Annotated in this window: 55 protein-coding genes, 2 tRNA genes and 1 riboswitch (2 of these 58 cut by a window edge); of the genes, 31 read left to right on the forward strand and 26 right to left on the reverse strand. The window is 68.2% G+C overall.

Annotated features, from left to right (window positions below; genetic code table 11):
• The 3 genes from eboE to ACYVDG_RS14640 form a co-directional block, all read left to right on the forward strand.
• Positions 1–822: the 3' portion of a metabolite traffic protein EboE gene (eboE, locus tag ACYVDG_RS14630; protein WP_460751491.1), read on the forward strand. The gene continues 342 nt to the left of window position 1, outside the view; 822 of the gene's 1,164 nt are visible here — the last part of the coding sequence; its start codon lies off the left edge, out of view; its stop codon occupies positions 820–822.
• A gap of 74 nt (positions 823–896) precedes the next feature.
• Entirely contained in the window at positions 897–2,291 is a 1,395-nt protein-coding gene (locus ACYVDG_RS14635; RefSeq protein ID WP_460751495.1) for an alkaline phosphatase family protein, read from the forward strand.
• Between the two features lie 77 nt (positions 2,292–2,368).
• On the forward strand, positions 2,369–3,412 hold the full coding sequence (locus ACYVDG_RS14640; protein WP_460751499.1) for a sugar phosphate isomerase/epimerase family protein: 1,044 nt from the start codon (positions 2,369–2,371) through the stop codon (positions 3,410–3,412).
• 49 nt (positions 3,413–3,461) lie between these two features.
• Here the strand turns inward: ACYVDG_RS14640 and ACYVDG_RS14645 are convergent, their stop codons facing one another.
• From ACYVDG_RS14645 to ACYVDG_RS14655, 3 genes are all read right to left on the reverse strand, one after another.
• The gene (locus ACYVDG_RS14645) at positions 3,462–3,707 is read right to left on the reverse strand and encodes a hypothetical protein (RefSeq protein WP_460751505.1); all 246 of its coding nucleotides are present in this window, start codon (positions 3,705–3,707) and stop codon (positions 3,462–3,464) included.
• Positions 3,708–3,812: 105 nt separating this feature from the next.
• The gene (locus ACYVDG_RS14650; RefSeq protein ID WP_460751508.1) at positions 3,813–4,184 is read right to left on the reverse strand and encodes a hypothetical protein; all 372 of its coding nucleotides are present in this window, start codon (positions 4,182–4,184) and stop codon (positions 3,813–3,815) included.
• A gap of 176 nt (positions 4,185–4,360) precedes the next feature.
• Entirely contained in the window at positions 4,361–4,966 is a 606-nt protein-coding gene (locus ACYVDG_RS14655; protein ID WP_460751513.1) for a hypothetical protein, read from the reverse strand.
• 409 nt (positions 4,967–5,375) lie between these two features.
• Between ACYVDG_RS14655 and ACYVDG_RS14660 the strand changes: the two genes are divergently transcribed.
• The gene (locus ACYVDG_RS14660; RefSeq protein ID WP_460751717.1) at positions 5,376–5,954 is read left to right on the forward strand and encodes a TetR/AcrR family transcriptional regulator; all 579 of its coding nucleotides are present in this window, start codon (positions 5,376–5,378) and stop codon (positions 5,952–5,954) included.
• On the opposite strand, the gene ACYVDG_RS14665 is transcribed toward ACYVDG_RS14660, so the two are convergent.
• From ACYVDG_RS14665 to ACYVDG_RS14675, 3 genes are all read right to left on the reverse strand, one after another.
• Positions 5,918–6,568, reverse strand: a complete 651-nt coding sequence (locus tag ACYVDG_RS14665) for a response regulator (protein ID WP_460751720.1) — start codon at positions 6,566–6,568, stop codon at positions 5,918–5,920. The two genes, ACYVDG_RS14660 and ACYVDG_RS14665, sit on opposite strands and share 37 nt — an antisense overlap.
• A 145-nt stretch (positions 6,569–6,713) precedes the next feature.
• Complete coding sequence (locus ACYVDG_RS14670) at positions 6,714–7,874, reverse strand: RNA-guided endonuclease InsQ/TnpB family protein (protein WP_460751516.1); 1,161 nt, start codon at positions 7,872–7,874, stop codon at positions 6,714–6,716.
• A gap of 117 nt (positions 7,875–7,991) precedes the next feature.
• Positions 7,992–8,168 carry a hypothetical protein gene (locus tag ACYVDG_RS14675; protein ID WP_460751519.1) on the reverse strand — a complete coding sequence of 59 codons (177 nt, stop codon included), beginning with the start codon at positions 8,166–8,168 and terminating at the stop codon, positions 7,992–7,994.
• Here ACYVDG_RS14675 and ACYVDG_RS14680 point away from each other — a divergent pair.
• Together ACYVDG_RS14680 and ACYVDG_RS14685 are read left to right on the forward strand one after the other, a co-directional pair.
• Entirely contained in the window at positions 8,139–8,675 is a 537-nt protein-coding gene (locus tag ACYVDG_RS14680; protein ID WP_460751527.1) for a multicopper oxidase domain-containing protein, read from the forward strand. The two genes, ACYVDG_RS14675 and ACYVDG_RS14680, sit on opposite strands and share 30 nt — an antisense overlap.
• 152 nt (positions 8,676–8,827) lie before the next feature.
• Complete coding sequence (locus tag ACYVDG_RS14685; RefSeq protein WP_460751532.1) at positions 8,828–9,619, forward strand: MHYT domain-containing protein; 792 nt, start codon at positions 8,828–8,830, stop codon at positions 9,617–9,619.
• A 113-nt stretch (positions 9,620–9,732) separates the two neighbouring features.
• Here ACYVDG_RS14685 and tnpB read toward each other — a convergent pair whose 3' ends face one another.
• A complete protein-coding gene (gene tnpB, locus ACYVDG_RS14690; RefSeq protein ID WP_460751535.1) occupies positions 9,733–11,241 on the reverse strand; it encodes an IS607 family element RNA-guided endonuclease TnpB in 1,509 nt (502 codons plus the stop codon).
• A gap of 341 nt (positions 11,242–11,582) precedes the next feature.
• On the opposite strand from tnpB, the gene ACYVDG_RS14695 reads away from it, so the two are divergent.
• Together ACYVDG_RS14695 and rsgA are read left to right on the forward strand one after the other, a co-directional pair.
• Positions 11,583–12,497, forward strand: coding sequence for an MHYT domain-containing protein (locus tag ACYVDG_RS14695; RefSeq protein WP_460751539.1), 915 nt, complete (start codon positions 11,583–11,585; stop codon positions 12,495–12,497).
• A gap of 141 nt (positions 12,498–12,638) precedes the next feature.
• A complete protein-coding gene (gene rsgA / locus ACYVDG_RS14700; protein WP_460751542.1) occupies positions 12,639–13,730 on the forward strand; it encodes a ribosome small subunit-dependent GTPase A in 1,092 nt (363 codons plus the stop codon).
• Between the two features lie 73 nt (positions 13,731–13,803).
• On the opposite strand, the gene ACYVDG_RS14705 is transcribed toward rsgA, so the two are convergent.
• The gene (locus tag ACYVDG_RS14705) at positions 13,804–14,727 is read right to left on the reverse strand and encodes a TatD family hydrolase (protein ID WP_460751545.1); all 924 of its coding nucleotides are present in this window, start codon (positions 14,725–14,727) and stop codon (positions 13,804–13,806) included.
• A gap of 128 nt (positions 14,728–14,855) precedes the next feature.
• Between ACYVDG_RS14705 and ACYVDG_RS14710 the strand changes: the two genes are divergently transcribed.
• Together ACYVDG_RS14710 and ACYVDG_RS14715 are read left to right on the forward strand one after the other, a co-directional pair.
• Positions 14,856–16,205: an AAA family ATPase gene (locus ACYVDG_RS14710; RefSeq protein ID WP_460751547.1), complete on the forward strand. Its 1,350-nt coding sequence runs from the start codon at positions 14,856–14,858 to the stop codon at positions 16,203–16,205.
• A complete protein-coding gene (locus tag ACYVDG_RS14715) occupies positions 16,202–16,966 on the forward strand; it encodes an HNH endonuclease family protein (RefSeq protein ID WP_460751550.1) in 765 nt (254 codons plus the stop codon). Before ACYVDG_RS14710 ends, ACYVDG_RS14715 begins: the two co-directional genes overlap by 4 nt.
• Positions 16,967–16,993: 27 nt before the next feature.
• Here the strand turns inward: ACYVDG_RS14715 and metG are convergent, their stop codons facing one another.
• Positions 16,994–18,814, reverse strand: a complete 1,821-nt coding sequence (gene metG, locus ACYVDG_RS14720; RefSeq protein WP_460751553.1) for a methionine--tRNA ligase — start codon at positions 18,812–18,814, stop codon at positions 16,994–16,996.
• A 253-nt stretch (positions 18,815–19,067) separates the two neighbouring features.
• Between metG and ACYVDG_RS14725 the strand changes: the two genes are divergently transcribed.
• On the forward strand, positions 19,068–19,532 hold the full coding sequence (locus tag ACYVDG_RS14725; RefSeq protein ID WP_460751555.1) for a hypothetical protein: 465 nt from the start codon (positions 19,068–19,070) through the stop codon (positions 19,530–19,532).
• Positions 19,533–19,653: 121 nt separating this feature from the next.
• On the forward strand, positions 19,654–22,332 hold the full coding sequence (gene secD, locus ACYVDG_RS14730; protein ID WP_460751558.1) for a protein translocase subunit SecD: 2,679 nt from the start codon (positions 19,654–19,656) through the stop codon (positions 22,330–22,332).
• A 92-nt stretch (positions 22,333–22,424) separates the two neighbouring features.
• Here the strand turns inward: secD and ACYVDG_RS14735 are convergent, their stop codons facing one another.
• Entirely contained in the window at positions 22,425–23,090 is a 666-nt protein-coding gene (locus ACYVDG_RS14735; protein ID WP_460751561.1) for an AIM24 family protein, read from the reverse strand.
• Between the two features lie 66 nt (positions 23,091–23,156).
• Positions 23,157–24,035, reverse strand: coding sequence for a 16S rRNA (cytidine(1402)-2'-O)-methyltransferase (gene rsmI / locus ACYVDG_RS14740; RefSeq protein ID WP_460751564.1), 879 nt, complete (start codon positions 24,033–24,035; stop codon positions 23,157–23,159).
• Positions 24,036–24,471: 436 nt separating this feature from the next.
• Here rsmI and iscB point away from each other — a divergent pair, with 436 nt between their 5' ends.
• The 4 genes from iscB (at position 24,472) to ACYVDG_RS14760 (ending at position 28,461) form a co-directional block, all read left to right on the forward strand.
• The gene (iscB, locus tag ACYVDG_RS14745) at positions 24,472–25,800 is read left to right on the forward strand and encodes an RNA-guided endonuclease IscB (protein ID WP_460751567.1); all 1,329 of its coding nucleotides are present in this window, start codon (positions 24,472–24,474) and stop codon (positions 25,798–25,800) included.
• 29 nt (positions 25,801–25,829) lie between these two features.
• Positions 25,830–27,467 carry a dolichyl-phosphate-mannose--protein mannosyltransferase gene (locus ACYVDG_RS14750; RefSeq protein ID WP_460751723.1) on the forward strand — a complete coding sequence of 546 codons (1,638 nt, stop codon included), beginning with the start codon at positions 25,830–25,832 and terminating at the stop codon, positions 27,465–27,467.
• Positions 27,468–27,787: 320 nt separating this feature from the next.
• Positions 27,788–27,991, forward strand: coding sequence for a cold-shock protein (locus tag ACYVDG_RS14755; protein ID WP_017603347.1), 204 nt, complete (start codon positions 27,788–27,790; stop codon positions 27,989–27,991).
• A gap of 161 nt (positions 27,992–28,152) precedes the next feature.
• On the forward strand, positions 28,153–28,461 hold the full coding sequence (locus ACYVDG_RS14760) for a sec-independent translocase (RefSeq protein ID WP_460751570.1): 309 nt from the start codon (positions 28,153–28,155) through the stop codon (positions 28,459–28,461).
• A 49-nt stretch (positions 28,462–28,510) separates the two neighbouring features.
• On the opposite strand, the gene ACYVDG_RS14765 is transcribed toward ACYVDG_RS14760, so the two are convergent.
• The 9 genes from ACYVDG_RS14765 to ACYVDG_RS14805 form a co-directional block, all read right to left on the reverse strand.
• On the reverse strand, positions 28,511–29,065 hold the full coding sequence (locus tag ACYVDG_RS14765; protein ID WP_460751573.1) for a hypothetical protein: 555 nt from the start codon (positions 29,063–29,065) through the stop codon (positions 28,511–28,513).
• Positions 29,066–29,936: 871 nt separating this feature from the next.
• Entirely contained in the window at positions 29,937–30,563 is a 627-nt protein-coding gene (locus tag ACYVDG_RS14770; protein WP_460751576.1) for a TetR/AcrR family transcriptional regulator, read from the reverse strand.
• A 353-nt stretch (positions 30,564–30,916) separates the two neighbouring features.
• Positions 30,917–30,990: transfer RNA gene (locus ACYVDG_RS14775), tRNA-Ala, on the reverse strand.
• Between the two features lie 67 nt (positions 30,991–31,057).
• Positions 31,058–31,744 (reverse strand): divisome protein SepX/GlpR, encoded by a 687-nt coding sequence (gene sepX / locus ACYVDG_RS14780; RefSeq protein WP_460751579.1) that lies wholly within the window; start codon positions 31,742–31,744, stop codon positions 31,058–31,060.
• 404 nt (positions 31,745–32,148) lie between these two features.
• Entirely contained in the window at positions 32,149–32,868 is a 720-nt protein-coding gene (locus ACYVDG_RS14785) for a GNAT family N-acetyltransferase (protein ID WP_460751583.1), read from the reverse strand.
• Positions 32,869–33,121: 253 nt separating this feature from the next.
• Positions 33,122–33,631, reverse strand: coding sequence for a MogA/MoaB family molybdenum cofactor biosynthesis protein (locus ACYVDG_RS14790; RefSeq protein ID WP_460751586.1), 510 nt, complete (start codon positions 33,629–33,631; stop codon positions 33,122–33,124).
• Positions 33,624–34,127 (reverse strand): cyclic pyranopterin monophosphate synthase MoaC, encoded by a 504-nt coding sequence (moaC, locus tag ACYVDG_RS14795; RefSeq protein WP_460751591.1) that lies wholly within the window; start codon positions 34,125–34,127, stop codon positions 33,624–33,626. The genes ACYVDG_RS14790 and moaC overlap by 8 nt, the downstream gene beginning before the upstream one ends.
• 125 nt (positions 34,128–34,252) lie before the next feature.
• Complete coding sequence (glp, locus tag ACYVDG_RS14800; protein WP_460751593.1) at positions 34,253–35,485, reverse strand: molybdotransferase-like divisome protein Glp; 1,233 nt, start codon at positions 35,483–35,485, stop codon at positions 34,253–34,255.
• Positions 35,482–36,435 (reverse strand): UTP--glucose-1-phosphate uridylyltransferase, encoded by a 954-nt coding sequence (locus ACYVDG_RS14805; protein WP_460751596.1) that lies wholly within the window; start codon positions 36,433–36,435, stop codon positions 35,482–35,484. Before ACYVDG_RS14805 ends, glp begins: the two co-directional genes overlap by 4 nt.
• A 155-nt stretch (positions 36,436–36,590) precedes the next feature.
• Here ACYVDG_RS14805 and ACYVDG_RS14810 point away from each other — a divergent pair, with 155 nt between their 5' ends.
• The 4 genes from ACYVDG_RS14810 (at position 36,591) to mscL (ending at position 39,126) form a co-directional block, all read left to right on the forward strand.
• A complete protein-coding gene (locus tag ACYVDG_RS14810; RefSeq protein WP_460751600.1) occupies positions 36,591–37,214 on the forward strand; it encodes a 5-formyltetrahydrofolate cyclo-ligase in 624 nt (207 codons plus the stop codon).
• Between the two features lie 212 nt (positions 37,215–37,426).
• Entirely contained in the window at positions 37,427–37,789 is a 363-nt protein-coding gene (locus ACYVDG_RS14815) for an FmdB family zinc ribbon protein (RefSeq protein WP_460751605.1), read from the forward strand.
• A gap of 142 nt (positions 37,790–37,931) precedes the next feature.
• On the forward strand, positions 37,932–38,588 hold the full coding sequence (locus ACYVDG_RS14820) for an SAF domain-containing protein (RefSeq protein ID WP_460751609.1): 657 nt from the start codon (positions 37,932–37,934) through the stop codon (positions 38,586–38,588).
• A gap of 79 nt (positions 38,589–38,667) precedes the next feature.
• Complete coding sequence (gene mscL, locus ACYVDG_RS14825; protein WP_460751614.1) at positions 38,668–39,126, forward strand: large conductance mechanosensitive channel protein MscL; 459 nt, start codon at positions 38,668–38,670, stop codon at positions 39,124–39,126.
• Positions 39,127–39,224: 98 nt separating this feature from the next.
• Here mscL and ACYVDG_RS14830 read toward each other — a convergent pair whose 3' ends face one another.
• Positions 39,225–40,334 carry a D-alanyl-D-alanine carboxypeptidase family protein gene (locus tag ACYVDG_RS14830; protein WP_460751617.1) on the reverse strand — a complete coding sequence of 370 codons (1,110 nt, stop codon included), beginning with the start codon at positions 40,332–40,334 and terminating at the stop codon, positions 39,225–39,227.
• Positions 40,335–40,756: 422 nt separating this feature from the next.
• Here ACYVDG_RS14830 and ACYVDG_RS14835 point away from each other — a divergent pair.
• Positions 40,757–40,829 (forward strand) — tRNA-Arg (locus ACYVDG_RS14835).
• 211 nt (positions 40,830–41,040) lie between these two features.
• On the forward strand, positions 41,041–41,277 hold the full coding sequence (locus ACYVDG_RS14840; RefSeq protein WP_460751620.1) for a hypothetical protein: 237 nt from the start codon (positions 41,041–41,043) through the stop codon (positions 41,275–41,277).
• A 16-nt stretch (positions 41,278–41,293) separates the two neighbouring features.
• On the opposite strand, the gene ACYVDG_RS14845 is transcribed toward ACYVDG_RS14840, so the two are convergent.
• Entirely contained in the window at positions 41,294–42,532 is a 1,239-nt protein-coding gene (locus ACYVDG_RS14845; protein WP_460751624.1) for a phospholipase D-like domain-containing protein, read from the reverse strand.
• 187 nt (positions 42,533–42,719) lie between these two features.
• Between ACYVDG_RS14845 and ACYVDG_RS14850 the strand changes: the two genes are divergently transcribed.
• Positions 42,720–43,535, forward strand: a complete 816-nt coding sequence (locus ACYVDG_RS14850) for an HAD family hydrolase (RefSeq protein WP_460751629.1) — start codon at positions 42,720–42,722, stop codon at positions 43,533–43,535.
• A gap of 660 nt (positions 43,536–44,195) precedes the next feature.
• On the opposite strand, the gene ACYVDG_RS14855 is transcribed toward ACYVDG_RS14850, so the two are convergent.
• Positions 44,196–45,656, reverse strand: a complete 1,461-nt coding sequence (locus tag ACYVDG_RS14855) for an HNH endonuclease signature motif containing protein (protein WP_460751634.1) — start codon at positions 45,654–45,656, stop codon at positions 44,196–44,198.
• A gap of 772 nt (positions 45,657–46,428) precedes the next feature.
• On the reverse strand, positions 46,429–46,785 hold the full coding sequence (locus tag ACYVDG_RS14860; protein WP_460751637.1) for a VOC family protein: 357 nt from the start codon (positions 46,783–46,785) through the stop codon (positions 46,429–46,431).
• 76 nt (positions 46,786–46,861) lie between these two features.
• On the opposite strand from ACYVDG_RS14860, the gene fdhD reads away from it, so the two are divergent.
• Positions 46,862–47,692 carry a formate dehydrogenase accessory sulfurtransferase FdhD gene (fdhD, locus tag ACYVDG_RS14865; RefSeq protein WP_460751640.1) on the forward strand — a complete coding sequence of 277 codons (831 nt, stop codon included), beginning with the start codon at positions 46,862–46,864 and terminating at the stop codon, positions 47,690–47,692.
• Between the two features lie 21 nt (positions 47,693–47,713).
• On the opposite strand, the gene ACYVDG_RS14870 is transcribed toward fdhD, so the two are convergent.
• Positions 47,714–48,028, reverse strand: coding sequence for a DMT family transporter (locus ACYVDG_RS14870; protein WP_460751644.1), 315 nt, complete (start codon positions 48,026–48,028; stop codon positions 47,714–47,716).
• Positions 48,029–48,058: 30 nt separating this feature from the next.
• A riboswitch (guanidine-III (ykkC-III) riboswitch) is annotated at positions 48,059–48,126 on the reverse strand.
• A 303-nt stretch (positions 48,127–48,429) separates the two neighbouring features.
• Here ACYVDG_RS14870 and ACYVDG_RS14875 point away from each other — a divergent pair.
• The 7 genes from ACYVDG_RS14875 (at position 48,430) to ACYVDG_RS14905 (ending at position 55,286) form a co-directional block, all read left to right on the forward strand.
• Positions 48,430–48,834, forward strand: a complete 405-nt coding sequence (locus tag ACYVDG_RS14875) for a DUF485 domain-containing protein (RefSeq protein ID WP_460751649.1) — start codon at positions 48,430–48,432, stop codon at positions 48,832–48,834.
• Positions 48,831–50,537, forward strand: a complete 1,707-nt coding sequence (locus ACYVDG_RS14880) for a solute symporter family protein (RefSeq protein ID WP_460751655.1) — start codon at positions 48,831–48,833, stop codon at positions 50,535–50,537. Before ACYVDG_RS14875 ends, ACYVDG_RS14880 begins: the two co-directional genes overlap by 4 nt.
• Positions 50,538–50,814: 277 nt before the next feature.
• The gene (locus ACYVDG_RS14885) at positions 50,815–51,831 is read left to right on the forward strand and encodes a sensor histidine kinase (protein WP_460751658.1); all 1,017 of its coding nucleotides are present in this window, start codon (positions 50,815–50,817) and stop codon (positions 51,829–51,831) included.
• Positions 51,828–52,619, forward strand: coding sequence for a LytR/AlgR family response regulator transcription factor (locus ACYVDG_RS14890; protein WP_460751663.1), 792 nt, complete (start codon positions 51,828–51,830; stop codon positions 52,617–52,619). Before ACYVDG_RS14885 ends, ACYVDG_RS14890 begins: the two co-directional genes overlap by 4 nt.
• A complete protein-coding gene (locus ACYVDG_RS14895; RefSeq protein WP_460751666.1) occupies positions 52,616–53,008 on the forward strand; it encodes a hypothetical protein in 393 nt (130 codons plus the stop codon). Before ACYVDG_RS14890 ends, ACYVDG_RS14895 begins: the two co-directional genes overlap by 4 nt.
• On the forward strand, positions 53,005–54,660 hold the full coding sequence (locus ACYVDG_RS14900; RefSeq protein ID WP_460751669.1) for a sodium/solute symporter: 1,656 nt from the start codon (positions 53,005–53,007) through the stop codon (positions 54,658–54,660). The genes ACYVDG_RS14895 and ACYVDG_RS14900 overlap by 4 nt, the downstream gene beginning before the upstream one ends.
• A gap of 83 nt (positions 54,661–54,743) precedes the next feature.
• Entirely contained in the window at positions 54,744–55,286 is a 543-nt protein-coding gene (locus ACYVDG_RS14905; protein ID WP_460751672.1) for a hypothetical protein, read from the forward strand.
• Between the two features lie 95 nt (positions 55,287–55,381).
• On the opposite strand, the gene ACYVDG_RS14910 is transcribed toward ACYVDG_RS14905, so the two are convergent.
• Positions 55,382–56,687 carry the 3' portion of a phosphoenolpyruvate carboxykinase (GTP) gene (locus ACYVDG_RS14910; protein WP_460751726.1) on the reverse strand. Its footprint extends 503 nt past the window's final position, so only the last 1,306 of its 1,809 coding nucleotides appear in the window; the start codon falls outside the window, past its right edge — the gene reads right to left on this strand; its stop codon occupies positions 55,382–55,384.

Consider the following 56,687-nt stretch of genomic DNA (forward strand, 5'->3'; position numbering starts at 1 on the left):
GACTACACCGTGGACTGCGCCCGGGTCCTGGCCCGCCTCATGCCCGACGACGCAGCGCGGGGCAGCGTCTCCACCCTGCCGCTGGCGTGGCGCGAGCCTTGGGACCCGGAACGGTGGGAACGGGCCCGGCGCCACCTGGGTGAGCTGTCCGACGTGCTGTCCGACCTGGCCGCCCAGGGCCGTCCGGTGCGGGTGGGGCTCGAACCGGAACCCGGGTGCGTCATCGAGACCACCCGGGACGCCGCCCGCCAGCTGGCCGCACGCCCCCTGCACATCGGCGTGTGCGTGGACACCTGCCACACCGCGACGGAGTTCGAGGATCCGAAGGCGTCCTTGGACCTGCTCTCCGACATGGGGCTCCCGGTGGTCAAGGTCCAGGCCTCGGCCGCCGTCGAAGTGACTGAACCCGCGGACTCCGACGCCCGTGCGGCGCTGGGCGCCTTCGCGGAGGACCGCTTCCTGCACCAGACGCGCGAACTCGTCGGCAAGCGCAAGGAGAGCCGCGACGACCTGCCAGAAGCGCTGTCCGGGACGAACCCTTTGGCGGGGGACGGCCCTTGGCGCACCCACTTCCATGTGCCCCTGCACGCCCCCGTCGGCGCCCCGCTGCGCGGCACCACCGACCACCTCACCGACAGCCTTGCCCAGCTGCTCGGTCCCGATGGCGCGCGCACCGACCACGTCGAGGTGGAGACCTACACCTGGTCGGTGCTGCCGGAGGACCGCAGGCCGGTGGGTGAGGAGGGGCTGATCGCCGGAATCGCCGCCGAAGTCGGCTGGGCCCGCGACCGGTTGCTCGGCCTCGGGCTGACACCGATGTGACCGCTGACGCCCAACGTGCTGTAGACGACCGTGCCGCTTACGACCGTGTTATTCAAGAAAGGGGACCGCTTCCCATGGCCAAGGACCGACGCCTCCTCGTCGTCAACGCGGTCGGGCTGACCCCGCGCCTCCTCGAACACGCCCCCCGCCTGCGCGCACTCGCCGAGCGCGGCTGCCAGGCACCCCTGGACACTGTCCTGCCCGCCGTCACCTGCACCGTCCAGTCCACGTTCCTCACCGGTAACGCGCCGTCCGAGCACGGCGCCGTCGCCAACGGCTGGTACTTCCGGGACTTGGGCGAGGTCTACCTGTGGCGCCAGCACAACCGCCTGGTCCAAGGGGAGAAGGTGTGGGAGACCGCGCGCCGGCACCGGCCCGGCTTCCGCACCGCCAACATCTGCTGGTGGTACGCCATGGGCTCCACCACCGACTGGACCGTCACACCCCGGCCCGTCTACCACGCGGACGGCCGCAAGTCCCCGGACTGCTACGCCCGCCCGGTCGAGCTGCACGGCGAACTCACCTCGGAGCTCGGCCCGTTCCCCCTGTTCAACTACTGGGGACCGACCGCCTCCATCCGCTCCACCGAATGGATCGTCGCCGCCACCCGCAAGCTCCTGCCCCGGGCCGACCTCACGCTCTGCTACATCCCGCACCTGGACTACGACCTGCAGCGTTTCGGCCCCGGGTCCGAACAGGCCCGGCAGGCGGTCCGCGACATGGACACCGCGCTCGCTCCGCTCCTGGATGACGCCGAGGCCGCGGGGACCCCGGTCATGGTGCTCAGCGAGTACGGCATCACCCCCGCCGAGAAACCGGTACACGTCAACCGAGCGCTGCGGAGCGCGGGCCTTCTGGAGGTCTACACCCAGGAGGGCATGGAGTACCTGGACCCGTGGACCTCGCGGGCCTTCGCCGTCGCCGACCACCAGAGCGCGCACGTCTACGTCCGGGACCCCTCCGACACACCCAAAGTCGCCGAACTCCTCTCCGGGCTGGACGGGGTCGACCTCGTCCTCGACCGGGAAGCACAGGCCGGGTACGGACTCGACCACGAACGCTCCGGGGAGCTCGTCCTGTTCGCCGATCCCGGCGCCTGGTTCACGTACTACTACTGGCTGCGCGACGGATCCGCGCCCGACTTCGCGCGCGGCGTCGACATCCACCGAAAACCCGGATTCGACCCGGCCGAACTCTTCCTGAACCCGGCGGACCCGTTGGTCAAGGCGCGGGCCGTGGCCAACCTGGTCCGGAAGAAGGTCGGGCTCCGCTACACGATGAACGTCGTTCCCCTGGACCCGGGCTGTGTCCGGGGCACGCACGGGCGCCCGCACGACGACCCCGAGGACGGGCCCCTCCTGCTGTGCACCGAACCCATCGCCCGGGGCCGCGTCGCGGCCACCGAGGTCCGCGACCTCATGCTCGGCCTCGTCGGTGTGCCGGCACCGGCGAGGCCGACTCCGCGCTGACGCCCTGCGCGCCAACAAATCCGATCACCGTCACGGCCCCGCTCACCAGCCACCCCGAACACCATGGAGGTAGCCCGATGACCAGACCGGTCACCCTCTTCACCGGCCAATGGGCCGATCTGCCCTTCGACGAAGTGTGCTCCCTCGCCTCGTCATGGGGCTACGACGGACTGGAGATCGCCTGCTGGGGCGACCACCTCGACGTCACCCGAGCCGCCGTGGACGACGACTACGTCCGGGGCCGCTTGGACATCCTCAAGCGCCACGGACTCAGTGTCTGGGCGATCTCGAACCACCTCCTCGGCCAGGCGGTGTGCGACGACCCCATCGACCACCGGCACCGGGACATCCTGCCGTCCCGTATCTGGGGAGCCGGGGACGGAAAGGGCGATGGGAGCAGTGACCCGGAAGGCGTCCGCCAGCGCGCCGCCGAGGAGATGAAGACGACCGCCAAGGCCGCCGCCAAACTGGGAGTGTCCACGGTCGTGGGCTTCACGGGTTCGGCGAACTGGAAGTACGTGGCGATGTTCCCGCCCGTGGGCGACGACGTCATCCAGGCGGGCTACCAGGACTTCGCCGACCGGTGGAACCCGATCCTGGACGTGTTCGACGAGGTGGGGGTGCGGTTCGCGCACGAGGTGCACCCATCGGAGATCGCCTACGACTACTGGTCCACCCAGGCGGCGCTCGAGGCAGTGGGGCACCGAGAGGCCTTCGGCCTGAACTGGGACCCCAGCCACATGGTGTGGCAGGACATCGACCCGGTCGGTTTCCTGTGGGACTTCCGGGACCGCATCTACCACGTGGACTGCAAAGACGCCCGAAAGCGGGTGGGAAACGGACGCAACGGACGGCTCGGCTCCCACCTGCCGTGGGGCGACCCTCGGCGGGGCTGGGACTTCGTGTCGACCGGACGCGGCGACGTGCCGTGGGAGGCCTGCTTCCGCGTGCTCAACTCGATCGGCTACGAGGGACCGATCTCCGTCGAGTGGGAGGACGCGGGCATGGACCGGCACGTCGGCGCGGCCGAAGCGGTGGAGTTCGTGCGCGCCAACCTCTTCGATCCGCCCTCGGAGTCCTTCGACTCGGCCTTCGGTTCGGATGAGGGCGGGCGGAACTAGGGCGGCGGAGAGGTGCCGGTGAGAAGGGCTGGCCCCAGGACCGGGCGGGTCACATCATCGGGGCGATGACCACGCGGTAGCGGCCGCCGTCGTCGGTGTCCACGTCGTGGCGGAAGTCGTTCACGCGGTTCACCGAGCGCTGGACCGCGTCGCTGCCGAAGGCGCTCGTGTCCACGGTGGGCAGATGCTCCCGGAGGGCGAGGACCGCCTCGTCCACGGACATGGCGGTACCCCGGTGTTCCGGAGTGATGCGCTGGCCTTCGTCGGTGAGCCGACTGATCGCGATCCGGAACATTCCGGGCTCCCTGCGCGGTTGGGGGGGTGGACACCGGCATTCTCCCCCATCGGCCTCGGGCGTGGGAAGACCGCGCCCGAGGCGGGTACTAGCCCCCAACGTCCCTCATACTTCGAGGGTCTCCTCGATGCCCTTCAGCCGGTGCCGGGCCAAGGCCAGGTTGCCCCGCCCCTTGTCCAGGGCCAGGTAGAGGAAGAGCCCCTGTCCCTTGCGGCTGGTGAGCGGGCGGATCACGTGATACTGGCCGGAGAGTGTGATGAGGATGTCCTCGATCGCGTCGTTCAGGCCCAGCTGGTCCATGGTCCGCATCTTCGCCCGGACCACCTCGGTATTGCCCGCCGCAGCGACGGTGAGGTCGAGGCTGTTGGTCGAGGAGAGCGTGCCAAGCGCCATCCCGCTGCTGTAGTCGACCACGGCGGCGCCGATAGCCCCGTCCGTCTCCATCATGTCCTTGAGCCCGGCTTCGATGTTCGGCATGTCTTTCTCTCTCCTTTGGTTGAGTCGGCGCAGCACTCTGCGGGCTCTCCGGCCGGCGAACCAGCGGCGGAGCCCCGCAAGCCAGTGGCGGAGTCCTGCAGTCCAGTGGTGGGGTTTCGGTAGCCGGGGGTGGTCGGGGTTCTCGGGGTAGTCGGGGCGCTGGGGAGGACCAGCGGTCACACGACCACCGGTCCGGTTCTGACCCGCCCCACGACCAGGGAGCGGAGCGCCGTCAGAACCCGTTCCAACACCGGACGGTCCACTGTCACCCGGGGGCGGGAACGGGGATGCGTCCGAGACCCGCTGTTCCGGCGAGGCGGCGCCTTGTCCTGGCTGTCCCGACTCGGCGGCTCACCGCCCGGGGCGGGGTGCCCATCGCCCCGGCGAGGCGGAAATTCGACGTCGTCGGCGAGGTCACGGAGTTTCCGCAAAGCGAATCCGAGACTGCCCAGATCCCGCCTCAGGCGCACCTGGACACAGAATTCAGAGCCCCGCAGAACGGCGAAGAGAAGGTGGTCGTGCGCCTCTGTGACAACCACGTCCTCGAGCGCCTGCGCAGTTGTTCGCGAGGTGGTCGGCGGGGTGGCTTCCGCGGCTTCTTGCGCGGCGCAGAGGGGCCCACCGCTGATGGCCTGGAGCATCGCCGCCGTAGCCGGGGCCTCGTCGGTCTCGTCGATTCCTACGCAGCTGAGAGCCCGACCGCTGCACCAGTCCACGAGGCAGACACTGCGTATCCCGGGCGTCTGGAGCATCTCCCGCATCCGCTGTTCGATGGCGAGCACGGCACTCCTTCCGAGGGCGAATCATCAGGGACAGCACGAGAATAGAACCCTGAACTTCGCCTCGCAGGCTTTTCCAGCATTTATCGCATCTTGCTTGGTTAGGGCAGTGTTGGGACGGAGAAACCCGGGGGAATATTTTCTACAGAATGTGAAGTTTTCTGCACCCCGGAGGCGAAAGCGGGCCAATGGGATGAATGGAATCGGTATGCGGTTCTGGGTCCTTTGGTCCAGTTCGGGACCCTGACCGAGGCCGGTACCCGTGGGCTTGGAGCGCACAGCCCTCGCCGACGGGGTAACCGGTGGTCCCTGTTTCGGTCCTCAGCACAAGGTAGATTTGGCAACCGTGTCCCGAACTTTCCCAGCCCAGGGCAGGCGACGTTCCGGTCGGCCCGGGCACGACGCCGAGTCCGTGTTGCGTGTTGCCGCTCGTGTGTTCAACGAACGCGGGTACGACGGCACGAGCATGGAGGACCTGGCTCGTGCCCTTGGTGTGACCAAGTCCGCGATCTACCACCACGTCACCGGCAAGTCGGAGCTGCTGCGGCAGTCCCTTGATCTGGCCATGGACGCCCTGTTCGAGGTCACCCGCGAGGAGGGTGCGACCTCGGGCCCCGCCATCGACCGGCTCGAACACGTGATGCGCGGCAGCGTCCGGGTGCTGGTGGAGGAGTTGCCCCACGTCACGCTGCTGCTCAGGGTGCGCGGCAATACTGAGGTGGAGAAGCGCGCGCTGGAGCGGCGGCGCCAGTTCGACCACCTGATCGCGGACCTGGTGCGCGAGGGCGTTGTCGACGGGGACATCCGCAGCGATGTCGACCCCGCGGTTGCTTCGCGGCTGCTTTTCGGCATGGTCAACTCGATTGTGGAGTGGTACAAGCCGGACCGCGGCCTGGCGTGCGAGGAGATCGCCGATGCTTTGAGTCGGATCGCCTTCGAAGGGCTCCGTACCGCTCAGTCCCCCCGTACCGACACAAGACCCGACTCGTAGGCCAGCACCACGAGCTGGGCCCGGTCCCGGGCGCCGGTCTTGACCATTGTGCGGCTCACGTGGGTCTTGGCGGTGGACGGGCTGATCACCATGTGCACGGCGATCTCGTCGTTGGTCATCCCCTTCGCCACCAAAGACAGGACCTCGCGCTCCCTGTGGGTGAGCTCAGCCAGCACGTCCGGGCTCGGCAGCTGTACAGGGCGAGCGACGAACTCCTGGATGAGTCTCCGGGTGATCGCGGGGGCGAGCAGGGCGTCGCCGCGAGCGGCGGTGCGCACGCCGTGCAGCAGGTCGGCCGGGTCGATGTCCTTGACCAGGAAACCAGCGGCCCCGGCGCGCAGGGAGTCGTAGACGTGCTCGTCGAACCCGTAGTTGGTCAGCATCACCACGCGTGTGCCGTCCAGGCGTGGTTCGGCGGCGATCCTGCGGGTGGCCTCGATCCCGTCGGTGCCCGGCATCTGGATATCGAGCAGGGCCACATCCGGCAGTTGCCGGGTCGCCGCGTCCACGGCTTCCTCCCCGTCCGCCGCCTCCGCGACCACCTCGAGGTCGTCCTCGGCGTCCAGCAGCGCACGGAACCCGGCCCTGATCAGCGGTTGGTCGTCTGCCAGCAGTACTCGGTTGACTTCCTCCCTCTCCTGTAGTGAGAGGGATTCCGACCAAACCCGAAGGGTCTGGTGGCGCTGTCCGCCTCGCGGCGGCAGCAGGTTCCTGCTTCGCAGACATGGCACCCCAGAGGTCTCCGCAGGCTGACACGGTTCACCCTAAAGGGTTAGTCCATCCGCGCTTCTTGGTGTTCTTGGCCGCGTTCACATCCGCATGATCTGTATGCGCACACCTGGTGCACCGAAATGCCGCTTGGCTCTCGCGGGACTTCGGGTCCACATGGTCGCACTCGAAACAGGTCTGGGACGTGTACGCGGGATCGACCTCCACCATGCTGGTTCCGGTACGGCGGGCCCGGTTCACACAGGCGGTCTTGAACCCGTGCCACCCCTTGTCCAGGATCGCCCGGTTCAACCCCGCCTTCTGCCGCACCTTCTTTCCAGGAGCCTGGGTGGTGCCCTTGGCCGAGCGGGTCATGTTCTTCGTGTTGAGCTTCTCCAGCACCACGACGGCGTTCTTGTCACACAACACGTGCGCGGTCTGGGCGCTGAAGTCAGCGCGCCGGGCCCGCACCCGCCCGGTCACCCGCGACAGAGCCCGCTTGGTCTTGGCCCGATTCGCCGACCCCTGACGGCGGCGGGAGAGTTGGCGGCGCAGGCGCCGCTCCCGCTCGGCTTCCTTCTTGCTCTGGAAGGTGCGGTCGAACAGGTCGCCCTCGGAGGTGGCCACCGCTACCGCCACGCCCCGGTCCACCCCCACCGCCGAGCCGGGAACCGCATGCTCGGCGGGGGTGTGCTGTCCGTCTTCGCAGAGCAGGGACACGTACCAGTGCGCCCCGTCGCGGCGCACGGTGGCTGAGCGGATGGTGCCCTTGGGCGGGCGCGACCAGCGGAAGCGCACCCATCCGAGTTTGGGCAGTTTCACCTGCCCCCATTTGCGGCCCAGGCGCTGGACGGTGATGCGGGGCCCGTCGGGGAAGCGGAAGGACGGTTTCCAGTGGTGTTTGGGCCGGAAGTTGACGTTGAAGGTGCCGTGCTGGGTGCAGGCCCGGTCCAGGTCTTTGAGGGTCTGCTGCAGGATGTGCGAGGGGGCGGCCTTGAGCCAGGTCTCCTCGGTCTTGGCCTGGGCCAGCTGTGTGGCTTGGAGGTGGTAGCCGCAGTACGGGGCGGCGTAGCCGCGTTTCCAGCGGTCCATGATGTGGCGGCGCTGGTCCAGGGCGGTGTTCCAGACCGCGCGGCAGATGTCGCCGTATTCGGCGCACTGGCGGGCCTGGGTGTCGGTGAGCGCTAGCCGGTACCGGAATCCCGTCAGCACAGCACACACCTCCCCTGTTGATCTTGGAGGGGACCGTAGCCCGAGGGTGTGACATTTTTAGGTGGGGGCGGCTATCCCCGCCCTGAAGGGACGGGGTCTGCACCGCCAAGAACCTGATCACACCGTTCCCCCGTCCAGCGGCAGCTCCGCCCGCACCTCGAACCCGCCGCTCTCCTGGGGTCCGGCGGTGAGCCATCCGCCCAAGGCCGTGACCCGTTCGCGCATCCCCAGTGTCCCGGTACCGGGTTCGGGCAGCTTGCCCGGATGGGCGCGGCCGTCGTCGGTGATGGTCACCGAGACCGCGTCCGTTCCGTACCGCACCCGGACCTGCGCCTGGGCACCCCCGACCCGGACCGCCCACTACCGGACGGCCCCTTCGACCGTTCCTTCGACCTGGTCCTGGACCGCAACGCCGCCCTCCTCGACGGCGTGCCCTCCTACGCCCAGACCGTCAACGGCCTCGCCCATCCACGGGTCCCAGAGCAGTTGGTGGAAGAGGGCGACCTCGTGCAGTTCACCGTGGCCAATCGGAGCTTCGAGACCCACCCCTGGCACCTGCACGGGCACACGGTCCGCGTCCTCTCCCGGGACGGCCGCCCGCCCTCGGGTGGGCCGCTCCTGCTCGACACCTTCGACGTCCGGCCGGGCGAAGTGTGGCGGGTCGCTTTCCTCGCCGACAACCCCGGCCTGTGGATGAACCACTGCCACAACCTGCCGCACGCGGACGAGGGCATGATGACTCGGTTGGACTACGGCGGAATCATGACGCCGTTCGGCGACGGCCACGGGGGCGGGCACTGACCGCCCGAAAAAGTAGGGACGGCTGTGCCCAACCTCACCGCACAGCTGGAGCGGATTTGCTTACCGAGTGGCAGGTTCTTTCGGTTCGAGGTCTCCTGAACGGAAAAAGGATCCTATGGTCGGATAGTCGCACTATTCCCTCAGGAGACCCGATGATCGACCACTTCGCCCATGGTTGGTGGACACCCGCCCTTGCCTACGCCCTGTCTGTCGTGGGCTCGTTCATCGGCCTGCGCTTCGCCCGCTTGGCCAGGGACTCGCCCGCGCGCTGGCGGTGGCTGGCCATGAGCTCGGTCTGCCTTGGCGGCACGGCGATCTGGTCGATGCACTTCGTGGCCATGCTCGGCTTCCAGGTCGAGGGCTCGCCGATTCGTTACGATACCGGCCTTACTGTGGCCAGCGGGATCGTCGCGATCGCCGTGATGGGCGTCGCTCTCACGCTTGCGACCGTCCGCGGGACGACGCCGTGGCTGCTGGCGAGCGGGGTGATCGCCGGCGCCGGGGTGGTGGGCATGCACTACATGGGCATGGCCTCGATGAACGTCCACGGCCACCTGCACCATGATCCGGTGTACGTGGGGATCGCTTCCGTGATCGCGGTGAGCGCCGCTACTGCGGCTCTCTGGTTCGCGCTCAACCTGCGACGGATCTCCGCTTCCCTGCTCGCCGCCCTCCTCATGGGTGTCGCAGTATCGGCCATGCACTACACCGGGATGTTCGGCATGAGCTTCACCGCCGCAGACGAGGATCTGACGGCCCCTCTTCCCGGCGCCGACTCCTCGGAACTGGTCCTGCCCCTGGTCACCGGGATGTTCGTCTTCCTCATGGTGTGCAGCCTCTTCCTGCTGCTGAACGTGGGCGACGAGAAGCGGCCCGCGGCTGAGCCGCAGCCCGAGGCACCCGAGGCATCCGAGCCGGGCAACTTCACCCCGCGTCGGCGTTAGGGCGTGTTCGGCGGATACGCCCTAGCCCGAATCCTGCAAGCACAAACCGTTGCTGATGTCTTAAGCGAACATCAGCATCCCGTGCATTTCTGCACGCAAGGTCCGTGACGGTGTCACCACAACCTGGGTTGGGTGTCCTGACGACGGTGTCCCGTTTCCTTCCGCCTTTGCGGTCTTGCGCCACCGGCCCGCCCCGCACCCGCCCTGCGGCGGGTGCGGGTGGTGCGGGTCTTACGGTCGGCTCCACGGGCCTTCGGAGCCCTCGCTCCCCGGTCTCCGGCCACTCCGGTACCGGTACTGCCCACCTGCGCCGCCAGGGCGGCGAGGTTGCGTGCTGCGTTGACGTCCCGGTCCAACACCAGGGGACATGCGTCGCAGTCGAACACCCGGATGTGCAGCGGCAGCTTGGCTTTCGTCGCCCCGCACCCCGAGCAGGTCTTACTACTGGCGAACCACCGGTCGGCCACGACCAAGCGCCCGCCATTCCAGGTGGTTTTGTAGGCCAGTTGGCGGCGGATCTGCCCGAACCCCGCATCCTGGATACGGCGGGCCAGACGCCGGTTCTTGACCATCCCGGCCACGTTGAGGTCTTCGATGACCACCGTGCCGTACTCCCCGGCCAGAGCAGTGGTCAGGTGGTGCAGCGCGTTGGTGCGCAGGTTCGCCACCCGGTGGTGCACCTTGTTGCGGGCCCGGTTGGCCTTGACCCACCGCTTCGAAGGCGCGCGCCCGGTGCGCCGGTCCGGACCCTGACGACGCGACACCACCCGGCAGGCCCGGCGCAGGTCGGTCAGTGCCCCCTCCAGGTGGCGGGGGTTGGCCACCTGCCACACCCCACCGTCGCAGTCGGCGACCACCGCCAAAGACTTGACCCCCAGGTCCACCCCGGCCACCCCCTCCGGCCGGGCCGGAGTGGTGGGGGCGCGTTCGATCTCGACCTGGAAGGCCACCTGCCACCGCCCCCGCCGGTGCGACACCGTGGCCGAGAGGATCCGCGCGGTCCCGTTGGTCAGGCGGCGGTGGAGTTTGCGGGTGGACTCATGGGTGCGCACCCGCCCCACCACCGGCAACGTGACATGACGACGGGAGTCCTCACACCGGATCGCCCCGGTGGTGAACCGGCACGACAGGGGCGCCCGGTGCTTGGACTTGGGCCGCGGCACCCCCACCCTCGGCCCTTTGCGATCGCCCCGCTTGGCGGCGGCATAGGCATCGAAGCCGGCCGCCGCGTTCGCTAGGCCGGTGTTGTAGGCCTCCTTGGAGTTGTCCGCCCACCAGGACGCGAACCGGGGATCCTGGCGTTTGGTGGCGTTGAACGCCCGCCGCAGGCTGGGCAGCGACCATGACCGCCACGGGGTGCGCTCAGACTCAGCAACCCCGTAGGAGGCCTCGGCCTTGCGTTGGTCCCAGGTGGCCAGGACGTGGTTGCGGGCCCAGTTGAAGGCCGTCCGGGCCCCGCCGCAGTGCGAGCGCAACCGTTGCTCGGTCTCGGCCCCCGGGTCCAGAGCGAAGACGTAGGCCTGGACCACGTGCCCGGGGCGGGGCTGAAACCCCCGCTTCTTCTTCGGCTTCTTCTTACCTTCTGCTTGTTGCTCGTCCTGCTGTAGAGCGGTCTCGGCCACGGCTCCCACCCCCTCCCGGCGTCTCGTTCACACGTTCGAGAAAGACGTTAGCGGTGCGGGTGGGCCGGTGTGGTGGGAATCGGCGAACTCCCCCTGATTTTTTCTCAAGGGGGAACCGATCCGAGTGCCTGGCTCTTCGCCAGTGGCCTGCGGCCGTAGTGATCTTTGTTGACGGGAGTGGATGGTTGCTGAGGGAACCTCGAACAGCTCACAACCCCAAGAGGACTCTTGGCCACATCAGGCCAAGGGAACCCTCTGGTGATTGATAAAGGTCGCCCCTACGATTCCTAAACGGAAGCCACAAATGTGACTTTCGTCATGGAATGTAGAGACTTGGGACAGTGGCCGACCTATTCTCACAGGACTGGATAACCCCCGCGATCGCCTACGTGGTGTCGGTGATCGGATCCTTCCTCGGACTCACCTTCGCCGCCCGGGCCCGTCAGGCTACGGGGTTCTTCCGATGGCAGTGGCTGAGTCTGGCAGCGCTCTCCCTGGGCGGCATGGCCGTATGGTCGATGCACTTCATCGCCATGCTCGGGTACAGCGTCAGCGGCACCGCGATCCGGTACGACACACTTCTTACCGTGGTCAGCGGGATCGTGCCGATCCTGGTCATGGGCGTCGCCCTCCATACCGCGGTACGGACCTCCACGTTCGGTTGGCTCCTGTTCAGCGGTGCCCTCCTCGGAGTGGGCGTGATCGCCATGCACTACACCGGCATGGCCTCCATGAACCTGCACGGCGACGTGCACCACGCGCCCGGGTACGTCGCCCTGGCCTGTGTGATCGCCGTGGTCGCCGCCACCGTGGCGCTGTGGTTCGCCCGGTACCTGCGCGGCATGGGCAGCATCGCGCTGGCCTCCCTGATCATGGGGGTCGCGGTCACCTCCATGCACTACACGGGCATGGCCGGGATGCACGTCACCCCGCCCGACTCCGTCCGGCACGGACCGCCCGCGGGAACGCCTGCGCCCGACCTGCTGCTGCCGCTGATCATGAGCCTGTTCGTCTTCCTGCTGATCTGCAGCCTCTTCCTGCTGCTGGGCGGTGAGGACTACGAGTACCGGGACTACTCCCGCCCGTCCCACCGGTCAGAGGAACACACGACCCAGAGCTCGGACGCCTTCTACGTGCCCAAGCACGGCGTCCCGGAGAGCACTCCTCCGGCGACCCGGCGGCCCGGCGGCCCGGCGGCGACATCTGGACGCGGCCCCCGCGTTGAGGACCCCGGAAAACCACTGGCACCGCGCTGAAGGGCTGACCTAGGCTCAATCCGTATCGATCGCTGATGAGAGAGGGGTGCGCCATGCCTGCCGCCGTTTCCGACCTTCCTGTCGTCAGCGAGCCCTGAACGGCCCCACAGGCCAGGCTCGCGCCCTCGTAGAGAGATCGCCGTGAGTCACCACAGCAAGCCCCTCGACGGACTGGGCTGGAACGCCCGCGTCGAGGCAGCGTTCGACACCGTCGCCAACGACAACGACCACCTCCTGCTGCCCGCGCGGGTCAGCGACGCCCGCCGCGGCTCCGTCGGTATCCGCATGCCGCGGGAGGAGACCGCCGCACTTGCTCCAGCGGTTCGCAGGGCCGCGGAGAGCGATCCCGCCGCCGCACCGACCAGCGGCGACTGGGTCGCCGTCCGCCGTTCCGGGGACACCTGGCTCGTCGAATCCGTCCTGGAACGGGCCGGAACCCTCGTCCGCCAAGGCGTGGCCAAGGACTCGTACGACCAGGTCCTGGCCGCCAACATCGACGCGGTCCTCGTCTGCGAGGCCGCCGACCAAGGGCCCAACGTGGGCCGTTTGGAGCGTTTCCTCAGCCTCGCCTGGGCCAGCGGCGCCGCCCCGGTCGTCGCCGTCACCAAGGCCGAACTCGCCGGAGACCGCCTGCCCGAGGTGACCGAACTGGTCGAGTCCGTCACTGCGGGGGCCGAGGTGCACACCGTCAGCGCGCACACCGGTTTCGGACTCGAGGGACTGGCAGAACGGCTCCGTCCCGGCGCCACCTGGGTCCTGCTCGGAACCTCCGGCGCGGGCAAGTCCAGCCTGCTCAACGCCATCGCCGGAGACACGGTGATGGACACCGGGGAAATCCGCGACGACCGGCGCGGCCGCCACACCACCACCCACCGCCAGCTGATCGCCATGCCCGGGGGCGCGCTCTTCCTGGATATCCCCGGTGTGCGCCGCATCGACGTGCCAGGAGACGAGAACGGCGTCGACCGCACCTTCGCCGACATCAAGGAGCTCTCCGAGCAATGCCGCTTCCGGGACTGCGCGCACGGCAACGAGCCCGGGTGCGCGGTCAACGCCGCCGTGGACGAGGGCGAGCTGGACGCGAAACGCCTCGAACGCTGGTACAAGCTGCGCCGCGAGGCCGAGTGGAACCGGTCCCGAGGCGACGCCCGCATGCGTGCGGAACGCCGCAAGGAGTGGAAGCGCAAGGACCGACAGGGCCGTGAGGCCGCACGCCTCAAGCGCGGTTACTGACGGGCCAGCAGCCTAGGCCTAGACCATGGACGCGCGCGTGGCCGTATCCGGCCAGCGCCTGCCCAGTTCCCGGTCAGCAGCCGAAGGCCCGCCGGGCGTTGTCCGCGACGATGCCGGCCAGCTCGTCCTCGTCCATGCCCTTGGTCTCGGCGAGCGCGCGCAGGGTGAGCGGGACGAGGTACGGGGCGTTGGGGCGCCCCCGGTACGGCTTAGGGGTGAGGAAGGGCGCGTCGGTCTCCACCAGGACGAGGTCGGCCGGGGCCACCCGGGCGGCTTCCCGCAGTGACTCGGCGGTGGCGAAGGTGACGTTGCCCGCGAAGCTCATGAAGTAGCCGTTCTCAGCGCACACCTTGGCCATGGCGGCGTCGCCGGAGAAGCAGTGGAAGACCACGCGCTCCGGCGCCCCCTCCTCGTCGAGGACCCGCAGAACGTCGTCGTGTGCCTCGCGGTCGTGGATCATGAGCGCCTTCCCGTGGCGCTTGGCCATGGCGATGTGGCGGCGGAAAGACTCCTCCTGGGCGCGGGCGCCCTCGGGACCGGTCCGGAAGGTGTCCATGCCGGTCTCCCCCACCGCGACGACCTCCGGCAGACCCGCCAGCCCGTCGATCTCGGCGAGTTCGGTCTCCAAGGCCTCGATTCCGCCAGCGGGGCGGGCCTTCTCGGTCCAGTCGGTGTCGTCGGCCTCCACGCCCTCAGCACCGTCGCCGTGGACGACGCGCGGGGCCTCGTTGGGGTGCAGGGCCACGGCGGCCAACACCTTCCCCGGGTAGGCGCGGGCGGTCTCGACCGCCCAGCGCGACGAGGGGAGGTCCACGCCCACCTGCACCAGCGGGGTCACGCCCACCGACTCCGCCGCCGCGACGATCTCCGCCACCTCGGGCGTCTGCATGTCCATGTGGGTGTGGCTGTCCGCCACCGGCACGCGCAGGGCCTCGGGTACTGGAGGCGGCGTCTGCGCGTTGCGCTCCTTGACCGCCTTGCCGCTGCGCTTGCCCATGTCGTGCCCCCGTTGTCGTGTACTTCGCCGTGGTGATTCTAGGTGGACTCCAAAGGCCTCGGTCCCAGCGCACAGCGCGGTCTAGGGTGGGAATCACGACACACGTTGACCGACCCGCGGAGCCTCACTTGTACATCGAGCGAATCAGCGTCGACGGTATCCGTGGCTTCCACGGCGCCCGCGCGGTGGAAGACCTGCAGTTCCCCTTGCCCGGCAATGGCCACGGAAGTTGGACGGTCCTCGCAGGTCGCAACGGCTCTGGGAAGACAACATTGCTTCGAGCGATCGCCCTGGGATTGGTGGGGCCCGCGTACGCGCGAAACCTGGTCTCGGACTTCAGGCAGTGGGTCTCCCACGGGGCAGAAAGCGGGGATGTCTCCGTCACCTTCCACCCCGATGGTGACTGGGACGGGTTCACGCAGGGACGCCCTCGTCAGAAGAGCTTCGCCGGCTCCCTTCAGTGGCAGCGTCTGGAAGTCGATCGAAATCCGATGGGTGCAGTGGTCGGGCCTATGGACATCTCCATGGGAGCTGCCCGCCGGTCGCCGGAAAGAGGGCCGTGGTCAGAGTTGACCCGGGGGTGGTATGTGGCCGGCTACGGACCCTTCAGGCGTCTCGACGGAGGATCCGCGGCCGCTCAAAGGCTCGTCCTGACGCCGGGACCTGTGGCACGGCTGGCGAGCCTGTTCGAAGAGGACGTCTCGCTCGCGGAGAGTGTCCAGTGGCTGAAGGACCTTCTGTTGCGAAAAGCGGAGAACCACCTTGGTGCCGGGGAGCTGCTCGATTTCGTCGAGCGCATACTGGATGATGGACTCCTCCCCGACGGATTCAAAGTCCACGGCGTGCATGTCGACGGCTTGTGGGTCGAGCACAAGGGCAGAACCAGCGCTTTGGGTGAGGTCAGTGACGGCTATCGGACCGTCGCTGCCCTAGTCCTCGATCTAGTGCGACAGATGCACTGGGCAGGTGGGAACGATGCACTGGGTGAGAGCCGCGACGGCACTCCCTGTATAGCGCTACCGGGTGTGGTGCTCATCGACGAGATCGACGTTCACCTGCATGTGAGCTGGCAGAAGGAGATCGGACGATGGTTCAAGAAGCACTTCCCTCACGTCCAGTTCATCGTCTCCTCGCACAGCCCCTACATCTGCCAGAGCGCGGACCCCGGTGGCCTGATCAGACTCCCAGGGGTGAACGAGGAAGAGGCACCCAGAGTCGTATCCGAAGAGCTGTACCAGCGCATCGTCTACGGCAGCGGTGACGACGCGCTCCTCACCGACCTCTTCGGTATCGAGACTCCGTACTCCGAGGAGGCCGAGGATAAGAGGCGCCGCCTTGGCGCCCTTGAACTCGCCGTCCTCCGGGGAAAGGCGTCCGAAGCGGAGCGGCAGGAGTACGTCGAGCTCAGCAGGAAGCTCAACAGCTCCCTCTCCGCACGGGTGGACGAGGTCGCCGCACGCCTGGACCCTGAACGGTGATCCGGCTCAAGCGCGCGGACCTGCCCGCTGACCTGGCCGAACAGCTCTCCAAGAAAACCGTCTCGCTGATCGCTGTCCACGCAGGCAGCAAGGTGGCCCGGGAAACGTGGAAGAACGCGAGATCATGCAGGAACGGCCTGCGCGAACAGCTCAGCAGCATGGCCGCAGGAGTCGAGAGGTGCATGTACTGCGGCGACAGCATGGGCACTGACGTCGACCACTTCGAGCCGATCTTCCTAGCTCCGTTCCGGACCTTCGAATGGCCCAACCACCTCCTGGCGTGCTCACACTGCAACAGCCATGAGAAGAGGGAGAGCTTTCCCCGGACGGAGGAGGGTGTTCCCCTCCTGATCGACCCGACCTCGGAAGAACCCACTGAGCACCTGCTCCTGGTGCTGTCCACGGGAGCGTACGAGGCTCTCACCCCTAGAGGTGAGAGCGTCATCGAGGTCTTCGGATTGAACAGGCAACCACTGGTGCGAGGGCGAAGGAGCGCCTTCGTCACCACCAAAGCCGTACTTCAGACCTATCTCAGGCAGCACGAGGACGGTCCTAGAGACGAAGCCGCCGAAACGGCCGCCGAGCTGGACCACCAGCCCTTCGCGGACGTGCGCGCGGCCATGCGATGGACCAGGCAGAACACCGCTCCCGAGATCGCTGAAGTGATCCTGGGCGGCCCGCTGGTGGTCCGTGCCCTCGATCTTCTGCCGCCGTTCCGGTCAGCGTGTCCGGACAAGGAAGAGCGGGCCCGGTCTCGATGACCGGGGCCCGCCTCAGTGTCGGGTGTGCTACTCCTCGGTCTCGCCCGCCAGGCGGGCCAGCTCCTCGTCGACCACCGACGGGTCGAGCTTGGTGAACAGCGGCTGCGGACGGCTCAGCGGCGTGCCCGGGACGATCGGCGTCGACTCCCAGCGGGCCGCGTTACCGGCGTAGTCACCGGTAATGACCGGATAGTCCACCGGCTCACCGGAACCGCCGATGGTGTCGTGGCCGGACTCGATGCGGGGCATGCCCGTCCAGGTCCCGGTACCGCCGAGCATCGCGTGAACCTTGTTGGCCGACTCCGGAAGGAACGGCGTCAGGAGGCAGTTGGCGTCGCTGACCAGCTGCAGGGACACGTGCAGGACGGTCGCCATCCGCTCGGGGTCTGTCTTCTTGAGCGCCCACGGTTCCTGGTCGGAGATGTACTTGTTGGCCTCGGCGACCGTGCGCATGGCCTCCTGGAGCGCCGCCTTGAACTGCGACCTCTCCAGCCGGGCACCGACGGTACCGAAGGCCTCCCGCGACGCCTCCAGGACCGCGCGGTCCACCTCGGTCAGGTCACCGGCGGCGGGGATCTCGCCGAGGTTCTTAGCCGCCATGGAGATAGAGCGGTTGACCAAGTTGCCCCAGGCCGCCACCAGCTCGTCGTTGTTGCGGCGTACGAACTCGGACCAGGTGAAGTCGGTGTCCTGGTTCTCCGGCCCCGCGGCCATGATGTAGTACCGCAGCGCGTCCGCCGAGTAGCGCTCCAGGAAGTCGCGCACGTAGATCACCACGCGGCGCGAGGAGGAGAACTTCTGCCCCTCCATGGTGAGGAACTCGCTGGAGACGACCTCGGTGGGCACCTCGAGCTCGCCGAGCGGGCCGGGGTCGCCGCCCCGGTCGCCCCAGCCGCTCGCGCCCAGCAGGATTGAGGGCCAGATGACCGAGTGGAAGACGATGTTGTCCTTGCCCATGAAGTAGAAGGACTCGGTCTCGTCCCCCTGCCACCATCGCCGCCACGCCTCGGGCTCGCCGATCCGCTTGGCCCATTCGATGGACGCGGACAGGTAACCGATCACCGCGTCGAACCACACGTAGATGCGCTTGGCGTCGTTGTCGTTCCACCCGTCCAGCGGGATCGGGACACCCCAGTTGAGGTCGCGGGTGACCGCGCGCGGCTGCAGGTCCTCCACGAGGTTCAGCGAGAACTTGAGGACGTTCGGGCGCCACGCCCCCTCTTTGCCCTTGAGCCACTCAGTGAGGACGTCGGCGAAGGCGGGCAGGTCGAGCATGAAGTGCTCGGTGTCCACGAACTCCGGTGCCTCGCCGTTGATCCGGGAGCGGGGCGCGAGCAGGTCGACCGGGTCGAGCTGGTTGCCGCAGTTGTCGCACTGGTCGCCGCGCGCGCCGTCGTATCCGCAGATGGGGCAGGTGCCCTCGATGTAGCGGTCCGGGAGGGTGCGGCCGGTGGAGGGCGAGCGGGCGCCCTTGGTGGTGCGGGTGAAGACGTAGCCGTTGTCGTAGAGCGTCATGAAGAGCTGTTGGACGACGGAGTAGTGGTTGCCGGTGGTGGTCCGGGTGAACAGGTCGTAGGAGAGGCCGAGGGCGACCAGGTCCTCGGCGATGATCCGGTTGTAGCGGTCGGCCAGCTCGCGGGCGGTGACGCCCTCTTGGTCTGCCAGCACCTGGATCGGGGTGCCGTGTTCGTCGGTGCCGCTGACCATCAGCACGTTGTTCCCCGACATTCGCTGGAAGCGCGAGAAGACGTCGGAGGGGACCCCGAAGCCGGAGACGTGGCCGATGTGGCGCGGGCCGTTGGTGTAGGGCCAAGCGACCGCGGTCAGGATGTGGCGATTCGACGACATGACTCAAGACTAAAGGTGGCCGGGGGCCGCCGAGCACCCGCTTTCCCGTGCCCGAACCCCGAGCACCGCGGAAACCGCTCTGAACGGGCCCGTTACCGCCCCGCCGGCGCCGGTCGTGGAACCGTTATCCACCGGCGTAGACGGCGTGATTCCCTGAGGCCGCCGTGTGCCCTTATGCTCGGCTGGAGCGACGCCGTGTGTCACCGGGGCACCGGCTGAGGCGAGCACGACCTTCGAGCCCGGTCCTGAGGCGGTGGTCACCACGGTTACCCGTGCCGTACCCCGTCCTGCCCTGCGGACCAGCTCACTGATCACCAGCGTGGTCCTGCTGGTCATCCTGTCCTTGCCCGTTGCCCCGAACTTGGCCGGGGAGCGGGAGACCGCACCCCTGCCTTCTGAGGGTGTGGCCAACGGCCATGAGGACGGCGCCGACAGTGAACGCGAGGACTCCGAAGCCCACGGGGCCGCGGAGGAAGTGCGTCCCTACCTCGGCTCCCAGGCGGTCGCCCTCGGGCCGCCCGCCTCCACCTGCGACCAGCGATCGGTGTTGCGGGACCTGCCCGACGCCGTCCCCTCCTGCGCACTGCGCCTGGCGGTGTGGGACCAACCCTGGTGGCCGCTACCCCTTCCGCACCACAAACCCGCCGTCGGGCAGGCCGACGCGGAAGGGCTGCCGCCTACCCGGGGACCGCCTCTCACCGCGCTCACCATCGTCTGACCGCACCGGTCGGGCCGCGCCCCGTGCCGCCTTCGGCGCAGGGGCCCGCCCCTCACGCAACCCGCCCGCGACAGCCGGGCACGCGACCGGCACCCACTATCCGCAGTGAGAGGTTCACCCCTTGTCCAGTCAAACGGGAGCTGGGGCGCGCTGGATACGCGCGCTCGTCTCCCTTCTCGTTATCCTCGTCGCGTTCGGCGCGGCGTGGTTTATCCCTCCGCGGCTGGGGCTCGACCTCAGCGGCGGTACGCAGATCGTCCTGGAGGCACAGGACGGTACCGACGGCACCGAGGCCAACGCGGAGAACACCGACATGGTCGTCGAGGTGCTGCGCCAGCGCATCGACCGCCTGGGTGTCGCCGAAGCCACCATGTCGCGCTCCGGTGAGAACCGGATCGTCGTCGAGCTCCCCGGTGTGCAGGACCCGGCGGAAGCCGCCGAGATCGTCGGCCAGACCGCCCAGTTGTCCTTCCACCCCGTGCTCGGTGTGGGCGACACGGGCGGCCAGGGCGTCGAAGCGCCCCCCGCCGACTTCGCGGAAGCCCCGCAGGAGGCCGACGAGGCCCGTGCCCCCGCCGACGGCGAGGGCGAGCCGGAACTCCCCGACAACGGGGAAGCGCCCGAGATGTCCGAGGAAGAGCTCCAGGAGCTCATGGAAGGCCTTGAGGGCGGCGAACCGGGGATGCCCGGCGGGGAACCGGGCATGCCGGGCGAGGCTCCGGCCGGGCCATCGGCGGAGAACCCCGAAGACGTTGCGCTGACGCTGCCCGACGAAGACGGCACGCCCCTCCAACTGGGAGAGACCGAGATCCAGGGCGACCGCGTCTCCAGCGCCGAATCCGCGCTGGACAGCGCCACCGGCGCAGGGTGGGTCGTCAACGTCAGTTTCCAGGGCGAAGGCAGGGACCAGTGGCAGGAGCTGACCGGTCAGGCCGCCTGTTACGAGGAGAACGACCCGCGCCGCCGCGTGGCGATCGTCCTGGACGAGCAGATCATCTCCGCACCGCAGGTGACGCCGGAAACCGCGTGTGAGGTCGGTATGGCCGGTGGCCAGACGACCATCAGCGGCCAGGACTTCACCGCGGAGAGCTCAGAGGAACTGGCCGTGCTGATCGAAGGCGGTTCGCTGCCTCTTCCAGTCACCGAGGTGCAGCGCCAGACGGTCGGACCGACCCTCGGCGCCGCCGCCATCCAGGCCAGCGCCATCGCGGCGATCCTGGGTATCGCCTTCACCGCGCTCTACATCACGCTGGTCTACCGCCTCGTCGGTTTCCTGGCCTCGCTCGCGCTGGGCTTCTACACGCTGATCGCCTACGGGGCGCTGGTCGCCTTGGGGGCCACGCTCACCCTGCCGGGACTGGCCGGCTTCGTTCTGGCGATCGGTATGGCCATCGATGCCAACGTGCTGATCTTCGAACGAGCGCGTGAGGAATACCAACGACAACAACAGGCCTACGAGGCCAATAAGTCCGCCGGGTTGCAGGACGCGGCCGACGGTGCCGAAGGCGTGTCCGAAACCGGGGCACTGGCCCGCCGCCGACGGCGGGCGGTGCCACCGAACCTGGAGAAGGGCTTCGTCCAGGGAACCCAGAAGGCCTGGAGCGCGGTTCTCGACACCAACGTCACCACGTTCCTCGCCGCCGGTCTGCTGTTCTTCTTCGCCTCCGGGCAGGTTCAGGGCTTCGGTGTCACGCTGAGCATCGGAACCATCGCCTCGATGATCTCCGCGCTCATCATCGCCCGCGTGTTCGTCGAGTGGTCCGTGCGCCGCGCCATCATCAAGAAGCACCCCGCCGTCACGGGTATCGACAGGATCGGCCGGGTCCGCGCCTGGCTGGTCAAGAAGGACCCCGACGTCATGCAGTACCGCCGCGTCGGCCTGATGGTCGCCGCCCTGGTGGTACTCACCGCCATCGCCGCACCGTTCATCCGGGACACCAACCTGGGTGTCGAGTTCACCGGCGGTCGGGTGATCGAGTACGAGGTCACCGGCGAGCAGGACCTGTCGGTGGACGAGGCCCGCGCAGTCATCTCGCAGCTGGACTTCGCCGGTGCGGACACCGCCGTGGTCCAGGAGGCCGGTGACGCCGACATCGCCGTGCGCACCGGTGAGCTCTCGGACCCCGAAGCCGCGACCATCACCGAGGCACTCGAAGAGGAGACCGGCGGCGTCGAAATGGTCAGCGACGAGCTGATCGGGCCGAGCATGGGTGACGAGTTGCGCGACCGGGCACTGATCGCCCTAGCTGCGGCCCTCGCCCTGCAGATGGCGTATCTGGCCTGGCGGTTCCGATGGTCCTTCGGTGTCTCCACCATGCTGTCGCTGGCCTTCAACATGATGCTCGTCATCGGCCTGTTCATCTGGTTGGGCAAGCCCATCGACGGGGTCTTCCTCGCCGCGATCCTCAGTGTCATCGGCTTCACGGTGAACGATTCGGTGGTGGTATTCGACAGGGTGCGAGACGAGTGGGCGAGGGATGAGAAATCCTCGTTCATCAAGGTCGCCAACCGCGCGGTGATCAACACGCTCCCACGTACGGTCAACACGACCGTCGGTGCGTGGATCATCCTGGGCTTCCTCACCTTCCTCGGCGGGTCCTCGCTCCAGGACTTCTCGATCGCCATGCTGGTCGGTCTGACCACGGGTGTGGTCTCCACCGTCTTCGTGGCGGTGCCGATTGCCATCTGGTTGCAGAAGTGGGACAAGACGCCCGCTCCGCACGTGATCAGGGAGCGCAAGGCGAAACAGAAGGTGGCCGCGAAGGCCGCCCGCGACAACGACGACGGGGCCGTGGTCTAAGGACCGCTCCCGTCAGGGCAGAGAAAGGGGCCCCGGTCCGCGCGGCAGGCGCAGACCGGGGCCCTCCCCTTTTCACCGGTGGCTCACCGGGATCAGCCGTACTGGCCCATCGCCGATGCGCCCTCGGAAGGCTGGACGAGCACGAACCCCTGGCCCTCCAAGGCCAGTTGAAAGGCCTCTCCGCTGCCGCGCCCGATGATGGCCCCGGCCTTGACGGTGCTGCGGATACCCGCACTGAGGGAGGTGCTCCAGGCGACGGCCGCCTTAGTATCGACGAAGATGGGCTGGTCCACCTTGAGGAGCGCGGGCGCACCGTGGCACACGATGGCCACCCGCCCCCGGCCACTGAACACGGTGTTGAACAGTCCGCCCGACATCATCCCGCCGATCCCCTGTACCCGTTGGATATCCCAGTCCAGGGTCGACTCGAAGGCGAGGATGTTGTCCCCGTTGACGGTCAGGGAGTCCTCCTCCAGGTCGATCAGGTGCACGTCCCAGGCATTGTGCGCCAGGAAGACGTCGCCCTGGCCGGAAACCCGCATCAGCGGCAGGCCCTCACCGGTGAAGGACTTCTTGAGGAACCTGCCCACGCTCCCGGAGCCTTGGAAGGAGAAGTCGACGTCGCCCTGGTAGGCGGCCATCGAGCCCCGGCGGGCGAAGAACTCCCCCTCCAGGCCCACCCTCAGCATCTTCCGGTTCTGCTGGTGCATCCCCGGTTCCCGGGCCTCCTGTGCCTCCTCGAAAAGCTCACTGCGCATGGTTCGTGTCCTCTCGGAGTGGGGGTGTGCGGCCGCGGGTGTGACCGCTCCGCTGCCGCCCCGGTTCTATGCTTCGGGGGTCACGATCCCGTGAACCAGGTCGTAGACGCGGCGCTTGGGTACTCCCGTCTCCTTGGCGACCCGGGTGATCGCCTCCTTGCGGCGCGCGCCCTCGTCCTCGAGCTCGGCCACCGCGGCGACGAGGACGCTGTCCGTGGTGCGCTCCGCTTTGGGGCCCGCGCCCTCCACGACCACGGAGATCTCACCGCGCACCCCGTCCGCCGCCCACTCCGCGAGTTCGCCGAGACCGCCCCGGCGCACTTCCTCGTAGGTCTTGGTGAGCTCACGGCACACCGCCGCGCGCCGCTCGGCACCGAAGGCCGCGGCCATCGCGTCCAGGGTCGCCGCGATCCGGTGCGGACTCTCGAAGAAGACCATCGTGCGGCGCTCGTCGGCCAGTGCCCCCAGATACCCTTTGAGCCCCTTGCGCGGAGGAAAGCCCTCGAAGCAGAATCGGTCGGTGGGTAGTCCGGACACCACCAAGGCAGTGGTCACTGCCGACGGCCCCGGGATCGCCGTCACCGGGATCCCCTCGTCGGCACAGGCCGCCGCAAGGCGGTAGCCGGGGTCGGAGACCCCGGGCATCCCCGCGTCGGTCACGACCAGGACCTCGTCGCCTAGCCTGAGGCCGGTGAGGAGTTCGTCGCGCCGACGGGTCTCGTTCGCGTCGTAGTAGGAGACGACACGGGCACCGGATTCCCCGCCCAGCCGAACCCCCGCGCGGGAGGCGAACTGCCTCACCCTGCGGGTGTCCTCCGCGGCGATCACGCGCGCGCCCTCCAAAGCGTGCAGCAACCGGGGCGGCGCGTCCTCCAGGTTCCCGATGGGCAACCCGGCCAGGACGAGCCTCCCGACCCGCCGTGTCCCGTCAGCACCCTCAACCACTGTGACCCCCACCCTGTCGCGCTACGGTTGGCAGTATTACGCCACCCGAAACCTCCGCGGTCCGTCCGCTACGGACCTCCATCTCTGACCCCAACTTACGAGCCGAGGTAAAGGGATCCCGGTCCTGAAGGACCGGGCTTTCAACCCCCGCGGTTGACAGCCGCCTTTACCAGACCCAGCCATCACCCTAGAGGAGGTGACCTCGATGGCTACGTTCCGCACAGGACAGCAGACCCACCAAGCCGTGCTTCCCCAGCGGCTTGCTCTGGAATCCGTGCCAGCAGACACCCCCCGGATCGGGAACGAAACGGGGCACGGACACCACCACACGGTGGTACCCGGTGCGGAACATGGTCGAGGGGAGACCACCGGTGCCCCACCCGGTACCGGTGGCGCCACCCCCAACCCTTCCGGGGTTGGGGAGCAGCACCGTGAGGTGCCCACCACCCACCCGTCCGTGTTCGTTCTCGACAAGAACCACCAACCCTTGCAGCCCTGCCCGCCCGCCAGGGCCCGCAAGCTCCTAGCCAAGAAGCGGGCGGTCGTGCACCGCCACACCCCCTTCACCATCCGCCTCACAGACCGCACGCGCGCCGAGTCCGAAGTCGACGGCGTCGAACTCGGCATCGACCCCGGCTCCAGGCACACCGGCATCGCCGTGTTCACCACCCAGGCCGGTGAGCGCCGGGGCCGCTACAGCCTCCAGCTCGACCACCGCGGCGCCCAGATCACCAAGAAGATGGGCCAGCGCGCCGCCTACCGGAGGCGGCGCCGTGGCGCGAACCTGCGCTACCGCACGCCCCGGTTCGCCAACCGCACCCGACCCCCAGGATGGTTGCCCCCGTCCCTGCAACACCGGGTGGACACGACCACCTCGTGGGTGGAGCGGTTCAGCCGGTGGGCGCCGGTGCGGGCGGTGCACGTGGAACGGGTCGCCTTCGACACCCACGCCCTGTCCGCGGGCAGGCCCTTGGAGGGGGTGGAGTACCAGCAGGGCACGTTGTTCGGGTTCGAGGTGCGCGAGTACCTGCTGGCCACGTTCGGCCGCACCTGCGTCTACTGCGGCGTGCGGAACACCCCGCTCAACATCGATCATGTCCACCCGCGCTCGCGGGGCGGCTCGGATCGCCTCGCCAACCTGGTCCTGGCGTGTGTGCCCTGCAACCAGGCCAAGGGCAACACCCCCGTGCAAGAGTTCGTCACCAACCAGCGTGTCCTGTCCCGGGTGCTGGCCCGGGCCCAGGCTCCGCTGCGGGATGCGGCCGCGGCGCAGTCCACCCGGTGGGCGCTCTGGCGGGCCGTGGACCAGCGCCTGCCCACCCATGTGGGCTCGGGCGGGCGCACCAAATTCAACCGCACCCGCAACCGGCTGCCCAAGTCCCACACCCTGGACGCCCTCGCGGTGGGCAAGGTCGAGACCATCACCCAGACCGTGGACACAGTGCTGGTGGCCGGGTGCGCCGGGCGCGGCTCCTACGCCCGCACCCGCCCCGACAAACACCGCTTCCCTCGGCTGCGCCTACCGCGCACCAAGCGCTTCTTCTCCTACGCCACCGGCGACCTGGTCCGCGCGGTGGTGCCCAAGGGCAAGAAGGCGGGGACGCACACCGGCCGGGTGGCCGTGCGCGCTTCGGGCAGCTTCAACATCACCACCGCCCAGGGCACCGTCCAGGGCATCAACCACCGGTACGTGCGACTGCTCCAGCGAGCCGACGGTTATGCCTACACGATGCGAAAGGAGCAAGGCGTTTGCTCCCGGCCCTGAAGGACCGGGTTTCCACGCCCAACAAGCCGATGACCAGCACCGCACTTCGCAGCGAGGCAGAGCCCTCGAACCCCCCGGGCGCGGCCCAGCCGCCCACCCTCAGAGAACGCTTCGCCCCCCGTCTGCCCAGCCCTTGGTGGCTGGGTTGGCTGGGGGCGTCCGTCGTCGCGCTGTTCGCCGGCGCCCTGAGGTTCTTCAACCTCGGTGATCCCGCGCGCATCTACTTCGACGAGACCTACTACGCCACGGACGCGCACTCGCTCTGGAACTTCGGGTACGAGCACGAGACGTTGGAGAACTCCGACGACCTGCTGGCCCAGGGCGACCCGAACATCTTCACCGGCGCGGGCGACTTCATCGTGCACCCGCCGGTCGGCAAGTGGATGATCGCGCTCGGCGACTGGCTCTACACGATCATGCCGTTCGGGTCGGCTGTTACCCCGGAAGGCTGGCGGGTGGCCTCCGCCCTGGCCGGTGTGGTCTCGGTGTTCATCCTGGTACGCCTGGCGACACGGATGACCCGGTCGCTCCTGCTCGGCTGCACCGCCGGGCTCCTCCTGGCGCTGGACGGCCTGCACTTCACGCTGAGCCGTATCGCCATGGTGGACATCTTCCTCACCTTGTGGATCCTCGCCGGGTTCGCGTGCCTGGTGGTCGACCGCGACAAGACACGGGAACGGCTGGTCCGGCTCGGGGAGGCCGGAGCCGACCTCACCGCCGTGGGCTGGCTCGGGATGCGCTGGTGGCGCCTGGCCGCGGGGCTGTGCTTCGGGCTGGCGATCGGCACCAAGTGGTCGGCCCTGTTCTTCGTGGCCGCCTTCGGACTGCTCACCGTCGCCTGGGACTACGGAGCCCGGCGCAGCGTCGGGCAGCAGCGCACCTTCGGCCGCTGGCTGGGGTTCGACGCCGTCCCGGCCTTCGTGCAGACCGTGGTGGTAGCAGGGGTCGTCTACGCGGTCTCGTGGGCGGGCTGGCTCTTCACCCGAGGCGGCTACAACCGGGATTACGCGGACGGTCTGGCGCCCGACTGGCTGCCGAACATCCTCGCGGCGCCGGTGGAGGCCGTCTGGAGCCTGGTCGACTACCACGGCCGGATGATGACCTTCCACAGCGACCTGACCAGCGACCACTCCTATATCTCAGCGCCCTGGGAGTGGCTGGTCATGCGCACGCCGGTGATGTTCCACTACGACGGCCAGGCCGTCGGGTGCGACACCGGCAACTGCGTCACTTCGGTGGTGTCCATCGGCACCCCGATCGTGTGGTGGGTCAGCATCCTCGCCATCATCGTGATGTTCGGCTGGTGGATCACCTTCCGTGACTGGCGCGCGGGCGCGGTCCTGCTCGCGGTGGCGGCGGGATGGCTGCCCTGGTTCGCCTACCCCGAGCGCCCGATGTTCCTGTTCTACGCGCTGCCGTTCCTTCCCTTCCTGATCCTGGCGATCGTGCTCATGCTGGGCCTCCTGATGGGCGCGGGCGAGGACAGTCCGCGCTTCGCCCCCTACACGCGAGCGCTGGGCGGGGTGGTCTTCGGCGTGGTGGTCCTGCTGACCATCGCCCACTTCGCCTACCTCTACCCGGTGCTGTCGGCCTATCCGCTACCGGAGGACATCTGGGGCGACCGGCTCTGGTTCGAGGTGTGGATCTACGGCCGCGACGCCTCCTGACGTGTTCCGGGGAACGGGCGAAAACCGTTCCCCGGAACTGCTCTCCATTAGTGGGAAAACGGTGGGAACGCAATACTTTGGGGTAGCCGAAACAGGACACTTCCGATACGCGGATTCCTGGCGGAAAAGCCTCGGCAGGGCAGCACTCTCCCTGGTACTGTCAGCAACTGGTTGCTGTTGTTGTTTCCATGGATGCCCGAGGCGCCTCGCGGAACTTCACGTGGGCGCTCGTCGATTCGGGATTACCCTTCGTCGGTCTGGCGCCCGGCGACCCGGGACCAGCAGGGTGCGGTCCCGCCGTAGTCCCCAAGGGAGAGCACATGGCTCAGGGCACCGTGAAGTGGTTCAACTCTGAGAAGGGTTTCGGGTTCATCGCCGTCGAGGGTGGTCAGCCCGACGTGTTCGTGCACTACTCGGCGATCGCGGGTACCGGCTTCCGGAACCTGGAAGAGGACCAGAAGGTCGAGTTCGACATCATCCAGGGCCCGAAGGGCCCGCAGGCGGCGGACGTTCGCACGGTCTGACCGTCACACGTGCGTTTCCCCAGCCCTCCTCTCCCCCCGAGTGGAGGGCTGGTTCTCGTTCAGTGTTGATTCGGCAGCGGATAGGGACACGGTTACCCAACCCAGGCGATACCGGTTAACCTGCTTGAAGCTGGTCAGCACACCAAGAGCGAGGATGGCACATGTTCGGCGTCAGTGGAGCAGAGTTCGTCGTCCTTCTGCTGCTCGCGTTGCTGATCTTCGGCCCCGACCAGCTCCCCAAGGCCGTCCAGCAGGTCGGCCGGGTCCTGCGCCAGCTCCGCACCATGGCCAACTCCGCCTCCAACGACATCAAGGAGGGGCTCGGCCCGGAGTACAAGGACTTCGACGTACAGGACCTCAACCCGAAGCGCTTCATCCAGAAGCACTTCTGGGAGGAAGAGGAGACGGAGAAGAAGCCCGCGTCCCGGTTGAACGGCAAGCGCCCTCCCTTCGACGACGAGGCCACCTGAGCCGCACAGGCCGTCCCGGCCCAGCGGATTCCTACCCCTCGTGCCCCGGTCAGCCGACGAGCATGAGAAAGAAGACCCCCAGGACCAGTAGGATGACCGACCCGATGATGATCGCGGGCGATCCCACGGCCAGGATGAGCAGTTCCACCGCCACCGCTCCGCCGAGCGCCGCGGCCAGCCAGGGCCAGCGTTGTCTAGGAGCCCAGTCATGGCGGCGCTCGCGCGCCACCGCGATCACGAAGCCCGCCCCGATCAGCACCCAGAACCCCAGGTGGGCGAGGATGCGGACGCCGGGATCGACGTAATCGGCCATGCCGCCGACGATCATGACGTAGAAGACCGTCGCCGTGGCCAAGCGCCAGAACCCCCTGCCCCGCTCGGCTCGGATCGCCTTGCTCCTGGCCCTGGTCGTACGGCGGAAGCGTTCCGCGGCAAGCGGCGTGGGATCGTCCTCCCCCGGACCGGCTCGGCCTTCGGTTGGCCGCTCGTCCAGTTCGGGTGGCGGGGCCGGTGGTTCCGGCATCGCTGGGCGTGTGTAGCCGCCCTCCGGTTCTGGCTCCTCCGAGTGCTGGTAACCGCCTGGGTACTGAGCGGAGTCGGACACGGATGTTCTGCCCCTTCGCGGGTCGGTCCGGGCCCGGAGCGGGCCGGATTCGTACCCGGCTCATACCCGGTGGGGTGATCGGTCAAATCCCGGTCCCCGGCGCTGTGCGCCTTTCCGAACGGGCTGGTGGACCCCTCCGGCCCCACGGGAAAGGGGTCCGCCCGACAGTGTCGGACGGACCCCTTGGACGCCTGAGTTCCCGGAGGAAGCGTCAGGGCTCGCTTGTTACAGCCAGCTCCAGCCGCTGCGCTTTCGCGTGGCCTGCTTGTGCATGGTCATGGCATCTACCCTTCTTTCTGCTTCCAGCCCATCCCGGAACCAAGATGGCCTATCCCAGCGGACTCCACAAGACCCTTCGCTGAACATTCGTCATTGCCGGGCCGACGAACATCCAAAGATTGCAGACAGGCCACCCGAATAGCCACCGAACTCACTGTCTTCGCAGTTCAGGCAAGCTTCTATTGCTTGACCCAGAACTCACCCTCCCCGATGACCTGCAACAACAAGACCCCCTGAGAGTAAAACCCAAGACTGTCTACATTACCCAGGGTGATAGTTCAGCTATTCTGCACTCCACCTTCGAAAACCCCACCGGCGCCGGAGCCTGCGTCGAACTCGGAACGTGTTCCGACGTCACCGACGATCTACACATAGCCGACACACCGTGAACAATCACCACAGAGACGACCTTTCATGACCTACCACCATGAGCGGCACATTACCCTTCGTAGCTTCACGGAGACTCGGTTCCCCTTGGAAGGCAGCACCAGCATCCACAGACGAACCAGTTTCGGGCCCACAGTAAAAGGAGTATGCACCGCGGCCATTCACCTGGGTGCCCCTCCGCGGAACACGCCCCGGGGCGGGGCGCCTACGGGCCTGAGATCTGGTCGGCTTCGGAGCTGCGATCGGCGGGGCCGAAGAGGAGCCCCGCGCTCCGCCGGGTGATGGTCAGCAGATCGTCGTCCCCGAGCAGGGACCTGACGCCGGAGCTGTCCAGGTTTCCGGAGAGCGCCAGAGTGGAGATGCCGTGCACGATCGACCACCCGGCCACCGTCGCGGCGCCCACGTCGTCCACAGGGCGCCCCTCCGCAGCGGCGGAGGACGCCCCGGACCGCAGTTCGGCGAAGGCTGCCGCGCGCGCCTCGGAGAGTTCTGCGTCTTCCTCGTCGAGCAGGGTGGGCGCGAACATCACCTGGAAGTGCGCCGGGTAATCAGTGGCGAATCGCACATACGCGACACCGGACTCCAGGAAGCTGCCGTGCGCCTCCCGGTTGGCCCGCAGACGGTCGGCGAGCTCTCTGAAGCCCTCCGTCGCCAGTGCGTTGAGCACGCCCTCCCGACCCCCGAAGTGATACCTAGGGGCCGCATGGCTCACGCCGAGGTCCGCAGCGAGCGACCTCAGGCTGAAGGCGTAGGGACCTTCACTCTCGATGACCTCCGCGGCTCGCTCCAGAACGGCGGCCCGCAGGTTCCCGTGGTGGTATCCGTCTGCCATGACCAGGACTGTACATCGGAGGGCTCCCCCGGGCGGCCTTTACCGGGCGCACCGAGAAAAGTCCCGCGGGACCGGACTTCTGCGGCTTTCGACGGTAGGCTGGAGTCCGTGCCGGCCCACCCCGACACAGGGGATAGACGCTTCGCCGGTGACACTCGAGGCTCCGGTCCGGACGACCGCCCGCACCAGGGAACAGCGTCACCCGTCCGACCCGACCAGAGCACACCGAAGGGCCCGATCCGCCGGACCGGGCCCTTCGTCTTGCCCCTGGAGACTGTGCTCCCGGAGACAGAAAGCGGCCCGTGTCGGCCGGTGAAAACGGTTCACCTAACGACACGGGCCGCCGACTTCGGTGGAGCTATGGGGATTTGAACCCCAGACCCCCTCGATGCGAACGAGGTGCGCTACCGGACTGCGCCATAGCCCCGAAGACGAGATAAAGACTAGCAGGAAAGTTGGTGTGGGCCGAACTCGTTTCCCTCGTCCGGCCCCGGTCAGTCTCCCGCTGCCCGCAGGCGGGCGTCGGCGTACTGGTCGTAGACCTGGCTGCGACGCTCGATGAAGGCGATGACCTGAGCTTCGCGCTCCGCCTCCCGCTCGGCTTCCCGGGCTTCCTCCTCTTCGGCCCTGCGGGCACGCAGGGCCGCCTGGCGGCGTGCTCGGAAGTAGGCCTCCCGGCGCTCAGCATCGGCCTTGGCGGCCTCACGGAGCAGGGCCAGATGCCCGACGAGCAGGAGGAGCGGCGGTGCGATCACCCACCAAGGGCCGAGACCGATGGAGACCGCCGCGATCGTGGCGATGTTCAACAGGGTGAGCGCACTGGTGCGGCGGCGCCTACGGGCGATGACCCGGGCCCTGGGCTCGCGGACCGGAGGGCCTCGTCGCTCAGCGGAGCGGTAGACCTGACCTGGCGCCTCGTCGACGTCCGTGTCGTCGCCGCTGACGCCAGGGCGGGTGATGACCTGGGTCTCGTTGAGGTCCGGGCCCTCCTCGCCGCCTGACAGGCCCTCCGCGCCGTGCTCGGCCTCCTCCTCGGCCTCCGGGGCGCCCGCGTCCTCGTCCTCGTCCTCACGGCGGGTGTCCTCGTGGACGGCGTCCACGGAGTCCTTCCGCAACAGCATCGGGACGAGGACGATGAGCCAGACCACCACGATGGCCAGGTACAGAGGAGAGCTGCTCATCACCCCTCCTCACGATGACGGCCACTGAACGTTGATCGACACTTCGTCGACACCGCTCCGCGTGTGGCTGGACCTGCTTCCGGGAGTAGAGACGTCTCCCGGCGGGACATCGTTCCTGGCCCGGGTTGGGCTGGGATCGGTTCCCGACCGCCATATCCACGCGTTGCCCGCATCGTCAATGCGTCTATGTTCCGCACGGTACGACCCCGTGTCCATAAATGCGCCACATTCTGACCGGAGTGTCGCAAGATTGTGGACTATCAGTTTCGGACGCCACACCCCCGCCGACGTAAGACCAGGTCAGGCGCTGACTGCAGATAGTAGCGCCAATTCAACGCAAAGTAATGAATGGTTGTGCTTAAAGGGAGGTTTAAGCCACGGACACATCCGTGATGTTGCCCTGTTCAGTTCGACCCCGGGTACGGACTCGCCGGATCTCGCGGATCACCGCCACCGTTCGGGCCCTGTGGCCCCAATGCGGAACCCGGGCCGGAACCCCCCTCTTCGGACGGGCCGGAAGACGCCCCGTCGTACCAGCGCCGCAGAACGCCGTGGGGTACCTCCTCGGAGGTGAGCGCATAACAGATGTGGTCCCGCCAGGCACCATCGATGTGGAGCTGGCGCCTGCGCACTCCCTCGTCGCGGAATCCCAGTTTGGCCACCACCCGTCGGCTGGCACGGTTCTCGGGTCGGATATTGGCCTCGATCCGGTGGAGTCCGACACGGAAGAAGGAGTGGTCGACCGCCATAGCCACCGCCGTCGGGGTGATGCCGCGCCCCGCGTACGCGCTGTCGACCCAGTATCCGACCTGCGCTGACCTGGCTGATCCCCACACGATGGCCCCTACCGTGAGCTGCCCAACGAAGCGGTCCTCGTAGAGGATCGCCCACGGCATCGCCAGCCCCTGTCTGGCCTCTCGGCGGATCGACTGCACCATCGCGACATAGGACCCGAGGCCGGTGGTGCGCAACGGCATCTCCGGATACGTGGGCTCCCAAGGCCGCAGCCACTGGGCGTTCCGGGCCCGCGTGTCACGCATTGCCGGGGCGTCGCGAAGGCGCAGCGGACGCAGCCCGATCGGCCCCTCCTCAAGGGTGACGGGCCACCTCTGTCTGCGATTCACTTCCGTCCCTCCGAGGCACTCGGCACCGTCTTGCTCGGATGCGGCACCGGCCTTGTGGACGCGTGGAGCGCCCGTTGTCAGTGCCGCCTCCCAGTATTCCACTCCGCGGGCGTGAGGTGGCGGGCGTCACCCTCACCTCACCAGAATCGGATGACTCGAAACTCCATTCGAACCTGCGCCGAAAGTCGACACAAGGTCAAGGAATTCCCAGGCACCGGAATGCCTGAGATGTGATTCCGGTCATTGTTCGGTGTCATTCGGGTCGTGGGTGGTCTCCCCCGCGGAGCTGGTCTATCGCGTGCCCAAGAACCGGCTCCAACACCTGCATCCCGTCACGTACACCGCCTCTGGATCCGGGCAGGTTGACCACGAGCACACGGTGTCCGGCCCGCTCGACGACCCCGGCCAGCCCGCGGGAGAGGATCGCCGTCGGCACACCCTTCTCCCGGCCCGCCGCGCGCAGCGCCTCCGCGATCCCGGGGACCTCGAAGCTGAGCAGCGGGCGCGTTGCCTCCGGGGTGTGGTCCTGAGGGGTGAGTCCCGTGCCGCCGGTCGTCAGCACGGCGTCCACCCGCTCCTGCACGGCCTGCTCGATGGCCTCGGTGACCGGTGCTCCGTCGGGCACCACCCGAGGACCGACGACAGTGCACCCCATGGCCCGGAGCCGCTCCGCGACCACCGGGCCGGAGCGGTCCGGGTAGACACCCGCGGCCGCCCGGTTGGACGCGGTCACCACCGCGACACGGTGGACGGAGTCACTCACCGCGCCTCCAGTGACCCTTCTTTCCGCCGGTCTTCTCCTCCACACGCACCCGGGTGACCTCGGCTTCGGGGTCGAGCGCCTTGACCATGTCGACCAGGCCAAGGGCGGCCGTCATGACGCAGGTGAGCGCCTCCATCTCGACCCCGGTGCGGTCCGCGGTGCGGACCGTGGCACTGATGTCCACCCCGTCGTCCGCGACGGTCAGGTCCACGTCGACACCGTGCACCGCAATCGGATGGCACAGCGGAACGAGGTCGGGGGTGCGCTTCGCGCCCTGGATCCCGGCGATCCTGGCGACCGCGAGGGCATCGCCTTTGGGTACTTCCCCGTCGCGCAGGGCGGCAACGGTTCCCGGGGCCAGCAAGACCCGGCCGGTAGCCGTCGCCGTGCGGGCGCTGACGTCCTTGCGGGAGACGTCGACCATGCGCGCGGAGCCGGACTCGTCGAGGTGCGTGAGGCCGGAGGAGTGCGCCTCCGGCTGTGGGGTGTCGGTCATCGCTGTGGAGCCACCCGTTGTCTTGGCGTTGAACACACGGCCCACCGGTGTGGCCGACCGCGGGGACGCACGGTGACGCGCCCCACGAAGACGGTACTCCTCCGCGACGACAAGAGGTCCCTGGGTCAGCGGTCGGGCAGGACCAGGACCTCCGCCACCGCACCCGCCTCGAGTTCGGAGACCTCCTCGGGGACGATCAGGAGTCCGTTCGCGTCGGCCAGCGCGGAGAGCTGGTGCGAACCCTGCCGGACCGCCGGGGAGACCGTGTGTTCCGCTTCCGTGTGTTCCGCGTCGGCGCCCGCCAACACGGCGCGCAGGTACGAACGGCGCCCCTTCGGTGAGCTGACCGGAGACGTCAGCCGGGCGCGCACGGACGGGAGGGGGTCCGTGGAGAGGCCGCGCAGCTTGCGCAGGAGCGGCCGGGCGAACAGCTGGAACGACACGAACGCGCTCACCGGGTTACCCGGAAGTGTGAGGATGGGGGTCTTGTCCGGGCCGATGGTCCCGAACCCCTGGGGCTTGCCGGGCTGCATGGCCACCTGCGGGAACTCCACGGTGCCCTGCCGGGTCAGTACTTCCTTGACCACGTCGTAGGCGCCCATGCTGACCCCGCCGGTGGTGATGACCACGTCCGCGCGGATCAGGAGGTCTTCGAGGGTGTTCCGGACAGTGGTCGGGTCGTCGCCGACGGAACCGTGCCGGTGGACCTCGCAGCCGGCGTCCTTGGCCGCCGCGGCGATCATGTAGCTGTTGGACTCGTAGATCTGCCCCGGGGCGAGCGGGCGTCCCGGTTCGACCAGCTCCTCGCCGGTGGACAGCACCACCACACGGGGGCGGGGGTAGACCGGAACCGTACGGCGCCCCACCGCGGCCAGGACCCCCATCTCGCCGGCCCCGACCAAGGCGCCCGAACGCAGTACCGTCGCGCCCTCCTCGACGTCCTCTCCCCTGCGCCGGATGAAGCTGCCCGACCTGGTCGGGCGGTCGATCAGGACCTCGACCGTCCCGCCGTCGGTCCACTCCACCGGGACGACCGCGTCAGCACCGGCCGGCATGGGTGCCCCGGTCATGATGCGGGCGCACAGGCCGGGTCGGATCGTGTTCGGGTTCGGGTCGCCCGCCGGGATGTCGGCCACCACCCTCAGCCGCGCCGGGTCCTGGGCCGTGGCACCCTCCAGGTCCGCCGCGTGCACGGCGTAACCGTCCATCGAGGAGTTGTCGAAGCCCGGCAGGGACACCGGAGAGGTCACGGGCTCCGCGAGAACGGTCCCGTGTGCCTTCAACAGGTCCAGCTCCGTAGCTTCTGGGACCGCGACCAACCCGAGCAGGTCGGAGATGTGCTGTTCGACGCTCTTCAACGGTTTCCTCCGGGCAGAAGCTGCTCCTGACGGTCCAGGAACTCGCGCAGCCAGGGTAGGAGTTCCTCGGCCAGCTCGGGGCGGCGACAGGCGAAGTCGACCACGGTGCGGATGTAGTCGGCCTTGTTCCCGGTGTCGTAGCGGCGCCCGCGCAGCAGGACCCCGCGCACCCCTCCGCCGTCTTCGGGCGCCATACGGGCCAAGTCCTTCAGGGCGTCGGTCAGTTGGATCTCCCCGCCGCGGCCGGGAGGGGTGTCGTGCAGGACCGGGAACACCGCCGGGTCGCACACGTAGCGGCCGATGATCGCCCAGCGGCTGGGGGCCTGCTCAGGCGCGGGCTTCTCGACGAGGTCGGTGACGGTGACGACGTCGTCCTCACCAGTGGGCTCCACGGCCGCGCAGCCGTAGAGGGAGACCTGCTCGGGCTCCACCTCCATGAGCGCCACGACACTGCCGCCGTGGGCCTGGCGGACCTCGATCATTCTCCGGAGCAGGTCCGCCGACTCGATGAGGTCGTCGCCGAGGAGCACCGCGAAAGGGTTGTCGCCCACGTGCGGCTCAGCGCACAGCACCGCGTGTCCCAGCCCCCGGGGCTCACCCTGGCGGACGTAGTGGACCTGGGCGAGTTCACTGGACTCGCGGACCGACCGGAGCTTGCCCTCTTCGCCCTTCGCGGCCAGGGCCCCCTCCAGCTCGTACGCCCGGTCGAAGTGGTCCTCGATGGAGCGCTTGCTGCGGCCCGTGATCATCAGGACGTCGTGGAGCCGGGCCGCCACGGCCTCCTCCACGACGTACTGGATCGCGGGCTTGTCCACGATCGGCAGCATCTCCTTGGGCGTGGCCTTGGTGGCGGGCAGAAAACGGGTGCCCAAACCCGCCGCGGGCAGGACAGCCTTGGTGACGGGGGCTGCCTCGGGACGTGGGCGTGTCTGGTCGCTGTCGGCGTTCATGCAGGGCACTTTAGGACAGGAACCAGGCGTTCTGTCGCCCGATGGCGGATCGGTGGCCGAGAAGTGCCCCCTGTTTCGGATGACGGCACCGAAATAGCAACCGGCCGTTCACTCCGCTGGGAAGCCGCTACCGGGCCGGGTGCCACACTGGGCCCATGGACGACCCGAACGACCCGAGCCGGTTCGACAAGCGGAAGCTACGCGCACACATCCTGGCCGAGCGTCGGGCCCGAGGGGCCGAAGAGCGCGCCCGGGTGGGTTCAGTGGTCCGCGACACCCTGATGGAGATCCCCTGGCTGGCCATGGGCGGCACGGTGGCCTGCTACTACTCCGTCGGGGGCGAACCCGACACCCGCAAGCTGGTGAACGCGCTGTGGAAGCGGGGCGCCTACGTCCTCCTCCCGGTCTTCCTCCCCGACGGCACCCTCGACTGGGCGTCCTTCGACGGGCCGGACAGCGTGGAACCCGCCGGACACGGACTGGTCGAACCCACCGGGCATCGCTACGGCCCTGAGGTCCTGGGCCGCGCCGACGCGGTGGTCTGCCCCGCGCTGGCCGTGGACCGGCAGGGCAACCGGATGGGGCGCGGCGCGGGCTGTTACGACCGGGCGCTTGCCCACAAGGGGCCGCACGCGCCCGCGATCGCCTTGGTCCACGACGAGGAGTTCGTCGACGGCCTTCCGGTGGAACCGCACGACCGCGGGGTCGAAGCGGTGGTGACCCCGGACAGGGGCCTCCACGTGTTCGACCCCGCCGGGGTGGCCTGGCCGGGCGGGTGACGCGCGCTGGCCCGGGTGGTGTGGGCAGGCCCGGGGATTAAGGCATCCGTATCGGGCGTTATTGGTGGCGGTCGCGTCCCGAAAGGGTCGGTTGCCGCGCCGGCCCTCCCCTGGCACCAGCTACGGGTGAGGTGCTGTCGCGGCTGTGGTCGGCGAACGCGTACTATTTAGCAGTCAACGGGTGTGAGTGCCAGCAAGGAGGACCCGGAACAGTGCCTACGTATCAGTACGCGTGCACCGCGTGTGACGCCCAGATGGAGGTCGTGCAGAGTTTCAGCGACGATTCGCTGACCGTCTGCCCCGAGTGCGAGGGGCGCCTCCGCAAGGTGTACTCCGCCGTCGGCATCGTCTTCAAGGGCTCGGGCTTCTACCGCACCGACAGCGGCACGAGCACCACGAACAGCTCCGCGATGACCGGCTCCAACGAGAACACCGCCGAGAGCAAGGACAGCGGCTCCACCGACTCCGCCAAGTCCACCGGCGACTCCGGCGCTGCCCCCGCCACGAGTGGCGGCGGTGACAGTTCGAGCAGCAGCAAGAGCTCCAGCACCAGCACGCCCGCAAGCAGCAGCTGAGCCACCGTTCCGTTGACCGTGGCCGCGCCGTCGAGACCTCTCGGCGGCGCTTTCTTCTTGCCCGGCCCGTATCCGCGATTCCCGGAAAACAGGGCTGTGGACAACCCGTTGGGGCAGGTCGGCCCGGCCTAACGTTGGAAGCATGACCAACGCCCCTCCCCCCTACCGGCACCGGCGCGCGGTCACCCGCCTGCTCGACCGGTACCGGCGCGTCCTCGCGGCGGCGCTGACCGCGCTGGCCGCGATCAGCGCCGTCCTCGTCGTCCGTCCGCCCCCGGAACCCAGCACCGAGGTCCTCGTCGCCGCACGGGACCTCGACGCGACCGCGCCCCTGGACGGGGACGACCTCACCACCCGCACCCTGCCGGAGCACGCCGTGCCCGGCGGGGCCCTTGCACCGGAGGACCAGGCCTCCGAGCTCCCGTTGAACGCACCGGTCCGCAAGGGCGAGGTGCTCACCGACGCACGCCTGAGCGAGTCACCGGCCGCCCCCTACGGGCCAGACCTGGTGGCGGTACCGGTACGGGTGGCCGACCCGGGCGCGGTCGACCTGCTCTCACCCGGGAGCCGGGTGGACGTGCTGGCCGCCGCGGGGCAGGACGAACTCACCGGACCGCCCTCCCGCGCGGGCCCGGCGCTGGAGGTGGTCGAGGACCGGCCCGTGCTCGCGCTGCCAGAGGAAGGCGAACGCGGTGGAGAGGGCGGAGCGCTCCTCCTCATCGCCGCCACCGCCGATGAGGCAAGGGCTCTCGCGGGGCACGCGCCAGCTTCACGACTGTCTGTGACTATTCGCGGTTGACCCATGACCAGTGGTGGTGAAAGCTATCCGGGCGCCCATTCGGGCACGTCAGTCACTCACGAACACGTAGGGCAGTTCCATGGAAGGCTTCAAGAAGTTCCTGCTCCAGGGAAACCTGGTGCAGCTGGCCGTCGCGGTTGTCATCGGCTCCGTCTTCGCCTCACTCATCACCGCGTTCACCGAGGGGTTCATCACCCCGCTGCTCGGTATCTTCGGCGGCGTCCCCACCTTCGGGGACCTGTACTTCGAGATCAACGACAGCCAGTTCATGTACGGCGCCTTCGTGGACTCCCTGATCTCATTCCTGATCACCGCCGCGATCCTCTACTTCTTCGTGGTGATGCCCCTCGGCAAGCTGATGGAGAAGTTCATCAAGGCGGAGGAAGCCACCACGCGCGAGTGCCCCTACTGCTTCAGCGACATCAGCAAGCAGGCCAGCAAGTGCCCCCACTGCACCAGTGAGGTCACGCCCGAGGTCGCGAGCACGGAAGGAGCTGAGAGCTCCGAAAGCTCAGAAAGCTCCGAGAACAAGGCATAGCGAAGCCGGTCCCGGAGAACAGGGCGCCAGAGGGATAGCCGGCCGGACACGCGTGAGGGCGGCCCATCGGGCCGCCCTCCGGCGTTCACAGGTTCGGTCTACGGCTCGTACTCCCAGTGCCAGGGCTCGAACGGACTGGACTTGGCCCAGTCCGGGTGAATCCAGTCGTACCTCGCGCCGTTCTCCTCCATCCAGTTCCACCGCTCCGAGCGGAAGTTCTGGATACCGCAGCCAAGGTCGATCGCCTGGCCCAGACCGTGGTTACTGGTGCCCGGGACCGCCGCGAAGCCCGGCGCGACCTCGCCGTACACGCGGTGCTGGTTCGGCAGGTCACGGTAGGCGCTGGTAATGCACATGTTCTCGCCGAACTCCTCGACGTACTCCACGTTGAGTTCGAGGAAGGCCACCGCCGCGTCAGCGCGGAGGAAGTGATCGTCGTAGAGCTCGCAGAGCGCGTCCTCCGGCAGCAGGCCGTTCGGGTAACCGTCCGATGCGTCTGCTGCGCTGGCATCGCAGTCGGCCGCGGCCATGTAGGTGTCGGGGTCCAGGCCCTGAGCCTCCAGCTCCTCAGTGAGCTGGTTCGTGCTCTCCTCGGACTGGTCGCGCAGCGAGTCCACCTCCGCGGCCAGTTCGGCCTGCTCCAGCTGGGTGAAAGTCTGCAGTTCCTGCGCCTCACCGGCCAGATCCACCTGCTCCGCGCGCAGGTCGGTGGCGTCCTGGATGAGCGCCTGGTTGTCCTCGGACAGTTTGGCCGCGTAGGACTGCGTCTGCAGGTCGTCGTCGAGGTCACCCGTCGCCATGATGCCGATCACGCCGGCCTCTGGCTGTTGGTACATGGTGCTGCCCAACTGCGCGAGCGGTTCGCGCATGTCAGCAAGGTCACCCTCGATCTGTTGGAGCTCGTGGAGGGTATCGACCAGGTCTTCCTGGACTTCCTCAAGGGCGTCCTGGCGCTCCACGTACTCGTCGGTCGCCTCTTCCAGGGCTTCCGCCGCGCTCTCAGCGTTGTTGCGCAGGTCTTCCAGGCTCGCTTCGGCCGAGGCGGGGGTCACCGCCGCTTCGGTCACGGGCATGACCAACAGGGCCGTGGTCAGCACGAGCGTCAGCGCCTGCGCCATCCGGACCCGAGGGAGCCCACCCAGGGCGGTCAGCACCCCGCTACCCGGTACGCGGGACCTCCGCCGCGCCGACTCAGAAGTGAACGGCACGAATGATCCTCCGGCTGCATTTTCCTCGAACACCTACTCGTGGCCGCAAGGCAAACTACTACATGTCCACATGCGGACACACTGGACTCTACGGCCCGGCGGCCGAGCCTCGGGGCGGCTGAGCGCCGCCCCCCTGGTCGTCTCGTCGGCCCTTCGATGGAACGCCTGGTCAACGGGGCACCGCTATCTGTCGTACCCATCCACCAACAGTGACCGAAGTGCGTATGTGGCCATAATCGCGACACGCGACATGAACAACATCACACCACAACCAAGACAACCAATCGTAGGTCAGCGTACTCTGCCACGCACGCAGAGTGTCTCGCGCGTGCCCCGCCAACACCAATTCGCACCCCATGCACACCCATCCTGGGTTAGGCTGGACCCCGCAACCGGGCAACAACCGGTTCAGTACCGCACATGGCTCCGTAGCTCAGGGGATAGAGCACTGCTCTCCTAAAGCAGGTGTCGCAGGTTCGAATCCTGCCGGGGCCGCGTCTGACGGACGGGTGCCCTTCTCGGTCGAGAGGGCACCCTTCTGTCTGTCACAGGTCAGAATCGCGTCTAATCCCGGTCAAGCCGCCACAAGCACCCCAGCGATGCCTCGGCCGAATTCTCGGTGAGTTGGCGCGGCGATCGTGTCGGACTGTGCTTCGTGCACCCTCCCCCTTGATCATGGGCACCAGGCTGATCAGGGGGAGAGCACATGGCGGAAGGAAAGCAGGACCCCGGCAAGGAGACCGGCGGGATGGAAACCGCCGGGACCGAGACCGGCGGGACGAAAGGGCGTCAGCGGGGCGCGTCGCCCTCGGCGATCGCGGGTGCGCTCAACCGGGATCCCCAGCCCGGCCCTCAGCACTGGGGCGGCCCCCGCCCGAAACGGGCGGAACCCCGCACGTACTTCACCAGGAAGTTCCCCCGGTTCTCCCCGAACGACGTCTAGTCAGGGGACCGTCCGGTCAGAGGAAACCGCGCCAGGGCGCCAGGACCATCTCGCTGAACTTCGCCATGAAGGGGCGGCTGCGCCACTCCTCCTCCGTGAGTTCACGGGCGTTGGTGAGGTCGGTGTCGAAGACCCGCTCCAAGTGCTTGGCCACACCCTCGTCGAAGATCTCCACGTTGATCTCGTAGTTGCCGGTCAGGCTCAACCGATCCACGTTGGCCGTGCCGATCGTGCTCCAGCGGCCGTCCACCGTGGCGGTCTTGGCGTGCACCATCGCGTCCTTGTACAACCACAGGCGAACCCCGCCTCGGAGTAGTTCCGAGTAGCGCCCTCGCGCCATCCAGTCGGCGACGATGTGGTTCGAGTTCTCCGGGACGAGCACGTTGACGTCCACGCCGCGGCGGGCCGCCTCGATCAGGACGTTGGCGAGTTCGCGGTCGGGGATGAAGTAGGCCTGGGTGAAGATCACGTGGTCCCTGGCCCGGTCTACGGCCTCCAGGAACATCGCCCGAATCGGATAGATGAGCAGTTCGGGGACGTTTCGGTGGACCCGGATCCGCGAGTCCCACTCGGCTTCGCCCAAGCCCTCCAGGTCGGGCTGGTCGGAACTCCGGTTGGTGTTCCAGAAGTCGACGAAGGCGTTCTCCAACTCCCACACCGACGGGCCCACCACCCGCAGGTGGGTGTCGCGCCACTCGATGGCGTAGGTGGAGCCCACGTTGAACCCACCGACGAAACCGACCTGGCCGTCCACCGTGAGGATCTTGCGGTGGTCGCGTCCGGACTTGCGGACGTTCATCAGCAGCACACCGGGGCGGAACGCCGGGTAGCGCAGCACCTGTACCTCAGGAGGGAAACGGAAGAAAGAGCGGGGGACGACGAGGTTGGCGAAGCCGTCGTAGATGACGTACACCTCGACACCGCGTTTGGATGCTTCGATGAGCGCGGACTTGAACTCCTGGCCCACCGCGTCGGCCTTGAAGATGTAGGACTCGAACAGGATCCGGTGGCGAGCACCCCGGATCGCTTCGAGCATGTCCTCGAAGAGGTTCTCGCCGTAGGTGTAGACCGTGGCGGTGGTGCTCCCGACCGGCATCGAAGCCGGTTCGGTGCGGGGGAAGTTGACCCGGTGCGGGCGCACCTTCTTGCGCCAGTGGTCGATACCGACGAGGGTCGCGACCACCGCGACCTGTGTCGCCAGCAGCCCGAGCAGTCCTCGCTTGACCCAGGTCATAATGGTCGAGCGTCGCAACATACGGTCGCCTCCCGAACAGGCCGTCCGCCGCGGACCCGTGCACGACGGCGACCCCGGCGCAAGGTGGAAACCAACCGTATCCCGGCACACACCGCGGCACTCGGCACGAACCGCCTCCCGGCCTAACTCGGCTCCGGGGGCGGGGCGTGAGTTCCCACACGTATCGCCGGGAGTCATAATTCGTCCTATGGCCCTTCCCCGTGTGATCGCCACAGACCTCGACGGAACCCTCCTCGATGGGGACGGCACAGTCCCCGACCGTGCACGCCGAGCCCTCAACGCCGCCTCCGAAGGCGGAGTACGGGTGGTCATCGTGACCGCTCGTCCTGCCCGCGCCACCGACGCCATCGCCGCCATGTTCGACTGCGCCGCTGTGGTCTGCGCCAACGGCGCCCACACCCAGCTGCCCGGGGAGCCGGTACTGACGCGTGCCCTAGACCGCGACACTTCCGGTCTGGTCGTGGAGAAGCTGCGGAGCGGCTTGCCCGACCTGGGGTTCGGGGTGGAGACCGGGACGGACTTCTACCACGACCTCGCATACAACGAGCACCTGGCCTCATGGGTGCCGCGCTTCGGGGTGAGCGGTGTCCTGGACGGTACTGACGCGCTGCTCGAGACAGCCTCTCCGGTCGCCAAGCTCATCGCCCGTTCCAACACGTACGCGGTTGAGTTCATGCTCGAATCCGCCCGAGAGTCCGTGGGTTCGCTCGCCGACGTCACCTACTCGGGCGGGCACGGTCTGCTGGAGGTCAGCGCCGCTGGGGTGAACAAGGGCAGCACACTCGCCATGCTGTGTGAGCGGTGGGGCGTGGACCGGGAGGATGTGGTGGCCTTCGGTGACATGCCGAACGACCGTTCCGCCCTGACCTGGGCCGGTTCCGGTTACGCGATGGCCAACGGCCACCCCGAACTGCTCGGCCCCGGGCTGGGGCTGAGGGTGGCCCCGCCCAACGGCGAACACGGTGTCGCCCAAGTGGTCGAGGAACTGCTCGCGGCAGGATAACGCGGCGGGGCGAAACCGCTGGCTGAGGTGGTGGGGTGCCTTCTATCGTGGCGGGTCCCTTGCTGCCAGGTGACCGACCCTGTGGACGCTCTCTTCAAGGACGGAGACCGGGCAGCACGGGGACGGGTGGGGACGGGATTGGGTTTGCCCTGGAGGGTTGAGGGCTCTCTCTGGGCTGGGGGCTCCCTCTCTGGGCTGGGGTTCCCTCTCTGGGCTGGGGTTCCCTCTCTGGGCTGGGGTTCCCTCTCTGGGCTGGGGTTCCCTCTCTGGGCTGGGGTTCCCTCTCTGGGCTGGGGTTCCCTCTCTGGGCTGGGGTTCCCTCCTTTCCCGCCGCTCGATTGTGGCCGTCTCCGCTACGCGCCTCAAGGTCGTCGCCATCGAGCGCTTCGCGCGTCATTGGCGCTCCACCTTGACCCGCTCCGCTACGACGGCAGGTTGGCGGCTATCGGGAAAGGGGGACGGGTGGTTGAGGTCTGCGTCGGTTCGGGCTTCGCCCGAACGGCCCGGTCGGCCTGGCGGCCGATGCCTGTCCCTGCGCCGGAGCGTTGACGGGTCGGGTGTCACGGCCGGTCATGGTGGGAGGCGGACCCCCGGGGGCGGGGCCTGCGGTGGGGGCGGGGCCTGTGGTGGGTTGGTGTGTGGTGAACCCCCTTGTTGGAGTCAAAAATAAGGGTGAGTGTGACTCCGGGAAGGGGGTTGGGCTGGGTCAGGGTCCCCGTCCGAGCCCTTGCCCCCACTCTGGTCCTTGTTGTTCCGGTTGCGGTGGGAAGGGCGGCCCTGCCAGACGGGCTGGTCGGGGTTGGTTTCCCGGCGATACTTCAACCGGTTGTGGTCTGAGCACAGTGGCTGGATATTGTCCGCGCTCGTCGTTCCGCCGGCCGAGAAGCTCCTCTTGTGGTCGGCCTCCGAGGCGCTGGCCGGGGTGTTGCACCCCTGGTACCAAGCACAGGTGGTGTGACCGAACATCCCCGCGTCCCGCAGAGCACCCGTAGCGTTGCGCTGGGCGCGCCCCACGTCCAACACCGTCTCCCCCTTCGGGGAGGTGATCAGCCGGCGCAGCACGCTGTTGGGGGCCAGGGCACGGATCGCGGCCATGGAGAACACCTGCCCGTCCTGGGTCATCGCCGGACCCGCACCCTCGTCCTGGAGGCCGAGGAAGGTGGGCAGGGGCACCATGATGTTGATCATCGCCACCGCAGCACGCTTCCGGCCCGTGCCACCCGTGCCGCCCTGACCGCCCGTGCCCTTGCCGTCCCCGGTACCGGCACCCTCAGCGCCCTCACCGTTCCCGGTGGGGTCGGTGGGGGTGGTGGGGTTGGTGGCGGACCGGACCAGGTTCATGAACGCGTCATACATCCGCTCAGAGACCGACACGTGCAGCCTCTCAGGGTCATAGTCCACCTCATAGGCCTTGAGCTCACGCTTGACCTCCTCGGCGTGCTCAACCGGACCCCAGAGTTCGAACAGGAAGGTCGCATCGAAGGTGTGCGCCAGGCGTGCTCCACGGGCGTCGAAGGCGGCCTGGTACTGCTCTTCCACTGCGGAAGGGTTGTACTGGGCCAGGAGTTCCCGGCCCAGCTGGGCGATGTCGGAGGTCGACATGGTCGGCTTCTTGGCCTTGGCGGCCATGATCCCGGCCTCCATCATCAACCGGAAGGTGCCCGCGTCCGGGTGGGTTCCGGTGTTGCGCGCCACCACCGCCCTCTCAGCGGCCCGGCACACCGCCACCGCCTCACCGATCGACAACAACCCCGAATCCAAGCCTTCGCGGATGGCGGGAAGCTCCCGGGCGAACAGGCGGCGGGCCAGTTCGGCGCGCCCGTTGGCCTCAACGGGCACCATGCCGGCCGAGTGGATCAGCCAGTTCTGCACCGACCGCTGCCCACCCGCCTCCAACAGGGTCCCGGCCGCCTCCAGCTGCGCCAACCGGAGCAGCATCGCAAGCTGGGCCTGTTCCATGTCCTCCCACACCTGCGAGACCACGTCCAGAACCTCACCGGCCGCACCGGTCGGGGGCACCTCGCCCATTTCCGAGGTGATGCTCTTCCGGGCAGCACCCATGGCGGCCACGGCGGGCGTATTGCCCGCCGTGTTCCCGCACTGCCCGAAAGAAGAAGTCATACTACTAAGGATATCAACCACGCCCCGGAAAAGAAATAGATCGGGGCGACAAAATCCCTGCCCGGCCACCCTGCCCCACCTTTCTGTTGCCCAAGAAGAAGCTTTCCCGGAAAAGAGCGCACCCCCTGTTCACATTCCCGGGCAAAGCGGACAAATCCGATCCCTCGTGGGAATGATCTTGCTACCAGAGTCAATTTCGGCGCCGAAATTGACTCTGGTAGCAAGATCATCAGGGAAAGGCCCGCACCGAGAGGTTTTCGCCTCCCACATTGACCGGCCGCGACACCCGCAACCGGTAGGCTCCGGCGCAGTAGCCCACCCGGCCGCCGGCCGCCAGGCCGTGCCGTTCGGGGTCCGCCGCACGCCTTGACCAGCCGCGACACCGCCAGGCGTCAACGCTCCGGCGGCGTGGCAGGCATCGGCCGCCAGGCCGACAGAATCAGTTTTCGGGCGAAGCCCGAAAGGGCTCGGACCTCAACCACCCGTCCCCCTTTTCCGCTAGCCGCCAACCCGCCGTCGGAGCGGAGCGGGTCAAGGTGGAGCGCCAATGACGCGCGAAGCGCTCGATGGCGACGACCTTGACGCGCGTAGCGGAGACGGCCACAATCGAGCGGCGGGAAAGGAGGGAACCCCAGCCCGGAGAGGGAACCCCTGACTCAAGAAGGGCACCCCAAACCGAAAAGGAATCCCGCCCACCCCAGCCACCCCGACTAAAGCAGGGCACCCTAGCGAAAGCAGGCCACCCCGACTAAAGCAGGGCTCCCTCTGTAAATTATCGGCTTGGCGCCACAAAGCAGAATTCATTTCCTTCTGGGTCGTGGAGGACCTGGAAGGAGCCCTGTTCGTCGGTGACTACCTGGCCGACGGTGGTGGCGCCGTGGCGGAGTGCGGTGCGGGTGGCTTCGGCGATGCTGGGGACGCGCAGGTCGAGGTGGATCCGGTTGGGGGCGGACTTGGGGTGCGGGGTGGGCTGAAAGGACAGCTTGGGGAGGCCGGGGAGGTCCTGCACGTGGGCCCAGCCGTCTGGGCGGTCGACGACCGTGCCGCCGAGAAGGAGGGCCCAGAAGCGGGCGAGGGTGGACGGTTGGACGGCGTTGACGACCCACTGGTCGACGGATCCCAGGCTCATGTGAGGACTCTATGGGAGATAGCGTGATCGGATCCGTTCATGAAGGTGAGCGGTATGAACACGGGGTGGTGGAACCTTGGGTCGGGTCACGGTGCGCGAGCGGGTGCTGCGGATCAGGGACGGCGCCGTCAGTGAGCGGGTCGACACCTTGGCGGCGGAGGAGCCTCTGGAGGTGCGGCTGAACGGGCGGGCGCTGACCGTCACGATGCGCACGCCCGGGCACGACTTCGACATGGCGTCGGGGTTCCTGGTCGGGGAGGGCGTGCTCGCCCAGGCACGGGACGTGGTCACCACCCGGTACTGCGCCGGGGCGACTGAGGACGGCTCCAACACGTTCAACGTCGTCGACGTGACGCTGGCCGCGGACGTGCCGGAGCCGGACACCGCGTTGGAGCGCAACTTCTACACGACGTCCGCCTGCGGGCTGTGCGGTAAGGCCAGCCTGGACGCGGTGCGGACCAAGGCCCGCTGGTCGGTGGCCGAGGACCCGGTGCGCATCTCGACGGAGACACTGTCGGTGCTGCCGACGCGGCTGCGTGAGGCGCAGCGGGTGTTCGACCGGACCGGCGGCCTGCACGCGGCGGGGCTGTTCGACGCCGACGGAAACCCGTTGGTGGTACGTGAGGACGTGGGCCGCCACAACGCGGTCGACAAGGTGATCGGCTGGGCCCTGCGCGAGAACATGCTGCCGCTGCGGGGCAAAGTCCTGGCGCTGTCCGGGCGCGCCTCGTTCGAGCTGGTACAGAAGGCGTGGATGGCGGGGATCCCGGTGGTCACGGCGGTCTCCGCTCCTTCGTCCTTGGCCGTCGACCTGGCCGCCGAAGCCGGGACCACCCTGGTGGGCTTCCTGCGCGGCGCGTCCATGAACGTCTACGCGGGCACCCACCGGGTAATCCTGCCGGAATGACCCTCAGCCCAGGACCCTCCCTCAGCCCAGGACCTTGAGGCCGACCACCCCGGCCACGATCATGATCAGGCACAGCGCCTTGGGCACGCTGAAACCCTCACCGAGGAAGAACATGCCGATCAGGGCGGTACCGACGACGCCGATCGACACCCAGATCGCGTAACCGGTGCCCAGCGGGATGGTGCGCAGTGCGTAGGCGAGCCCGCCCATGCTCAGCGCCAGGGTGACCACGAAGGCCACCGACGGCCAGAAGCGGCTGAAGCCCTGCGACGCGTTGAGCGCGGCCGCCCACGCGGTCTCCAGAAGACCCGAGATCACCAGAACGAGCCAGGCCATGACCTGTACCTCCAAGACGTGCGAACAGTGTCCGCGCCGTCTTGTCATGACCGGGTACGGCGCACCTCGTCCGGGGTTCACAGGTTCTCGAACGGTATAACGCCCCCTCGCAGCGGGGGCTTCCGGGGTCCTTGGAGGGGTCCGTCACCGGGGACGGTGCGTGCCGCACGGCCCTTCGCCCAGGACCGCCGGGCGACCGTTCAGCGTGCTCAGCGACCGTTCGTCGCACGCTTGGCGACCGCTTGACGCTCCTCACCCGCGTTCGGCGCGCGCCCCCGCACACCCCCTGCTCAGACAAAGTGCCCCTCCTTACAGTGCCGAGTAATGCAGGTCACATCTCCGAAATGTGGCCTTAACCAACCCCGCACCGTCCCCGCCCATCCCCCGGAGGTACCGAAATCATGGCAACAGACAGGCCTACCAAGGATCCGACACCACCCGACGGGAACGGCGACGGCGACGAACCCATCAAGGACGAGGCCTACGTCGCCATGCACGGGGACCGGCGGTTCATCGAGCTCAAGCGCCGTCTGTACCGCTTCATCTTCCCCATAAGCATCGCCTTCATGGCCTGGTACCTGCTGTACGTGCTGATGTCCGCCTTCGGACGCGACATCATGGGCACGGAACTCATCGGCGGCTTCAACGTGGCGTTGCTGTTCGGCCTCCTGCAGTTCGTGTCCACGTTCGGGATCGCCATCTTGTACACGACGTACGCGAACCGGAACTTCGACGCCTCCGCCGCAGAGCTGCGTGACGAGCTCCAGAACGGCGGATCGGCCAAGGCGAAGGAGGAGAGCCGATGATGCTCGCGCAAGAACTCGCGCAGGAAGCGGTGAGCGAGAGCAGCCGCTTCGTCACCCTCGCCCTCTTCGCCCTCATGATCGCGGCCACCCTGGGCATCACGGTCTGGGCCAGCCGCAACACCCGTTCCGCGACCGACTTCCACTCCGGCGGCCGTGGATTCTCCTCACTCCAGAACGGTCTGGCCATCGGCAGCGACTACATGTCCGCCGCGTCCTTCCTGGGCATCGCGGGCATGATCGCGCTCTTCGGGTACGACGGCTTCCTCTACTCCATCGGCTTCCTCGTGGCCTGGCTGGTAGCCCTGCTGCTCGTCGCGGAGCTGCTGCGCAACTCCGGCCGCTACACCATGGGCGACGTGCTCTCCTACCGGATGCAGCAGCGCCCGGTGCGTACGGCCGCGGCGGTCTCGACCATCGTGGTGTCGATCTTCTACCTGCTCGCGCAGATGGTCGGTGCGGGCGCGCTCATCGCACTGCTCCTCGGCATCCAGGAGGGTCAGACCTTCCTCGGCATGGACGCCGACACCGCGAAGATCGTCGGGATCGTCGTCATCGGCCTCCTCATGACCATCTACGTGGCCTTCGGCGGGATGAAGGGCACCACCTGGGTACAGATCACCAAGGCCGTCATCCTGATGGCCGGTGCCGCACTGCTCACCCTGTTGACGCTGTCCCTGTACGGCTTCAACCTGGGTGCGCTGATGAGCGACGCAGCCAACGCCAGCCAGGCAGCGGCCGACGGCAACGCGGCCGGGTTCCTGGAGCCGGGCCTGCGCTACGGCGTCGAGGTGGCTGGCGACCCGATGCAGACCATGTGGAACAAGCTGGACCTGATCAGCCTCGGCTTGGCCTTGGTGTTGGGTACCGCCGGTCTGCCGCACATCCTCATCCGCTTCTACACGGTGCCCGACTCCGGGAGCGCGCGGAAGTCCGTCAACTGGGGCATCGGCCTCATCGGCACCTTCTACCTGATGACCCTGGTCCTGGGTTTCGGCGCCGCTGCGCTGGTCGGGCACGAGGCCATCACGTCCCAGGACGCGGCCGGAAACACAGCCGCCCCGCAGTTGGCGCAGGTCGTGGGTACGACCATGGGCGGCGAAATGGCAGGGGCCGTCCTGCTGGCCATCATCGCCTCGGCTGCCTTCGCGGCGATCCTGTCGACCGTGGCCGGTCTGGTGATCGCCTCCTCGTCCTCGTTGGCGCACGACTTCTACAACGCCGTGATCCGCAGGGGTAAGGCCAGTGGTACCGAAGAGGTCAAGGTCGCCCGGTTCGCGGCCCTTGCCGTGGGTACCGTGGCGATCGTCCTGGCGATCTTCGCGCAGAACCTCAACGTGGCCTTCCTGGTCTCGCTGGCGTTCGCGATGGCCGCCTCGGCGAACCTTCCGACCCTGCTTCTCAGCCTGTTCTGGAAGCGTTTCAACACCGCTGGCGCCCTCGCGGGTATCTACGGTGGTCTGATCAGCGCGGTGGGCCTGGTGTTCTTCTCCCCGGTCGTTTCCGGCGCCGAGAATGCGCTCATGCCCAACGTGGACTTCGCCTGGTTCCCGCTGCCCAACCCGGCTCTTGTGTCGGTGCCGATCAGCCTCCTGTGCGCGGTCGTCGGAACGTACATGTCCAAGGAGCGCGACTTCGAGAAGTTCGCGATGCTCCAGGTCCGCGCCCTCACCGGTGCCGGTGCCGAGAAGGCCAGCGACCACTAGTAGCCATGCAGGGCACGGGAATCCGGCCACCGGCGGTTACTCCCATCGGACGCGCACCCTCGTCCGGTGTCGCCGCCGCCCCGTCGCCCCCTCAGGGCCCGCCGTCTCCTCGCGGAGGCGGCGGGCCCGTCCCTTGCGACACGGGAGAGGAGACCCGGCACGTGAGGATCGACACACTTTGCGGGGATAAGATCAACCTGTGTCTTACAGGTGGCTGTCGTGGCTTTCCCCGTCCCGGCGCCCCACGCCGTCGGACCGCCGAGCGAGTGTCGAGTTGATGCGCCAGGTCCACGCCCTGGGTGTCGACCTCCAGGACGGCTTGCACGGGCGCGGGGTGAACGCCGCCGCCCGGCGTCTTCGCCAGGTGCTCGCGGTGGAAGGTGTGCTCTTGGCCGACCTCGACGGTCAGGTCGCCTCCCACGGGAAGCGGCCGGGCACAGAGGAGGTCGAAGGGTTGCTCTCCCAGGTGTTCGAGTTCGGTGGCGGCGCCCGTTCCCGTCTGCCCGACGGGTCCTCGGTGTGCGCTGTCCCGCTCAAGGTAGACGATGAACTCTCCGGTGCCCTGCTGGCTACCGGAAACCCGGTCGAGGCCGATGTCGAGGCGGCCGCGGCCCTGGTCTCGGACTGCCTCGACCACGCGGCGCTACGGCGGGCGCGCGACCGGATCGCCGCGGCCGACCTGCGCACCCTGCGCGCCCAGATCTCACCCCACTTCGTGCACAACGCGCTCGCGGTGATCGCCGCCCTCGTGCGTACCGACCCCGACCGGGCGCGCCACCTGCTGTCGGACTTCGCCGACTATCTGCGGTACGGGTTCTCGGAGAAGGGCGACTACGCGACGGTCGCGGACGAGTTGGAGGCCACCCAGACCTACCTCGAACTCCAGCGGGCCCGTTTCCACGACCGCCTGGACATCACCGTGCGGATGGCACCTGAGGTGCTACCCGTCGCTATCCCCTTCCTGGTCGTGCAGCCGATCGTGGAGAACGCGATCCGGCACGGCCTGGAGCGCAAGGAGGGGCCGGGGCACATCAGCGTGTCGGGCTTCGGTGAAGGTCCTCTGTGCGTGATCGAGATCGAGGACGACGGTGTGGGTATGCATCCGGAACTGGCGCGCGCCCTGTTGGCGGGCACCGGGCCGGAGTCGCGCAGCGTGGGCTTGGCCAACGTCGACCAGCGGCTGCGTGCCGTCTACGGACCGGAGTACGGTCTGATGATCGAGACCGCGCTGGGAGAAGGGACGAAGGTGACCGTGCGCGTACCGAGGTTCGCACGTGGGGTGGTGGTTCGGTGAAGTCCGAGCTCCGTGTCCTGGTGGTGGAGGACGAGGCGTCCACCCGCCAGGAGATGGCCGCCCTGCTCGACGACATGCCCGAGGTGTCGGAGGTCCTGGTCGCCGACAACGGGGCGACCGCTGTACGCCTGTTGGGCACCACCGCCATCGACGCGGCCTTCCTCGACATCCTCATGCCCGGGCTCGACGGTATGGACGTGGCCCGGGTACTGAGCGTGATGTCAGAGCCCCCGGCGATCGTCTTCGTGACCGCCTCCGAGGCGCACGCCGTGGAGGCCTTCGGAATCGGGGCCGTGGACTACCTACTCAAACCGATCCGCCCGGAGCGCCTGGCCGAGGCCGTGGGGCGCATCGCGCAGCTGAGCCAGACGAGCGGTTCGACGTCCCCGGCTGAGGACCTGCACGTGGTGCAGATCGACACCGGACGCCGCACCGTGTTCGTCAAACGCGACGACGTGCAGTTCGTGGAGGCCCAAGGCGACTACGTGCGGCTGCACACCGCCGACGGTACCCACCTGATCCGGCTCTCGCTCTCCTACTTGGAGGAGGTGTGGGCCGGTGCCGGGTTCATCCGGGTGCACCGCGGCTTCCTCATCGCCATCCCCTGGGTACGGGACCTGCGGGTCACGTCCTCCTCCGGGCTGGTCGCCGGAACGCCCGCAGGTGATGTCCCGGTGAGCCGCAGGCACGGACGGCACCTGCGCGAACAGCTCCTTGAAGCGGCCAAGCACGACCAGCTCGGCCGTTCGGCGGCGCGCCCGTCGGGGACGTCTAAGGACCAGCAGTGAGTCCTCGCCGCGAGAAACTCACCAGCCCGCAGACCCGCATCGCGCTGGCGCGGGGCAACCGGCCGGTGCAACACCTGCTGCCGGTGCCCGAGCCGGTGGACACGGAGGCGGCGCGGCGGCTCTTCCGCGCGCAGCGGCGCACGGCCGTGCGCACGGTGCTGCTGCTGTCACTGCTGCTGTTCGGGATGAGCGGTGCCTTCGCCCTGTTCCCGGTGCTGGGCGAGGTCCGGCTGATCGGGGTACCGGTCTCGTGGCTGATCCTGACCGTGGCGATCTATCCCATGCTGTTCGGGCTGGCCGTGTGGCACGTGCGCGCGGCCGAACGCCTGGAGGACAGGGCGGCGAGCGAGGACCGGTCGGCACACGCGGAGGGTGACGGACCCTCATGAGCGTGGCGGTACTGGCGATTGGCCTGGTGCTCGTCACGAGCCTGATCATCGGGATCTACGGGGTGCGGGCCGCACGGTCCACCTCCGACTTCCTGGTGGCCTCCCGCCGGGTCTCCCCGAATTGGAACGCCTTGGCGATCGCCGGTGAGTACCTTTCGGCCGCCTCTGTGCTGGGGCTGGCCGGGCTTCTGCTCAAGAACGGCCTCGGCACCATGTGGTACGCCGTGGGCTTCACAGCGGGCTACGTTGCGGTGGTCGCCTTGGTCGCGGGGCCGATGCGCCGGTCGGGCGCCTACACAGTGCCGGACTTCGCCGAGTACCGGCTGGGCGCGCCCCGGCTGCGCAAACTGTGCGGCTGCATCGTGCTGGTGATCATGCTGCTGTACCTGGTTCCGCAGTTCAAGGGGGCCGGGGTGGTGTTGAGCCTGGTCAGCGGGACCCCCTACTGGGTGGGGGTGCTCCTGGCCGGGTTGGTGGTGAGCGGTTCGATCGCGGCGGGCGGGATGCGCTCGGCCACGTACGTGCAGGCCTTCCACTATGTGGTCAAACTGGCCTTCCTCGCAGTGCCCGCCATCTACCTGGTGGTGCACGCGGGTGCGGACACCCGTGCGGAGGCGCTGCACCCGGAGTGGGGCACCCAGTTCCCCGCCACCACGCCGGTCGAGTTCGCCGTCGCCACGGACTTCAGCTTGGACGAGCCGGTCACCGTGCTCACCACCGACGGCGAGGACCTGGACCTGGCCGCTGGAGAGCACTCGGTGGCGGAGGGCACGGAGTACGTGTTCCCCGAGGGGGCGCCCATTCCGCACCCGGAAGGGCTGCCTGAACTGGGCAGCGAACAGTGGAGTATGCCCCTGCTGAACGTGGGCGGCTACCCGGTGTTCGAGACCTGGTCGACCCTGCTCGCGATCACTCTCGGCTGCATGGGGCTGCCGCACGTCATCATGCGCTTCCACACGAGCCCGACCGCGCGGATCGCTCGCCGGGTCGCCGTTGGCGTGATCGCGCTGCTGGGGCTCTTCTACCTGTTCCCCACGGTCTACGGCCTGCTGGGACGAGTGCTCACGCCTCAGCTCGTGATGCTCCAGGGAACGGACACGGTGGCGGTGGTCCTGCCCGCGCAGGCGGTACCGGGGTCGGCGGGCACGATCCTCACCGCGCTGGTCGCGGCGGGGGCTTTCGGCGCCTTTCTGTCGACCTCCTCGGGCCTCCTGCTGGCCCTGGCCGGCGGGCTTTCGCACGACCTGTTCCAGGGCAGTGTGCCCCGACTGCGGCTGGCCGTCGCGGTGGGTGCCTGCGTGGCCGTCCTGCTGGCGCTGCCCGCGCAGATGATCGACATCAACGTGCTGGTGGTGTGGGCGTTCACGGTGGCCGCGTCGACCTTCTGCCCCCTGCTGGTGCTGGGGATCTGGTGGCGGCGCCTTACCCTGCCGGGCGCGGCCGCGGGCCTGACCGTCGGCGCTGTGACCGCCACCGGGGCGGTCGGCTGGTCGGTCCTGTTGGCCACCCCCGTGGGCTGGCCGACCGTGCTGCTCGCCCAACCGGCGGCCTGGACCATCCCGCTGTCCTTCCTCACGATGATGGTCGTCTCCCGCTTTACCAGGCCGCCTGAGTGGGCCGAGCACGCGGTGCTGCGCCTGCACTCCCCCTGAGGGACCAAAGGCCTTGGTGCGCCGCCATACCCGTTGGTACGTTCGCAGCGCCCCTGACGGAACCCCGCCCCCCGGAGGACACCGTGTCCCGCTTCCCCAGGCGTGCGCCGAGCACGTCCAGCCTGTCAGCAGCGATCGCTCTGGCGGCCTCGGTTGTGCTCCTCGTGCCCGGCACCGCCGCCGCCGAGACGAGCCGGGTTCACAGCACGAGCCAGGAAGTCATCATCACCGACGACGGGTTCTACGAGGTCGGCGAGGACGTCGAGAGCCTCGACGCCTTCCTGGAGGAGAACCCCGAGTACGTCCCCTCCGTGGAGGATCCGGACGGCCTCGGGACGCTGGACAGCGACTCGGTCTCACTGACCCACGGCACGCTCACCACGCGGACCACGGGCTGCAGCAGCGCGACGGTCACCTACAGCAAGACCAGCGGGGCCAACCTGGACATCAGCTTCACCGTCGCCCAGTTGGGAAGCCTCAACCGCAACAGCCCCGGCATGTCGATCGTCGCGGGCCAGTCCCGCAGTTTCACGGCCAACCTGACCCCCATCGGCAGTGTCCAGGGGCGCCTGCACGTGGAGCAGCAGGACGAAACCTTCGTCACCAGCTACATCAGCTGCAGCTAGGTCCTAGAGCCAGCCTTCTGGGGCCCGAAAAGAAGAGCAGCAGCCGACCGGGGTCGGCTGCCGCTCACTCTGTGGGCCGCTAGGGCTGTCTTCGGCTACTTGTCGAGCCGGTCCAGCAGAGCCTTGTACTCGTCCCAGAGCTCATCGGGCAGGTTGTCGCCGAAGGTCTTGAAGAACTCGGGGACCAGGGCGGCCTCCTGCTTCCAGACATCGGTGTCGACGTCGAGGACGAACTCCATGTCCTCGGCCGTGAAGTCCAGGCCCTCGGTGTCGATGCCGTCAGCGGTCGGCACGTTGCCGATCGGGGTCTCGACCGCGGCGGCCTCGCCCTCGAGCCGCTCGACGATCCACTTGATGACGCGGCTGTTCTCGCCGAATCCGGGCCAGACGATCTTGCCGTCGGCGTTCTTCTTGAACCAGTTGACGTAGAAGATCTTCGGCAGCTTGGCCTGGTCGGCCTGCTTGCCGAGCTTCACCCAGTGGGCGAAGTAGTCGCCCATGTTGTAGCCGCAGAAGGGCAGCATCGCGAACGGGTCGCGGCGCAGCTCCCCGACCGAGCCCTCTTGGGCCGCGGTCTTCTCGGAGGAGACGTTGGCGCCCAGGTAGACGCCGTGCTGCCAGTTGAACGACTCGGCGACCAGCGGTACGGCGGAGGCACGGCGGCCGCCGAAGAGGATCGCGGAGACCGGGACGCCGGCCGGGTCCTCCCACTCGTCGGCGATGGTGGGCGCCTGACCGGCCGGGGTGGTGAAGCGGGAGTTCGGGTGTGCCGCCGGCTCGGCGGAGTCCGGGGTCCAGGGGCGGCCCTTCCAGTCCGTGAGGTTCGCGGGCGGCTCCTCGGTGAGGCCCTCCCACCACACGTCACCGTCGTCGGTCAGGGCGACGTTCGTGAAGATGCTGTTGCCCCAGAGGGTCTCTACGGCGTTGGCGTTGGTCTTCGCGCCGGTGCCGGGGGCGACGCCGAAGAAACCGGCCTCGGGGTTGATGGCGCGCAGCTGGCCGTCGGCGTCGAAGCGCATCCAGGCGATGTCGTCGCCGACGGTCTCGACCTTCCAGCCGGGGATGGTCGGCTGGAGCATGGCCAGGTTGGTCTTGCCGCAGGCGCTCGGGAAGGCCGCGGCGACGTAGTGCGACTTGCCCTCGGGCGAGGTCACCTTGAGGATCAGCATGTGCTCGGCGAGCCAGCCCTCGTCGCGGGCCATGACCGAGGCGATGCGGAGCGCGTAGCACTTCTTGCCGAGCAGGGCGTTGCCGCCGTAGCCGGAGCCGAAGGACCAGATCTCGCGGGTCTCGGGGAAGTGCGAGATGTACTTGGTGGAGTTGCACGGCCAGGCGACGTCCTGCTGGCCGGGCTCCAGGGGTGCGCCGACGGAATGGACGGCCTTGACGAACTCGCCGCGT

This window comes from Nocardiopsis oceani (assembly GCF_054777395.1).

What these genes read in the sequence shown, in the direction of transcription:
- ACYVDG_RS14855 (WP_460751634.1), bottom strand. Translation starts at nt 45,656, where the DNA reads ATGACTTCTTCTTTCGGGCAGTGCGGGAACACGGCGGGCAATACGCCC.
- moaC (WP_460751591.1), bottom strand. Translation starts at nt 34,127, where the DNA reads ATGACCGACACCCCACAGCCGGAGGCGCACTCCTCCGGCCTCACGCAC.
- ACYVDG_RS14750 (WP_460751723.1), top strand. Translation starts at nt 25,830, where the DNA reads ATGACCAGCACCGCACTTCGCAGCGAGGCAGAGCCCTCGAACCCCCCG.
- ACYVDG_RS14735 (WP_460751561.1), bottom strand. Translation starts at nt 23,090, where the DNA reads ATGCGCAGTGAGCTTTTCGAGGAGGCACAGGAGGCCCGGGAACCGGGG.
- ACYVDG_RS14770 (WP_460751576.1), bottom strand. Translation starts at nt 30,563, where the DNA reads ATGGCAGACGGATACCACCACGGGAACCTGCGGGCCGCCGTTCTGGAG.
- metG (WP_460751553.1), bottom strand. Translation starts at nt 18,814, where the DNA reads ATGTCGTCGAATCGCCACATCCTGACCGCGGTCGCTTGGCCCTACACC.
- ACYVDG_RS14805 (WP_460751596.1), bottom strand. Translation starts at nt 36,435, where the DNA reads ATGAACGCCGACAGCGACCAGACACGCCCACGTCCCGAGGCAGCCCCC.
- ACYVDG_RS14840 (WP_460751620.1), top strand. Translation starts at nt 41,041, where the DNA reads ATGGCGGAAGGAAAGCAGGACCCCGGCAAGGAGACCGGCGGGATGGAA.
- ACYVDG_RS14850 (WP_460751629.1), top strand. Translation starts at nt 42,720, where the DNA reads ATGGCCCTTCCCCGTGTGATCGCCACAGACCTCGACGGAACCCTCCTC.
- ACYVDG_RS14760 (WP_460751570.1), top strand. Translation starts at nt 28,153, where the DNA reads ATGTTCGGCGTCAGTGGAGCAGAGTTCGTCGTCCTTCTGCTGCTCGCG.
- ACYVDG_RS14650 (WP_460751508.1), bottom strand. Translation starts at nt 4,184, where the DNA reads ATGCCGAACATCGAAGCCGGGCTCAAGGACATGATGGAGACGGACGGG.
- ACYVDG_RS14820 (WP_460751609.1), top strand. Translation starts at nt 37,932, where the DNA reads ATGACCAACGCCCCTCCCCCCTACCGGCACCGGCGCGCGGTCACCCGC.
- ACYVDG_RS14645 (WP_460751505.1), bottom strand. Translation starts at nt 3,707, where the DNA reads ATGTTCCGGATCGCGATCAGTCGGCTCACCGACGAAGGCCAGCGCATC.
- ACYVDG_RS14845 (WP_460751624.1), bottom strand. Translation starts at nt 42,532, where the DNA reads ATGTTGCGACGCTCGACCATTATGACCTGGGTCAAGCGAGGACTGCTC.
- sepX (WP_460751579.1), bottom strand. Translation starts at nt 31,744, where the DNA reads ATGAGCAGCTCTCCTCTGTACCTGGCCATCGTGGTGGTCTGGCTCATC.
- ACYVDG_RS14875 (WP_460751649.1), top strand. Translation starts at nt 48,430, where the DNA reads ATGGCAACAGACAGGCCTACCAAGGATCCGACACCACCCGACGGGAAC.
- ACYVDG_RS14870 (WP_460751644.1), bottom strand. Translation starts at nt 48,028, where the DNA reads ATGGCCTGGCTCGTTCTGGTGATCTCGGGTCTTCTGGAGACCGCGTGG.
- ACYVDG_RS14880 (WP_460751655.1), top strand. Translation starts at nt 48,831, where the DNA reads ATGATGCTCGCGCAAGAACTCGCGCAGGAAGCGGTGAGCGAGAGCAGC.
- mscL (WP_460751614.1), top strand. Translation starts at nt 38,668, where the DNA reads ATGGAAGGCTTCAAGAAGTTCCTGCTCCAGGGAAACCTGGTGCAGCTG.
- ACYVDG_RS14885 (WP_460751658.1), top strand. Translation starts at nt 50,815, where the DNA reads ATGCGCCAGGTCCACGCCCTGGGTGTCGACCTCCAGGACGGCTTGCAC.
- ACYVDG_RS14755 (WP_017603347.1), top strand. Translation starts at nt 27,788, where the DNA reads ATGGCTCAGGGCACCGTGAAGTGGTTCAACTCTGAGAAGGGTTTCGGG.
- ACYVDG_RS14860 (WP_460751637.1), bottom strand. Translation starts at nt 46,785, where the DNA reads ATGAGCCTGGGATCCGTCGACCAGTGGGTCGTCAACGCCGTCCAACCG.
- ACYVDG_RS14900 (WP_460751669.1), top strand. Translation starts at nt 53,005, where the DNA reads ATGAGCGTGGCGGTACTGGCGATTGGCCTGGTGCTCGTCACGAGCCTG.
- ACYVDG_RS14640 (WP_460751499.1), top strand. Translation starts at nt 2,369, where the DNA reads ATGACCAGACCGGTCACCCTCTTCACCGGCCAATGGGCCGATCTGCCC.
- ACYVDG_RS14680 (WP_460751527.1), top strand. Translation starts at nt 8,139, where the DNA reads ATGGGCGCGGCCGTCGTCGGTGATGGTCACCGAGACCGCGTCCGTTCC.
- ACYVDG_RS14810 (WP_460751600.1), top strand. Translation starts at nt 36,591, where the DNA reads ATGGACGACCCGAACGACCCGAGCCGGTTCGACAAGCGGAAGCTACGC.
- ACYVDG_RS14705 (WP_460751545.1), bottom strand. Translation starts at nt 14,727, where the DNA reads ATGGGCAAGCGCAGCGGCAAGGCGGTCAAGGAGCGCAACGCGCAGACG.
- ACYVDG_RS14685 (WP_460751532.1), top strand. Translation starts at nt 8,828, where the DNA reads ATGATCGACCACTTCGCCCATGGTTGGTGGACACCCGCCCTTGCCTAC.
- ACYVDG_RS14635 (WP_460751495.1), top strand. Translation starts at nt 897, where the DNA reads ATGGCCAAGGACCGACGCCTCCTCGTCGTCAACGCGGTCGGGCTGACC.